This window comes from Rhizobium sp. CFBP 8762 (genome assembly GCF_014841565.1).
Lineage (GTDB): Bacteria > Pseudomonadota > Alphaproteobacteria > Rhizobiales > Rhizobiaceae > CFBP-8762.
This window is the reverse complement of record NZ_JACYUD010000001.1, coordinates 1-57,671: the sequence shown is the minus strand read 5'-3', so window position 1 is coordinate 57,671 and position 57,671 is coordinate 1. Positions and strand designations below refer to the sequence as shown.

At 56.6% G+C, this 57,671-nt stretch carries 47 protein-coding genes, 3 tRNA genes and 2 pseudogenes (1 of these 52 running past the window's edge); 29 read left to right on the top strand and 23 right to left on the bottom strand.

What is annotated here, in order from left to right; genetic code table 11:
* The 6 genes from IFT84_RS00260 to dnaE all read left to right on the top strand — a co-directional run.
* Positions 1–879, top strand: the 3' portion of a protein-coding gene (locus tag IFT84_RS00260; RefSeq protein WP_244651075.1) for a ribonuclease J. 735 nt of this gene lie to the left of the window's left edge; the window shows 879 of its 1,614 coding nt (coding positions 736–1,614); the start codon falls outside the window, past its left edge; it ends in the stop codon at positions 877–879.
* Positions 880–950: 71 nt separating this feature from the next.
* On the top strand, positions 951–1,226 hold the full coding sequence (locus IFT84_RS00255; protein WP_192116651.1) for a DUF1467 family protein: 276 nt from the start codon (positions 951–953) through the stop codon (positions 1,224–1,226).
* Between the two features lie 429 nt (positions 1,227–1,655).
* Entirely contained in the window at positions 1,656–2,984 is a 1,329-nt protein-coding gene (proS, locus tag IFT84_RS00250) for a proline--tRNA ligase (RefSeq protein WP_192116650.1), read from the top strand.
* A 39-nt stretch (positions 2,985–3,023) separates the two neighbouring features.
* Positions 3,024–4,325 carry a lipoprotein-releasing ABC transporter permease subunit gene (locus tag IFT84_RS00245; protein WP_192116649.1) on the top strand — a complete coding sequence of 434 codons (1,302 nt, stop codon included), beginning with the start codon at positions 3,024–3,026 and terminating at the stop codon, positions 4,323–4,325.
* Positions 4,326–4,339: 14 nt separating this feature from the next.
* Positions 4,340–5,026 carry an ABC transporter ATP-binding protein gene (locus IFT84_RS00240; protein WP_192117532.1) on the top strand — a complete coding sequence of 229 codons (687 nt, stop codon included), beginning with the start codon at positions 4,340–4,342 and terminating at the stop codon, positions 5,024–5,026.
* Between the two features lie 372 nt (positions 5,027–5,398).
* Positions 5,399–8,896, top strand: coding sequence for a DNA polymerase III subunit alpha (gene dnaE, locus IFT84_RS00235; RefSeq protein WP_446737567.1), 3,498 nt, complete (start codon positions 5,399–5,401; stop codon positions 8,894–8,896).
* Positions 8,897–8,911: 15 nt separating this feature from the next.
* On the opposite strand, the gene IFT84_RS00230 is transcribed toward dnaE, so the two are convergent.
* Positions 8,912–9,982 carry a GGDEF domain-containing protein gene (locus tag IFT84_RS00230; protein ID WP_192116648.1) on the bottom strand — a complete coding sequence of 357 codons (1,071 nt, stop codon included), beginning with the start codon at positions 9,980–9,982 and terminating at the stop codon, positions 8,912–8,914.
* A gap of 119 nt (positions 9,983–10,101) precedes the next feature.
* A pseudogene (fumC, locus tag IFT84_RS00225) lies at positions 10,102–11,512 on the bottom strand (class II fumarate hydratase).
* Positions 11,513–11,994: 482 nt separating this feature from the next.
* Between fumC and IFT84_RS00215 the strand changes: the two are divergent.
* Positions 11,995–13,878 (top strand): L,D-transpeptidase family protein, encoded by a 1,884-nt coding sequence (locus IFT84_RS00215; protein ID WP_192116645.1) that lies wholly within the window; start codon positions 11,995–11,997, stop codon positions 13,876–13,878.
* 24 nt (positions 13,879–13,902) lie between these two features.
* Here the strand turns inward: IFT84_RS00215 and gph are convergent, their stop codons facing one another.
* A complete protein-coding gene (gene gph / locus IFT84_RS00210; protein WP_192116644.1) occupies positions 13,903–14,577 on the bottom strand; it encodes a phosphoglycolate phosphatase in 675 nt (224 codons plus the stop codon).
* A 198-nt stretch (positions 14,578–14,775) separates the two neighbouring features.
* On the opposite strand from gph, the gene rpiA reads away from it, so the two are divergent.
* The 4 genes from rpiA (at position 14,776) to IFT84_RS00190 (ending at position 19,041) form a co-directional block, all read left to right on the top strand.
* Entirely contained in the window at positions 14,776–15,486 is a 711-nt protein-coding gene (gene rpiA / locus IFT84_RS00205; protein ID WP_192116643.1) for a ribose-5-phosphate isomerase RpiA, read from the top strand.
* A 5-nt stretch (positions 15,487–15,491) separates the two neighbouring features.
* Positions 15,492–16,070, top strand: coding sequence for a DUF2059 domain-containing protein (locus IFT84_RS00200; RefSeq protein WP_192116642.1), 579 nt, complete (start codon positions 15,492–15,494; stop codon positions 16,068–16,070).
* 88 nt (positions 16,071–16,158) lie between these two features.
* A complete protein-coding gene (gor, locus tag IFT84_RS00195) occupies positions 16,159–17,547 on the top strand; it encodes a glutathione-disulfide reductase (RefSeq protein WP_192116641.1) in 1,389 nt (462 codons plus the stop codon).
* Between the two features lie 120 nt (positions 17,548–17,667).
* Positions 17,668–19,041, top strand: coding sequence for a class II 3-deoxy-7-phosphoheptulonate synthase (locus IFT84_RS00190; RefSeq protein ID WP_192116640.1), 1,374 nt, complete (start codon positions 17,668–17,670; stop codon positions 19,039–19,041).
* A 140-nt stretch (positions 19,042–19,181) separates the two neighbouring features.
* Here the strand turns inward: IFT84_RS00190 and IFT84_RS00185 are convergent, their stop codons facing one another.
* Both IFT84_RS00185 and IFT84_RS00180 read right to left on the bottom strand, forming a co-directional pair.
* Entirely contained in the window at positions 19,182–19,838 is a 657-nt protein-coding gene (locus tag IFT84_RS00185) for a hypothetical protein (RefSeq protein ID WP_244651039.1), read from the bottom strand.
* Entirely contained in the window at positions 19,831–20,100 is a 270-nt protein-coding gene (locus IFT84_RS00180; protein ID WP_192116639.1) for a DUF3572 domain-containing protein, read from the bottom strand. The genes IFT84_RS00185 and IFT84_RS00180 overlap by 8 nt, the downstream gene beginning before the upstream one ends.
* Positions 20,101–20,279: 179 nt before the next feature.
* Here IFT84_RS00180 and IFT84_RS00175 point away from each other — a divergent pair, with 179 nt between their 5' ends.
* Positions 20,280–20,651 carry a response regulator gene (locus tag IFT84_RS00175; protein WP_192116638.1) on the top strand — a complete coding sequence of 124 codons (372 nt, stop codon included), beginning with the start codon at positions 20,280–20,282 and terminating at the stop codon, positions 20,649–20,651.
* A 36-nt stretch (positions 20,652–20,687) separates the two neighbouring features.
* Positions 20,688–22,010, top strand: a complete 1,323-nt coding sequence (locus tag IFT84_RS00170) for a response regulator (RefSeq protein ID WP_192116637.1) — start codon at positions 20,688–20,690, stop codon at positions 22,008–22,010.
* A gap of 313 nt (positions 22,011–22,323) precedes the next feature.
* Here the strand turns inward: IFT84_RS00170 and rpmG are convergent, their stop codons facing one another.
* From rpmG to topA, 5 genes are all read right to left on the bottom strand, one after another.
* Positions 22,324–22,491: a 50S ribosomal protein L33 gene (gene rpmG / locus IFT84_RS00165; protein ID WP_192116636.1), complete on the bottom strand. Its 168-nt coding sequence runs from the start codon at positions 22,489–22,491 to the stop codon at positions 22,324–22,326.
* 91 nt (positions 22,492–22,582) lie between these two features.
* Complete coding sequence (locus tag IFT84_RS00160) at positions 22,583–23,767, bottom strand: MFS transporter (RefSeq protein ID WP_192116635.1); 1,185 nt, start codon at positions 23,765–23,767, stop codon at positions 22,583–22,585.
* Positions 23,768–23,815: 48 nt separating this feature from the next.
* Complete coding sequence (locus IFT84_RS00155) at positions 23,816–24,262, bottom strand: DUF983 domain-containing protein (protein ID WP_446737553.1); 447 nt, start codon at positions 24,260–24,262, stop codon at positions 23,816–23,818.
* Positions 24,263–24,277: 15 nt separating this feature from the next.
* Positions 24,278–26,641, bottom strand: coding sequence for a ribonuclease R (gene rnr / locus IFT84_RS00150; RefSeq protein ID WP_192116634.1), 2,364 nt, complete (start codon positions 26,639–26,641; stop codon positions 24,278–24,280).
* Positions 26,642–26,643: 2 nt separating this feature from the next.
* On the bottom strand, positions 26,644–29,346 hold the full coding sequence (gene topA / locus IFT84_RS00145; protein WP_192116633.1) for a type I DNA topoisomerase: 2,703 nt from the start codon (positions 29,344–29,346) through the stop codon (positions 26,644–26,646).
* Positions 29,347–29,734: 388 nt separating this feature from the next.
* Between topA and IFT84_RS00140 the strand changes: the two genes are divergently transcribed.
* The gene (locus tag IFT84_RS00140) at positions 29,735–29,971 is read left to right on the top strand and encodes a hypothetical protein (RefSeq protein ID WP_192116632.1); all 237 of its coding nucleotides are present in this window, start codon (positions 29,735–29,737) and stop codon (positions 29,969–29,971) included.
* On the opposite strand, the gene dprA is transcribed toward IFT84_RS00140, so the two are convergent.
* From dprA to IFT84_RS00120, 4 genes are read right to left on the bottom strand one after another with little or no spacing between them, the layout of a single operon-like run.
* Positions 29,909–31,075 (bottom strand): DNA-processing protein DprA, encoded by a 1,167-nt coding sequence (gene dprA, locus IFT84_RS00135; RefSeq protein ID WP_192117528.1) that lies wholly within the window; start codon positions 31,073–31,075, stop codon positions 29,909–29,911. The two genes, IFT84_RS00140 and dprA, sit on opposite strands and share 63 nt — an antisense overlap.
* On the bottom strand, positions 31,075–31,689 hold the full coding sequence (gene plsY, locus IFT84_RS00130) for a glycerol-3-phosphate 1-O-acyltransferase PlsY (protein ID WP_192116631.1): 615 nt from the start codon (positions 31,687–31,689) through the stop codon (positions 31,075–31,077). Before plsY ends, dprA begins: the two co-directional genes overlap by 1 nt.
* 20 nt (positions 31,690–31,709) lie before the next feature.
* Complete coding sequence (locus tag IFT84_RS00125; protein WP_192116630.1) at positions 31,710–32,996, bottom strand: dihydroorotase; 1,287 nt, start codon at positions 32,994–32,996, stop codon at positions 31,710–31,712.
* The gene (locus IFT84_RS00120; RefSeq protein WP_192116629.1) at positions 32,993–33,955 is read right to left on the bottom strand and encodes an aspartate carbamoyltransferase catalytic subunit; all 963 of its coding nucleotides are present in this window, start codon (positions 33,953–33,955) and stop codon (positions 32,993–32,995) included. The genes IFT84_RS00125 and IFT84_RS00120 overlap by 4 nt, the downstream gene beginning before the upstream one ends.
* 149 nt (positions 33,956–34,104) lie before the next feature.
* On the opposite strand from IFT84_RS00120, the gene IFT84_RS00115 reads away from it, so the two are divergent.
* Positions 34,105–35,742 (top strand): acyl-CoA dehydrogenase family protein, encoded by a 1,638-nt coding sequence (locus IFT84_RS00115; RefSeq protein ID WP_192116628.1) that lies wholly within the window; start codon positions 34,105–34,107, stop codon positions 35,740–35,742.
* On the opposite strand, the gene ruvX is transcribed toward IFT84_RS00115, so the two are convergent.
* Positions 35,739–36,221, bottom strand: a complete 483-nt coding sequence (gene ruvX, locus IFT84_RS00110) for a Holliday junction resolvase RuvX (RefSeq protein WP_192116627.1) — start codon at positions 36,219–36,221, stop codon at positions 35,739–35,741. The genes IFT84_RS00115 and ruvX overlap by 4 nt on opposite strands.
* 78 nt (positions 36,222–36,299) lie before the next feature.
* Here ruvX and IFT84_RS00105 point away from each other — a divergent pair, with 78 nt between their 5' ends.
* The 7 genes from IFT84_RS00105 (at position 36,300) to IFT84_RS00075 (ending at position 42,107) form a co-directional block, all read left to right on the top strand.
* Complete coding sequence (locus IFT84_RS00105; RefSeq protein ID WP_192116626.1) at positions 36,300–37,004, top strand: metal-dependent hydrolase; 705 nt, start codon at positions 36,300–36,302, stop codon at positions 37,002–37,004.
* Between the two features lie 138 nt (positions 37,005–37,142).
* Positions 37,143–37,430: an Asp-tRNA(Asn)/Glu-tRNA(Gln) amidotransferase subunit GatC gene (gatC, locus tag IFT84_RS00100; RefSeq protein ID WP_192116625.1), complete on the top strand. Its 288-nt coding sequence runs from the start codon at positions 37,143–37,145 to the stop codon at positions 37,428–37,430.
* Positions 37,431–37,498: 68 nt separating this feature from the next.
* Positions 37,499–38,980 carry an Asp-tRNA(Asn)/Glu-tRNA(Gln) amidotransferase subunit GatA gene (gatA, locus tag IFT84_RS00095; protein WP_192116624.1) on the top strand — a complete coding sequence of 494 codons (1,482 nt, stop codon included), beginning with the start codon at positions 37,499–37,501 and terminating at the stop codon, positions 38,978–38,980.
* A 54-nt stretch (positions 38,981–39,034) separates the two neighbouring features.
* Positions 39,035–40,537: an Asp-tRNA(Asn)/Glu-tRNA(Gln) amidotransferase subunit GatB gene (gene gatB, locus IFT84_RS00090; RefSeq protein ID WP_192116623.1), complete on the top strand. Its 1,503-nt coding sequence runs from the start codon at positions 39,035–39,037 to the stop codon at positions 40,535–40,537.
* Positions 40,537–41,034, top strand: coding sequence for a GNAT family N-acetyltransferase (locus tag IFT84_RS00085; RefSeq protein ID WP_192116622.1), 498 nt, complete (start codon positions 40,537–40,539; stop codon positions 41,032–41,034). Before gatB ends, IFT84_RS00085 begins: the two co-directional genes overlap by 1 nt.
* A gap of 103 nt (positions 41,035–41,137) precedes the next feature.
* Positions 41,138–41,533: an NADH:ubiquinone oxidoreductase subunit NDUFA12 gene (locus IFT84_RS00080; protein WP_192116621.1), complete on the top strand. Its 396-nt coding sequence runs from the start codon at positions 41,138–41,140 to the stop codon at positions 41,531–41,533.
* A gap of 127 nt (positions 41,534–41,660) precedes the next feature.
* Complete coding sequence (locus tag IFT84_RS00075) at positions 41,661–42,107, top strand: DUF2155 domain-containing protein (protein WP_244651038.1); 447 nt, start codon at positions 41,661–41,663, stop codon at positions 42,105–42,107.
* On the opposite strand, the gene aat is transcribed toward IFT84_RS00075, so the two are convergent.
* The 5 genes from aat to IFT84_RS00050 all read right to left on the bottom strand — a co-directional run bounded on the left by aat (position 42,108) and on the right by IFT84_RS00050 (position 48,918).
* Positions 42,108–42,722 carry a leucyl/phenylalanyl-tRNA--protein transferase gene (aat, locus tag IFT84_RS00070; RefSeq protein ID WP_192116620.1) on the bottom strand — a complete coding sequence of 205 codons (615 nt, stop codon included), beginning with the start codon at positions 42,720–42,722 and terminating at the stop codon, positions 42,108–42,110. It abuts the gene before it with no gap.
* Positions 42,723–44,078, bottom strand: coding sequence for an acetyl-CoA carboxylase biotin carboxylase subunit (gene accC, locus IFT84_RS00065; RefSeq protein ID WP_192116619.1), 1,356 nt, complete (start codon positions 44,076–44,078; stop codon positions 42,723–42,725).
* Between the two features lie 11 nt (positions 44,079–44,089).
* Entirely contained in the window at positions 44,090–44,560 is a 471-nt protein-coding gene (gene accB, locus IFT84_RS00060; RefSeq protein WP_192116618.1) for an acetyl-CoA carboxylase biotin carboxyl carrier protein, read from the bottom strand.
* A 336-nt stretch (positions 44,561–44,896) separates the two neighbouring features.
* The gene (locus IFT84_RS00055; protein ID WP_342212815.1) at positions 44,897–45,652 is read right to left on the bottom strand and encodes a DsbA family protein; all 756 of its coding nucleotides are present in this window, start codon (positions 45,650–45,652) and stop codon (positions 44,897–44,899) included.
* A 269-nt stretch (positions 45,653–45,921) separates the two neighbouring features.
* Complete coding sequence (locus IFT84_RS00050) at positions 45,922–48,918, bottom strand: Rne/Rng family ribonuclease (RefSeq protein WP_192116616.1); 2,997 nt, start codon at positions 48,916–48,918, stop codon at positions 45,922–45,924.
* A gap of 665 nt (positions 48,919–49,583) precedes the next feature.
* Between IFT84_RS00050 and IFT84_RS00045 the strand changes: the two genes are divergently transcribed.
* The 3 genes from IFT84_RS00045 to prfB all read left to right on the top strand — a co-directional run bounded on the left by IFT84_RS00045 (position 49,584) and on the right by prfB (position 54,706).
* Complete coding sequence (locus tag IFT84_RS00045; RefSeq protein WP_192117526.1) at positions 49,584–50,798, top strand: N-acetylmuramoyl-L-alanine amidase; 1,215 nt, start codon at positions 49,584–49,586, stop codon at positions 50,796–50,798.
* A gap of 245 nt (positions 50,799–51,043) precedes the next feature.
* A complete protein-coding gene (locus IFT84_RS00040) occupies positions 51,044–53,503 on the top strand; it encodes a penicillin-binding protein 1A (protein ID WP_192116615.1) in 2,460 nt (819 codons plus the stop codon).
* Between the two features lie 71 nt (positions 53,504–53,574).
* A protein-coding gene (prfB, locus tag IFT84_RS00035; protein ID WP_192116614.1) for a peptide chain release factor 2 occupies positions 53,575–54,706 on the top strand; the annotation gives its coding sequence in 2 pieces (ribosomal slippage) (positions 53,575–53,643 and positions 53,645–54,706; 1,131 coding nt in all).
* 40 nt (positions 54,707–54,746) lie between these two features.
* Here the strand turns inward: prfB and IFT84_RS00030 are convergent.
* Positions 54,747–55,520 (bottom strand): NAD kinase, encoded by a 774-nt coding sequence (locus IFT84_RS00030; RefSeq protein WP_192116613.1) that lies wholly within the window; start codon positions 55,518–55,520, stop codon positions 54,747–54,749.
* A 166-nt stretch (positions 55,521–55,686) separates the two neighbouring features.
* Between IFT84_RS00030 and IFT84_RS00025 the strand changes: the two genes are divergently transcribed.
* Positions 55,687–55,762, top strand: a tRNA-Thr gene (locus IFT84_RS00025).
* A 10-nt stretch (positions 55,763–55,772) separates the two neighbouring features.
* On the opposite strand, the gene IFT84_RS00020 is transcribed toward IFT84_RS00025, so the two are convergent.
* Both IFT84_RS00020 and rlmB read right to left on the bottom strand, forming a co-directional pair.
* Entirely contained in the window at positions 55,773–56,102 is a 330-nt protein-coding gene (locus IFT84_RS00020) for a hypothetical protein (protein WP_192116612.1), read from the bottom strand.
* A gap of 68 nt (positions 56,103–56,170) precedes the next feature.
* Positions 56,171–57,043: a 23S rRNA (guanosine(2251)-2'-O)-methyltransferase RlmB gene (rlmB, locus tag IFT84_RS00015; RefSeq protein WP_192116611.1), complete on the bottom strand. Its 873-nt coding sequence runs from the start codon at positions 57,041–57,043 to the stop codon at positions 56,171–56,173.
* Positions 57,044–57,255: 212 nt separating this feature from the next.
* Here rlmB and IFT84_RS00010 point away from each other — a divergent pair.
* The 3 genes and pseudogenes from IFT84_RS00010 to IFT84_RS21300 all read left to right on the top strand — a co-directional run.
* Positions 57,256–57,340, top strand: a tRNA-Tyr gene (locus tag IFT84_RS00010).
* Between the two features lie 22 nt (positions 57,341–57,362).
* Positions 57,363–57,436, top strand: a tRNA-Gly gene (locus tag IFT84_RS00005).
* A gap of 173 nt (positions 57,437–57,609) precedes the next feature.
* A pseudogene (locus IFT84_RS21300) lies at positions 57,610–57,671 on the top strand (GTP-binding protein); the annotation flags it as partial.

Sequence of the window (57,671 nt, the reverse complement as noted above, 5' to 3'; positions counted from 1 at the left end):
GTTGTTCAGGTGGCCCGCGACGTGGGTCTGATGGAAGGCATCAAACCGTTTATTGCCGAAGATGAGTTCGGCTTTATTCCGCGCGACCAGGTGGTCGTCATCCTAACGGGCAGCCAGGGCGAACCGCGGGCAGCGCTGGCCAAAATTGCCCGGGATGAAATGCGCAATGTTGCATTCTCATCCGGCGATACGGTCGTCTTTTCATCCCGCACAATTCCCGGCAACGAGCGCGCTATCGTCGATATCAAGAACGGCTTGATTGAGCAGGGCATTCATATCGTTACCGATAGCGAAGCACTTGTCCACGTCTCCGGGCATCCACGGCGCACCGAACTCCAGCAGATGTATGCGTGGACCCGCCCGCAAATGGTGGTGCCTGTGCATGGCGAGGCGGCGCATCTGGTCGGCCAAACAGAGCTTGCCCTACAGTCGGGCGTTCCGCTTGTTCCACGCGTTCGCAACGGTGATATTCTTCGGCTCGCGCCCGGCACACCGGAGGTTATCGGCACCGCACCGCACGGACGCATCTTCAAAGATGGCAGCCTGATGGGCGACTTTGAGGAGATGGGTATCGGTGATCGCCGTAAGCTGTCCTTTGCGGGTCATGTGTCCGTCAACGTCGTGCTTAATGGCAAGTTTGATTTCGCCGCTGATCCCATCGTCGTTCCCATAGGTCTTCCCCAGTTCGATGATGAGGGTGAGGATATGAACGACACGCTGTATGACGCGGTACTGGGTGCCGTGGAAAGCATTCCACGCGCGCGCCGTAGAGATCTTGCTGTGATTCAGGAATCGGTGCGACGGGCCGTGCGGTCCATGGCCAGTGAGGTCTGGGGCAAAAAGCCCGTTGTGACGGTGTTCATCAACAAGATATCCTGACACTAGCGCAGGATACGAGATGGTCCCATTCGTAATGGGGCGATGCTCAGCAAACCGGGAGAATCAGTCCGATGCCTTATTTTTCCGGTTTCGCGATCTACTTCATATTCTGGTGGATCACCCTGTTTGCGGTTCTGCCATTTGGCTTGAGCACGCAGGCCGAAGAGCGCTCAGTCGTGCCCGGAACGGTACAAAGCGCGCCAGCGCAGTTTCGTGCAATGCGCGTGTTTTTGACGACGACGCTGGTTTCAGGTGGGCTGTTTGCGATCTGGTTGATCGTGTCAAACTGGTTTGGTCTCGATGTCAACAAACTCATGGAGTTGATGCCGAGCTATCAACCATCATAGGTGATCAGATCGTCATCGCAGGCCAAAAAAAAACAAGGCCAGAGGCCTTGTTTTTCAGTTTCGCGTGATCTGTTCCGTTTCCGGCGGCAGCGGAGAAGCGCGCCTAAGATCGTATCCTCCCAAGACATAGTCCGCGAAATCGGCAAGAATTTAATCTTCATGCCTCTTTTGTAACCGGAAGCTAGCCCAATCCTTGGGCGATGTCACCAAATATTTTCATGAAACCTTCACATTTTCGCCCATTTTTACCGCGCTTAACGTTGAAAAGGCGTCGATCAGGTCTTGCAAATGGAATAACCCACATCTTTTGACGGGGTAAGGGAGCGGGTTTCTTTTCATCGGCGAAGCAGTTAGAACGCTCAGACTTTCAACGTCTTTCCGCCTGATTCCACTTATATGTGAATCCTGTTTAATTCTGGACCCAGCCTCATGCGCCTTTCACGCTTTTTTATGCCCATTCTCAAGGAAAACCCAAAGGAAGCCGAGATCGTATCGCATCGTTTGATGCTGCGGTCAGGCATGGTGCGGCAGCAATCGGCTGGCATTTATACGTGGCTGCCACTGGGCAAGCGCGTGTTGGACAAGGTCAATGCGATCATTCGCGAAGAGCAGAACCGGTCGGGCGCAGTCGAACTGTTGATGCCGACGCTACAGTCTGCAGAGTTGTGGCAGGAAAGCGGGCGTTATGATGCCTATGGCAAGGAAATGCTGCGCATCAAGGATCGGCAGGATCGTCCGATGCTGTACGGGCCAACGAATGAGGAGATGATCACGGATGTGTTCCGTTCCTTTATCAAATCCTACCGGAACCTGCCGCTGAACCTCTATCACATCCAGCTCAAGTTTCGTGACGAGATCCGGCCCCGTTTTGGGACCATGCGGTCCCGCGAATTTCTGATGAAGGACGCCTATTCGTTCGATCTGGACCGGGAGGGCGCCGTTCACGCCTACAACCGTATGTTTACAGCCTATCTGCGCACCTTTTCGCGCATGGGTCTGCGCGCCATTCCAATGCGTGCTGATACGGGGCCAATCGGTGGCGATCTCAGCCATGAATTCATTATTCTGGCAGATACGGGCGAGTCCGAGGTGTTCTGCCACAAGGATTTCCTCGACTTTCCAATTCCAGCCGAAGACATTGATTTCAACGATGCGGGCGCGCTTCGCGAGGTGTTTGACAAATGGACATCGCGCTACGCGGCAACCTCGGAAATGCATGACGAGTCAGCATTCGAAGCTGTGGCGGATACCGATCGGGTTGCAGCTCGTGGCATCGAAGTGGGTCACATCTTCTATTTCGGCACCAAGTACTCCGAGGCCATGGGCGCGAAGGTGCAGGGGCCGGATGGCAAGGAACATGCGGTGCACATGGGGTCTTACGGGATCGGGCCGACACGTCTTGTTCCGGCAATCATCGAAGCCTCCCACGATGAAAACGGTATCATTTGGCCAGACGCCATCGCGCCATTCGGTGCGGTCATCGTCAATATGAAGTCGGGCGATGCTGCCTGTGATGAGGCGAGCGAAAGCATCTATCGCGCGCTGTCAAAAGCAGATCTCGATCCGTTGTACGACGATACGGACGACCGCGCAGGAACGAAGTTTGCAACGGCCGATCTGATCGGCGTTCCCAAACAGGTTGTCGTTGGTCCCCGGTCTGTCGCCAATGGCGAAGTTGAAATCAAGGATCGCAAAACCGGTGCCCGCGAGACACTGACGATTGAAGCTGCCATCAACAGGCTGACGCAAGCCGGTTGATTCGACCGTGCTTTTCCGGGCTAACTGACAGGGAACAGAATGAGCGTTGAAACGGGTGACACAGTGGACGGAGCAACTGCCCCCGGCAGTCGCCCGTTTTCGGCGTTTGAGCGGATGGTCGCCTGGCGGTATCTGCGCTCGCGGCGCAAGGAAGCCTTCATTTCCGTTATTGCAGGCTTCTCGTTCATTGGCATTATGCTCGGCGTTGCGACGCTGATCATTGTTATGGCTGTGATGAACGGCTTCCGCACGGAACTCATTTCTCGTATTCTCGGCATTAACGGTCATATGATCGTTCAGCCGATTGATACGCCACTGACCAACTATGTGGATTTGGCAACGCGCTTTGCCGCGGTTCCGGGCGTCACACAAGCCATCCCCCTTGTCGAAGGGCAAACGCTCGTCAACGGTGCCAACAATGCGCAGACCGGAGCGCTTGTTCGCGGTATCCGCGCGGAAGACCTCGAACGAATGAAGGCTGTCGCTGGCAACATCCGCTCCGGTGATCTGGCGGCGTTTGCGGCGGGCGAGGGTCTTGCGATTGGTGCCCGCATGGCCGATGCGCTCGGTGTCAGCGTCGGCGGTTCTATCACGCTGGTCTCGCCACAGGGGGATGTGACCCCGCTCGGGGTAAACCCCCGTATCAAAACCTATACCGTATCGGCCATTTTCGAGATCGGCATGTCCGAATACGATTCATCCATCATCTACATGCCGTTGGAGGAAGCACAGCTTTATTTCAACTCCGAAGGTATCGTGCAGTCAATAGAACTGTACGTCAGCGATCCCGATCATGTGGATGATTTGCGACAACCGGTGGAAGCTGCCGCCGAGCGCCAGATTTTCATCACCGATTGGCGGCAAAAGAACCAGACGTTCTTCTCGGCACTGGCGGTGGAACGCAATGTTATGTTCATGATCTTGACGCTGATCGTCCTTGTGGCAGCGCTCAACATCATTTCGGGCCTGATTATGCTTGTCAAAGACAAGGGCAGGGACATTGCGATCCTGCGCACTATGGGTGCATCGTCCGGGTCGATCATGCGGATATTTTTCATGACCGGGGCTGCCATCGGTACGGTCGGCACTTTTGCCGGAGTGCTTCTGGGTGTGATCGTGTGTCTGAATGTGGAATCGATCCGGCAATTTTTCTCGTGGATTTCCGGTACCACTTTGTTCAATCCGGAACTCTACTTCCTGAGCCAGTTGCCCGCTGACATGAACCCTGGTGAAACGTTCTCCGTGATTATCATGGCACTGGCTCTGTCGTTTCTGGCAACCATATTTCCGGCATGGCGAGCCTCCAAGCTCGATCCTGTGCAGGCCTTGCGTTACGAATAGGGATGTTGCTGACGATGAATGCGCGCGTGGCACTGCAACTGACTGGCGTGGAAAGACATTACGGGCAGGGTGAAACAACCCTTTCAATTCTGAAGGGTGCTGATTTTGTCCTCCGCAGCGGCGAGACCGTTGCGCTGGTGGCACCTTCGGGAACGGGCAAGTCCACGATGCTGCACATTGCGGGTCTTCTGGAACGTCCAGATGCCGGAGAAGTTCTCATCAATGGCGTGTCCTGCGGATCGTTGTCCGATGAGCGCAGAACGGCAATCCGGCGCAACGACATCGGCTTCGTCTACCAGTTTCACCATCTGTTGCCGGAATTTACCGCGCTCGAAAACATTATGATGCCACAGCTGATTTCCGGCCTGACCAAGGCGGAAGCAAGTGAGAGGGCCGCTGCGTTGCTGGACTATATGCGCATCGGCCATCGTGGCGACCACCGTCCATCGGAACTCTCGGGTGGCGAGCAGCAACGCGTGGCGATCGCACGCGCAGTTGCCAACGCGCCGCTTGTTTTGTTGGCCGATGAGCCGACAGGCAATCTCGACCCCGAAACGGCCGGTTACGTCTTTCAGGCCCTGGAAGCGCTGGTTCGTCAATCCGGCCTTGCTGCCATGATCGCGACTCATAACCACGACCTCGCATCCATCATGGATCGTCGCGTGACGATGGAAGACGGCAAGATCGTCGAACTGCGTTAAACCCGGTCGCAACAGCCCTTCAATATTTATGGCCGAACAGAGCTCCGTTCCGAAAAAGAACGCAGCACGAACGAATCTGTCTTGACGTGTGAACACAGATAGAACAAAATACGGACATATCAGGACAGGAGCAGGATATGACCGACTTTATTCGTGACCTCGCAGCGTTCACCTCCATTGCCATGTTTGTTGCAACCGTTTCTCTTATCGTCATCGGATTGTGAAAGTAGGAGCCATAACATTTGCGTATGGGCTCGCGCAAACCTTTACATCGCGTTTGGGAATCGGGATAGCATGCTAGTGAAAGCCTCGACGCCGCCTTGATGCAGTCGTTGAGCATGGACGAGTAAAAAGGCGACAGCGATGGCGGATATGGGCATGGCACAGGGTGCGGCAGGGTCTGCTGACGTGGCAAGCGGACCCGGATTTGTTCATCTCAGGGTTCATTCCTCTTTCTCGCTGCTGGAAGGCGCGTTGAAGATGGACAAGATCATCGACGCTGTCAAAGACGATGCCCAGCCAGCCATCGGCATTGCCGATACCAACAATCTCTTCGCCGCACTGGAGTTCTCGACCAAGGCTGCAAAAAGCGGGCTGCAAGCCATCATCGGGTGCCAGTTTTCCATTGATATGGAGGACGAGGTGGCCGGGGAGCGCAGGGGTGCCAATCAGCATCTGGTCAAACTGCCAGCCATTGTCATCATTGCGTCCACCGAAGGGGGCTATACGCGGATCGTTGATCTGATCAGCCGCGCCTATCTCAACGGCGATAATACACAATCGGTGCGGATCTCGATGACGTGGCTTCGGGAGGTTGGCGGTGAGGGGCTGATTGCTTTGACTGGCGCATCGACCGGCCCGGTCGATATGGCACTACGCTCCGGCCACGCGGAATTGGCGGAGAGCCGGTTGTCTGCCCTACACGACATTTTCGGCGACCGTCTCTACATCGAGTTGCAGCGACAAGGTCATTATGACCGGCGCCATGAAAGCCGGATGATCGATCTTGCCTATCGCCATGATGTGCCGCTGGTGGCAACCAATGAGGCCTTCTTCCCGACACCGTCGGATTACGACGCCCATGATGCGCTCATGGCTGTGGCGCACAATGCGATTGTATCGGATGACACGCGGTTTCGGCTAACACCGGATCATTATCTCAAAACCCGGGCCGAAATGGCGGCTTTGTTTGCCGATTTGCCGGAAGCACTCGACAACACGGTCGAGATTGCGCAGCGCTGCTCGTTCATGTTGAAGACACGGAGTCCCATTCTGCCCCGTTTTACCGGCGCATCGGACGACCCGGCGGAAGCCGAACGCGCGGAATCGCTGGAGTTACGCCGACAGGCGGTCGAAGGCCTCGATATACGCCTTGAGAAGCTTGGAATGGCACCGGGTTATAGCGAGCAGGATTACCGCGAGCGGCTGGATTTCGAACTCGGCGTTATTGAGCGCATGAAATTTCCCGGCTACTTCCTGATTGTTGCCGACTTTATCAAATGGGCAAAATTGCAGGATATCCCGGTTGGTCCGGGACGTGGTTCCGGCGCGGGATCTCTGGTTGCCTATGCGCTGACCATTACGGACGTCGATCCTCTGCGCTTCTCGCTGCTGTTCGAACGGTTTCTGAACCCCGAACGCGTGTCGATGCCCGACTTCGACATCGACTTCTGTCAGGACCGGCGCGAAGAGGTTATCCGCTACGTGCAGGCCAAGTATGGCCGCGAGCAGGTAGCGCAGATCATCACCTTCGGGTCGCTACAGGCACGCGCTGCCCTGCGCGACGTGGGGCGTGTGCTGGAAATGCCCTATGGGCAGGTCGACAAGATCTGCAAGCTTGTGCCGAACAATCCCGCCAATCCGACGCCACTGTACAAGGCGATTGAAGAGGAGCCGCGCCTGCTGGAGGAGGCGGAGAAGGAGCCTGTCGTTGCACGGCTGCTGGATATCGCACAGAAGCTGGAAGGGTTGTACCGCCACGCGTCTACCCACGCGGCAGGCATTGTGATTGGCGATCGGCCGTTGTCGCAACTGGTGCCGATGTATCGTGATCCGCGCTCCGATATGCCGGTAACGCAGTTCAATATGAAGTGGGTCGAGCAGGCCGGCCTCGTCAAGTTCGACTTTCTCGGCTTGAAAACCCTGACCGTGCTGAAAACGGCAGTGGATTTCATCGCGAAGCGCGGAATCTCCGTCAGTCTGGAAGGGCTGCCGCTGGATGATCAGAAGTCCTACGAGATGCTGGCCCGAGGTGACACGGTGGGCGTGTTTCAGGTGGAAAGTGCCGGTATGCGAAAGGCCCTCATCGGCATGCGTCCCGACTGCATTGAGGATATCATTGCGCTCGTGGCTCTGTATCGTCCTGGCCCGATGGAGAACATCCCTGTTTACAACGCACGCAAGCACGGCGAAGAAGAAGTCGAGTCGATCCATCCGAAAATCGATTACCTGCTGAAGGAGACGCAGGGCGTTATCGTTTATCAGGAACAGGTGATGCAGATTGCGCAGGTTCTGTCCGGCTACTCGCTGGGGGAAGCTGATTTGTTGCGCCGCGCCATGGGTAAGAAGATCAAGGAGGAGATGGATCAGCAGCGCGCCCGTTTCGTACAGGGGGCGGTGGCGAATGGGGTTTCAAAGCCACAGTCCGACCTGATCTTTGATTTGCTGGCAAAGTTTGCGAACTACGGTTTCAACAAGTCTCACGCTGCAGCCTATGCCATCGTGTCCTACCAGACCGCCTATGTGAAGGCGCATTATCCGGTTGAGTTCCTTGCCGCGTCGATGACGCTGGATATGTCGAACACCGACAAGATCAACGATTTCCGCCAAGATGCCAAGCGCTTGGGTATAGAGGTCATTCCACCGTCCGTGCAGACGTCCTTCCGCTACTTCGAGACCGGCGAGAACAGGATTTTCTACTCTCTGGCGGCACTGAAAGGCGTGGGCGAGGCGGCGGTGGAGCATATCGTGGCCGTGCGCGGCGATCAGCCTTTTGCGAGCCTAGAAGACTTCTGCCTGCGCGTTGATCCGAAACTCTTGAACCGGCGGGTGTTCGAAAGCTTGATTTGCGCCGGTGCGTTCGATTGCTTTGGGCGAGACCGCGCGGAGCTTGTGAGCGGGCTGGACAGAATTATCGGATATGCCCAGCGCGCGCAGGAAAACAAGGTCAGCGGCCAGAGCGATATGTTCGGCGCAGGCGCTGCAACAGGGCCGGAGACCATCAGCTTTTCCGGCTTTACGCCTTGGCTATCGTCAGAAAAGCTGCATCGGGAATTTCAGGTTCTAGGCTTTTACCTCTCAGCGCATCCTCTCGATGCTTATGACCCGCTTTTGAAGAAAATGCGCGTGCAAACTTTTGCGGACTTCTCCGGCGCGGTAAAGCAGGGGGCTATTGCCGGTCGCTTAGCAGGCACTGTCACGTCCAAACAGGAGCGCAAGACCCGCACCGGCAACAAGATGGGTATCATCGCATTCTCGGACTCGTCAGGTCAGTATGAGGCGGTGTTGTTTTCCGAAGCGCTGGCGCAATACCGGGACCTGCTGGAGCCGGGCAAATCATTGGTCATGACGGTTGCAGCCGAGGAGCGCCCGGAGGGCATCGGGTTGCGGATACAAACGCTGCAGTCGCTTGAAGAAAAGTCTCTGCAGATGCAGAAGAAGCTGCGTGTTCATGTGCGTGACAAGGGACCGTTGAAGGCTGTCGCTGCGCATCTGAACGCCAAGGGAGATGGCCTTGTTTCCTTTATCGTCGTGAAGGACGACGGCGAGCGTGAGATCGAAGTGGAGTTGACGGAAAAGTACCGTATTTCCCCGGAAATTGCAGAGGCTTTGCGCTCGGCACCCGGCGTTGTGGAGGTCGAGCTTGTCTGACCGGCAATGCGGTATCTACTTACGGTACAGCAACCAGTTGCGGCCCGATTCTTTTTTCATGCCGTTCTCGTAGATGACTGAGCGGTTGCGGCCTGCGGTCTTGGCGCTGTAGAGTGCAATGTCGACCATGGTGTAAAGGTCGTTCGGGTCCTCGGCCTCCGTCGCCATGCAGATGCCCAGCGATACGGTCAGTGGGCCGTAATCCGTACCGGTGCGTTTGTTTTTCAGGGGTGTTTCCTGAATGGCCAACCGAATGCGCTCCGCAACGGCGAAGCATTCGTCCTGCGTGCTGTCGTCCAGAATAATCGCAAATTCCTCGCCGCCGGTCCGTGCCACGAAAACATCCGGCCGGACATTGGCCCGGATGATCGATGCGACCGTCGCCAGTATCTTGTCGCCCACGGGATGGCCGAAGGTATCGTTGATTTTCTTGAAGTGATCAATGTCAGCGACCAGAAGGCCAGTATAGGAACGACGTTTTTCCGAGTTGAAAATGCTGGCCAGCCGGTCATCGAAGGCCCGACGATTGGAGAGACGCGTTAACGAATCGGTATTGGCGATGCGCTTGTACTCGTCGAGTTCCTGGCGAACCCTAGCCATTTCCTGTGAGGTCTGATCGGCTGATTCCGCGCGGTCCTGTCTTCTCGCAATGCTATCAGCGGTCGCTTCGCTCAGCACGGCGATGGCTTGCCGCAGAATGTCGGCACTCGTCATGTTCTTGGAGTTGATCTGCGAATAGGTATCGCCCAGAACACGGGTGTAGCTTTCGAGTGATTGCTGTTCGTCTTTCAAAAGGCTCAACAGCGCATCGAGCGTGGATGACAAGCGGAAGTGAGCCTGGTCGATTTTTCCAGCACTGTGATGGTGCGCGAAATACTGTGCACCCAAGGCATCCAGTTCGCCTTGCGCAGCGCGCGAGCCCAGCGCTGCCAGATCCTTGGTCAGTTGAGGATTGGAACCGAGATAGGCTTCGTAATAAAGCTCATAATTGCGAGGAATGGGAGAGACGCCCATGGCACGCATGGCATAGGCAATCTGTGCGCCAATATCGGCAACATGCGGACGCGAACCACTATCCGTACTCATCGAATCACTCACCTTTAAGAAGCCTGCGGCTATCAACTTAAGCGAGATAACTCTAATACAGTTAAATATATCTTGGCAAAAAGACTGCGCCGTTTTTTTGAACAGCGCAGTTGTCAGTTTCAGGAGGGGCTGATCATGGTTTCCGGACGAACGATGCGGTCGTAATCCTCACCGGAGACCAGACCGGTGGCAATGGCCTCTTCGCGCAGGGTGGTGCCGTTCTTGTGGGCGGTCTTGGCGATCTTGGCAGCGTTATCATAGCCGATCGTAGGCGCAAGTGCGGTGACCAGCATCAGGGACCGGTCCACGGCGGCCTTGATATTGTCTTCCCGAGCCTCGATACCGACGACGCAATTGTCGGTGAAGGATACAGCGGCATCTGCGAGAAGCTGCACCGACTGGAGGAAGTTGTAAGCCATCAGTGGATTGTAGACGTTGAGTTCAAAATGGCCCTGGCTGCCGGCAAAGGTCAGCGCCGCATTATTGCCGAACACCTGCACGCAGACCTGCGTCAACGCTTCGCACTGGGTGGGGTTGACCTTGCCTGGCATGATGGACGAGCCCGGCTCGTTTTCCGGCAGCGAAAGTTCGCCAAGGCCGGAACGGGGACCGGAGCCAAGGAAGCGAATGTCATTGGCAATCTTGAAGAGGGCGGCGGCGGCTGCGTTGATGGCGCCATGGCTGAACACCATGGAATCATGCGCTGCCAGTGCTTCGAACTTGTTAGGCGCGGTTACAAAGTCGATGCCGGTAATGGCAGCAATGTGCTCGGCCACCTTTTCGGCAAAACCGATGGGGGCGTTCAGACCGGTCCCCACCGCAGTGCCGCCCTGTGCCAGTTCGCACAGACCGGGAAGGGTCAGTTCGATCCGCTTGATAGACGATGCAACCTGTGCAGCATAACCGGAGAACTCCTGGCCGAGCGTCAGCGGCGTTGCGTCCTGTGTGTGAGTGCGCCCGATCTTGATGATATGGTCGAACGCCTTGACCTTGGCTTCCAGGCTAGCATGCAGGTGCTTGAGGGCGGGCAGCAGATCGTGAACGATGCGCTCCGCACACGCGATATGCATAGCCGTTGGATACGTATCGTTGGAGGACTGGCTCATATTCACGTGGTCATTGGGGTGAACGGGCTTTTTGGAGCCCATCACACCGCCCAGCATTTCGATGGCGCGGTTGGAAATCACTTCATTGGCATTCATGTTCGACTGGGTGCCGGAGCCCGTCTGCCACACGACAAGCGGGAAGTGCGCATCCAGCTTGCCATCGATGACTTCCTGAGCTGCTTTCACGATCGCGTCGCCCACGGCGGGATCAAGTCGGTTCAACTCGACATTGGCACGAGCCGCAGCCTGCTTGACGATACCGAGCGCACGAACCACCGACAGTGGCTGCTTCTCCCAACCGATCTTGAAGTTGCCAAGTGAGCGCTGCGCCTGCGCGCCCCAATATTTATCATTGGCGACCTCAATGGGGCCAAACGTATCAGTTTCCGTGCGCTTCGCTGTCATCGCTTCCTGCTTTCATCATGCGAACCCATTTGCCCAATCAGCCGATAAATGCCCGCATGATTGACATTACCAGCGTCCACCTCGCCAAGCCCCAGCCCTTGCGGCTATCAGCATCGCGCGGCCTCCCAAACAGCCCACTCTCTCTGGCCAACTTGCCGTTCCTTGTAAAGAGTGCTGTCGCAATTGCCGATTGTTTAAACGATTGAAAGCGAATTTCTGCTGGCATGACCCAATTTGCACCATGCCCGCCGTGACAGTTTCGTCACAGCGATCCGCAAAGGCAGCATGCCAAAATTTGCACGAAAAATGCCAGGAAATTTTTCTCTAACGATTTCATGTGTTTGAGTACCGATACGTTCCCATAGGTCTGGCAACCAGTCATATTTTTGGCTGGGCATTTCCTTTTCATTCACCATGGTTTTCTATAGTCCTGAGGGCCTGCACTGGAGCATCGGACGTCGGCCGCCGCATGCAAACGGGCAATACGGGGACGCATTACCAATGACTTTTTTCAAGACAGCTATGACGGCTCTCGCGCTGACCTGCTGCGTATCGGCTCTCGATGCGCGGACAGCGGAAGCAGGAACCTTGTTTGATCTTTTTCGCCGGAAGCCGAAGGTTGTTGAAGAGTTTCCCGCACCGCCGGTCGCAGTGGTTGCGCCCCCTGTGGAAAAGCGGGTTGCTAAGGCTGCGCCGCGTGTCGTCGGGCCGCGTTATTACACTTATAAGGCCGAAGCGCTGCGCCGCGTCGCCATTGCCAGAGCGCCCGAGGCTTCCGATCCGATTGTAACCAGTTCTGTTTCCAGCGACACGGCACAGCCGGTCGCTGCAACACCGTCGGCCGACATGCATCAGTATCTGTCGACGGTGGATGTCCGTGCGACGGCGGATGTGGCCAAGGCCGTCGAAACATTTTATGCACAGAACAGTGATTTCCTGTGGTTCAATGGCACGGCCATCAACGAGCGCGCCCGCGCCGCTCTGGCCGTCCTGAGCGATGCCGGCAAAGTAGGACTCGATGTCGCTGACTACGAGGTCTCTGTTCCCGCCGATACGTTCAACGAGCAGGATCTGGCTGGCCGCGGGCAGGCGCTCGTACAGTTTGAAGTCAAGCTGTCTGCTGCTGTTCTGTCGTTTGTGTCCGATACAGTACGGGGACGGATCGATCCCAACAAGATTTCCGGCTATCACGATTTCAAGCGCAAGAGCCTCGATCTGGTCTCTGTGCTGGATACGGTTCGCGATACCGACGACGTCTCGGCATTCCTGAAGGGGCAGACGCCGAATGGGCCGGAGTTCACTGCGCTTCAACGGGCGCTGGAAGAGTTGCAGGGATCACAGGTGTCTGAGCCAAACATCGTGATTGCCCCGAACACCCTGTTGAAGCCTGGCATCAGCAACCCGGAAATGAAGAACGTGGTTGCCGCCATTCGCCAGAAGGCGAGCAGCCAGATAAAGACCGATCACGCCGCAACACTTGCCGCCTATCAGGATACGTCGGAATACACACCGGAACTGGTAGCGCTGGTAGAAGCGTTCCAGAAGGAACATGGCTTGAAAGCCGATGGTGTTGTCGGGCAGGCGTCCATTCGTGTGATGACCGGTGGCGATACCGCGCAGGCGAAAATCAACAAGCTGATCATCGCGATGGAGCAGGCGCGTTGGCTGCCCAAGGACCTGGGTGCCCGTCACGTCTTCATCAACCAGCCAGCCTTTATGGCCTATTATACCGATGCTGGCGCCGAGCAGTTTTCCATGCGCGTGGTTGTTGGTTCCAAGTCCAACCAGACCTATTTCTTCAATGATGAAATCCAGACCGTGGAATTCAACCCGTCCTGGGGTGTGCCGCAGTCCATCATCATCAATGAAATGCTGCCGAAGTTGCGCAACGATCCCGGCTATCTGGACCGCATGGGCTATCACGTCGAAGTGGGCGGCAAGAAGGTGGCGTCCAGTGCCGTCGACTGGTACAGCCTGCCGAAGTCCGTTGCCGTGCGTCAGCCACCGAGCGATGACAATGCGCTGGGTGAGTTGAAGATATTGTTCCCCAATGCACACGCTATCTACATGCACGACACCCCATCAAAGAGCTTCTTCAACAAGGATCAGCGGGCATTGAGCCATGGCTGTATCCGCCTGTCCGACCCGCGCCGCATGGCGGCAGCGGTTCTCGGCACATCGCTGGATGACGTTGCCAAACAGATTGCCGGGGGCCGTAACAAGGCTGTGCCGTTGCCGACCAAGATTCCCGTTTACGTTGCCTACTTTACTGCTTGGCCAAACAAGGACGGTGTCGTTGAATATTTCAATGACGTGTATGATCGCGACAGCTACATGAACAAGGCGCTGGATGCGACGAAATCAGCCCGTCACAATACAGTTTAAAAAGGCGGCCTCCGGGCCGCCTTTTTATCGGCGGAGCAGCTTGTGAACCAGATCAGGCGTCAATTCATCGAAGTGGTGAATGACCTGTGTGGGGTTCAGGTCTTCGATCGGCACGTCCGAATAGCCGAAGGGAACGCCGATTGACGGGATGGAGGCATTTCGTGCCACCAGAATGTCATTCAGGCTATCGCCAATCATGATGGCCTGCGTCGGGTCTGCATCGGCCATGGCGATGGTGGAGAGCAAATGCTCGGCATTGGGCTTGCGCACGGCGAAGGTGTCGCCACCGGTAATGGCCGCAAAGCGAGCCGTCAGATCAAGTGTATCCAGAAGCTTCCGGGCAAGGGCTTCCATTTTGTTGGTGCACACGGCCAGCTTGAAGCCTGCCGCCGAGAGGGCATCCATGGCTGCCAGCACGCCGGGATAGGGCCTGGAAAGACCCGGCATCGTATCGCTGTAGTAAGCGATGAATTCCTTGAGCTGAGATTGCAGATCGTCGTCGGTGAGTTCTTTCTGGCGCAGCGAATAGGTCCGCTCGATCATGGCTTTTGCGCCATGACCGACCAGATGCGTCAGATCTTCATAGGTGACCGGCTCTACACCTTTTTGCGCAATAGCGTGATTGAGGCCGGCAACAAGATCGACAGCGGTGTCGACAAGTGTGCCGTCCAGATCGAAAACAACAATGGGGCTGGTCAAGATAGTCTCCTGAGGCAAAGAGCGGGTACAACGGTGGTAGAAGATGGATTCCCGGAACGCAATGACGCGCACGATATCGGCTGCTCTTTTGTGAGCGGTCGCCATTTGGGTCTTTTGTTTGGCGCGGGAGCCGTGTAAGTGTCTTTCCCACCGGGGAGCCGGGCAGGGGATGAGTAAGCTTTTAGGGAGTTGTGGCGCATGGACGCCCGCCAGATGAAAATCAAAGCTGCGCAAGTGGCTCTCGGTCATGTGGAAAACGGTATGCGTCTGGGCATTGGCACCGGGTCCACGGCTGAGGAATTCATCAGTCTTCTGGCTGAAAAGGTAGCCGATGGCTTTCAGGTTCAGGGGGTGCCAACCTCCGAGCGCACAGCGCGGCTGTGCCTCGACCTCGGCATTCCCCTGATGTCGCTGGATGAACTGCCGGAACTCGATCTGGCCGTCGACGGCACCGATGAAGTCGATCATAATTTACGGTTGATCAAGGGCGGCGGCGGTGCGCTGTTGCGCGAAAAGATCGTTGCCAAGGCCTCCGACCGTATGATCGTCATCGCCGACGAGACCAAGCTTGTCGACACGCTCGGTGCGTTCAAACTTCCGATTGAAGTCAATGCCTTTGGACTAGTTGCCACACGGCTGGCAATCGAATCCTGTGCGGACCGCCTTGGCTTGACGGGTGCTATCGAGCTGCGCATGGTCGGTAACGATCCTTTTTATACGGATGGTGGCCACTTGATCCTGGACGCATCTTTTGGCCGTATTCCTGATGCAGATGCGCTTTCGAGCCATTTGCATGCCATTCCCGGTGTCGTAGAGCACGGGCTGTTTATCAATATGGCGTCTGTCGCCATCATCGCCGGACCGGCGGGGGCACGGACGATCACCGCCAATTCACTACAGGAGCACTGAAACGCATGGTAAAATTTGCCGGTTCCGGCCGCACGATTGCCGCCTCCCTTTTCGCTTGCAGCGCAATGTTTGGCGCTTCCGCCCATGCGCAAGAGGTGAACGAAGACCAGATCAAGGCTGCGCGGGCAACCATATCGTCGTTGGGCGTAACCGACAGCTTTGATAACATTCTGCCGAATGTTGCCGAACAGCTGAAAGGCACCCTGATTCAGGCATCGCCCAACTATCAGGACGTCATTACCAAGACGGTTGATGAAAAGGCGATTGCGCTTGCGCCTCGCCGGGCCGATCTGGAACGAGAAGCTGCTTCCATCTACGCCAAGACATTCTCGGTTGAAGAGTTGAACGCAATCTCCGCCTTCTACGGTTCTGAAGCGGGCAAGAAACTGCTTCGTGATGGTCCGATTGCCACACGCGAAATGCTGAAGGCGGCGGATATCTGGGCCAGCGGAATCTCCCGTGATCTTGCCGCCGAAAGCGACAAGGCACTGGAAGCGTCAATTGGTGCTGCGGTCCGCGCAAGCCAGACCCAGCCGGGTGCCGAGCAGCCAGCACCTGCACCTGCACCAGCGCCAGCCCAGTAACGTGGCACGGATATAAAATTTGGCGAAGCCCGGCATCTGTCGGGCTTTTGCTATTCAGGCTTTTTTCAACAACCCGACCGGAGGTGCCATGTCTACCTTTGATTACGATCTTTTTGTCATCGGCGGCGGCTCCGGCGGGGTGCGCTCCGCCCGTTTGGCAGCGTCGCTCGGCAAGCGTGTGGGCATTGCGGAAGAGAGCCGCTACGGCGGCACTTGCGTTATCCGTGGCTGTGTGCCCAAAAAACTTTATGTCTACGCCTCGCAGTTTGCGGAGCATTTCGAAGATGCTGCCGGTTTCGGCTGGACAGTCGGTGAGCGTCAGTTTGACTGGTCCAAGCTGGTTGCCGCCAAGGATGCGGAAATCACCCGTCTGGAGGGGCTTTACCGCAAGGGACTTGCCAATGCGGGCGCCAACATTCTGAACACACGCGCCGAGCTTGTCGGTCCGAACAGTATAAAGCTTCTGGCAACCGGTGAAACGGTCACAGCCGAACGCATTTTGATCGCCGTTGGCGGACGCCCCAGCGCCCATGGGTCATTACCCGGACACGAATTGTGCATCTATTCGGACGACGCTTTTGATCTCAAAGAATTGCCACAATCCATTCTCATTGCGGGTGGTGGTTACATTGCCGTGGAGTTTGCCAATATTTTCCATGGGCTGGGTGTTGAGACGACGCTGATCTATCGCGGCAAGGAAATTCTCTCGCGGTTCGACAATGATATGCGTCAGGGTCTGCATGCAGCCATGGTGGCCAAGGGCATTCATATTCTGTGCGAAGATATCATCATGTCCGTCGAGAAAACCGATGACGGCCAGCGTCGGGCGATGACGAAAGCCGGGGAGACTCTGGTCGTTGATCAGGTCTTTCTGGCGCTGGGCCGGGAGCCGAACACCGCCAGTCTCGGGCTGGAAGCCGCAGGCGTTGTGACGAACGACCGAGGAGCCGTGTTGGTGGACGCCTATTCTCGCACCAATGTACCCGGCATATTTGCGCTCGGCGATGTAACGGACCGGGTGCAGCTCACCCCTGTCGCCATTCATGAAGCCGTGTGCTTTATTGAAACGGAGTTCAAGGGCAATCCGGTATCGCCAGATTTTGATTTGATTGCGACTGCCGTCTTTTCACAGCCGGAAATTGGAACGGTTGGCCTAACGCAGGATCAGGCTGCGGAAAAGTTTGAGGACTTGGAAGTCTATCGCGCCGAATTTCGCCCGATGAAAGCCACGCTGTCTGGCCGAAACGAGAAGACGATTATGAAACTGATCGTCAACGCTGCCGACCGTAAAGTGGTGGGGGCCCATGTTCTCGGCCATGACGCCGGGGAAATGGCGCAGATTCTCGGCGTGGTTTTGAAGGCTGGTTGCACCAAGGATGATTTCGACCGGACAATGGCGGTGCACCCGACAGCAGCTGAAGAGCTTGTAACTATGTACAGCCCTTCCTATCGTATCAAAAATGGCGAACGGGTCTGAAAACCGGAACGCTGACTTTGCAACGCAAACGTTTAGGGTTTATAAGCCCGCATCCGCATGTCCTGTACCAGATCTACTGGGCACGCTGACTGCGGCAAAAGCGAGAAACAGGTGAACACCATGGTACAGAATTGGACCCCGAACAGCTGGCGGAATAAACCCATTCAGCAGGTGCCGGATTATCCGGACCTTGATGCATTGGCCGCAACGGAAGGTCGTCTTGCCAAGTTTCCGCCGCTGGTGTTTGCAGGCGAGGCGCGCCGCCTGACCAAAGCGCTTGGTCAGGTTGCCGAAGGCAAGGGCTTCCTGCTGCAGGGTGGGGATTGCGCTGAAAGCTTTGCCGAGCACGGTGCCGATACCATCCGCGACTTCTTCCGCGCGTTCCTGCAAATGGCGGTTGTGCTGACGTTTGGTGCGCAGCAGCCTGTGGTCAAGGTTGGCCGTATTGCAGGTCAGTTTGCCAAACCGCGCTCGTCCAATATCGAAAAGCAGGGCGATATCGAGCTTGCGAGCTATCGCGGCGATATCATCAACGGCATCGAGTTCACACCGGAAGCGCGGGTGCCGAACCCGGAACGCCAGATCATGGCCTATCGCCAGTCGGCAGCAACGCTCAATCTGTTGCGCGCGTTTGCACAAGGCGGCTATGCCAATCTCGATAACGTGCACCAGTGGATGCTGGGTTTCGTCAAGGACAGCCCACAGGCCGAGCGTTACCGCAAACTGGCTGATCGTATTTCCGAGACGATGGACTTCATGAAGGCTATCGGCATCACCTCGGAAACCAATGCCAGCCTGCGGGAAACCGATTTCTTCACCAGCCATGAGGCGCTGCTGCTTGGCTATGAAGAAGCACTGACCCGTGTCGATTCAACCTCGGGCGACTGGTATGCGACATCGGGCCATATGATCTGGATCGGTGACCGCACGCGCCAGCCCGATCATGCGCATATCGAGTATTGCCGTGGCATCAAAAACCCGCTCGGTTTGAAATGCGGTCCTTCGCTCAGCGCCGATGGTTTGATTGAGCTGATCGACATTCTGAACCCTGCAAACGAGGCGGGCCGGTTGACGCTGATCTGCCGGTTCGGCCACGATAAGGTTGCTGAACACCTGCCGCGCCTTATCCGTGCGGTGGAGAAAGAGGGCCGCAAGGTTGTGTGGTCGTGCGACCCGATGCACGGCAACACGATTACGCTCAACAACTACAAGACCCGGCCATTTGAGCGTGTCTTGTCGGAAGTCGAAAGCTTCTTCCAGATCCATCGCGCAGAGGGAACGCATCCCGGCGGCATCCATATCGAGATGACCGGCAATGACGTGACTGAATGCACCGGCGGCGCACGCGCCGTATCGGCGGAAGATCTTTCGGACCGCTACCACACGCATTGCGACCCACGCCTGAATGCCGATCAGGCGCTGGAACTTGCGTTCCTTCTTGCGGAGCGCATGAAGGGCGGCCGCGATGAAAAGCGGATGGTCGTGAACGGCTAGAGCATTGCCAGTAAAAGCGGAACCGCTTTTCCGTTCGGACAATGCGACAAAACAAGGAGCAAGAGCATTTTTGGCGAACGCGAGTTCGCCGGAAATCTATTCTAAAAAGGGCGCCTGATCGTAAGGTCTGGCGCCCTGCATTATACCCGGAAATGGGCCTGAATCATCCGCGCCGCTTCCGGCCAGTCAGCTGCTGAGGTCATGCCGGCATCCAGCGGCGGCAGGAAAACGCGGAAATGCGCATTTGCCATGATGTGGATGATCAAACAGTCCGGCACATGCTCCCTGACGGACCGCAGGTTGCGCAAGATATCGTCCACAAACACAACTGGCTGTTTGCGCAGACGATGCAGCCGTTGCACCACGGGCCCCTTTGCTCCCTCGGTCGCAACAAGCGGATAGTGTAGACCAAACCGATCCAGCAAGGCCCGTCGCAAGGTTTCGTGCCGCGGCGCCATAGCAGTCAGAAACACGATATCGGCATGGTCTGACAAAGCGGTGAGGGCTTCCGACACGCCTGTCGCCGGAAATTGCCAGTCGCCCTGGGCAATGAAAAAAGCTTCCAGAAGATCATCCACGATGTCTTCGCGCAGGACCTCACTGGTGCCGGCATGGACGACATTGCCATGCAGCTTGAACGAACGCGCCAGTAACTCGTATCCCTGTGACTGAATGAAGCCACGAAAGGGGGTAAGAAACTCCAGCACGACTTCGTCGACATCGCAAACGATCAGCGGACGCTCATTGAGCTCGATATGATCGAGCGAAACTTCGGGCATGTCCTGTGCGTCACTCATAATCAGCTGGCCCGGATAGTGTGTGATGGGCGCGGACAACCGTTTCCGGGGGCGTGTCGGTTGCCTCACAGAAAGCCACCAGTGTGGGTTCATGGTTCATCAGAAAATCGACAAGGCCTGCGAGAAAGCCGGGGTCGTTGACGGCGTTTCGCATGCTGCTGGCATCGACACCCGATAGCGCCATGAAACGCCCAAGCAGCTCAGGCTCGGACGCCAGCCAGCCAAGGATCGAAATTGCGACGTCTTCCGCAGGCTTCTGCATTCAGCATTCCTTCGTGTTTACCGGATCTTATCGGGTGATCACGCATGGTCCGTGAATCATTTACCCAATTTTCAACCTAAAGAGCGTAACCTCATTTAGGTGGACAGATAGGATTCGGCAATCGGGCGACTATATCAAGTGATGGATGTCGCGAGAGTGAACCGGGATAAGGGAAGTCAATGCCCAAACAGGTTATGATTGTCGAAGACAATGAGCTGAACATGAAGCTGTTCCGCGACTTGATCGAAGCGTCTGGCTACACGACAATTCAGACGAGAAACGGCATGGAAGCCCTTGATCTCGCTCGCAAACATCGTCCCGATCTTATTCTTATGGACATCCAGTTACCGGAGGTTTCGGGCCTTGAGGTGACGAAGTGGCTGAAGGAAGACGACGAGTTGCACACAATTCCGGTGATCGCGGTCACAGCCTTTGCGATGAAGGGTGATGAGGAGCGAATCCGGCAGGGCGGATGTGAAGCGTATGTTTCTAAGCCGATCTCCGTACCAAAATTTATAGAAACGATAAAAACCTATTTGGGCGATGCCTGAGCGGGCCGGGCCGCTGAACCCGAAACGGATAGAGACATGACCGCGCGGATCCACGTTGTTGCTGCAGACCTGAAACTGACCCAGTCTCTGTCGGAGCGCCTGTCCACTCAATTGTATCAGGTTGAGGTCAGCCAGTCCGGCAGAGACGTTCTCGAACGCGGGGGAGATGGTGTCCCGGATCTGATTATCATTGCGCAGCATTTGTCAGACATGGACGCCTATGCGTGCACCCATCACCTGAAACGCAATGCACTCTTGTCATCCATTCCGGTTATTCTCCTGGCGGAGCGTGGCGACGCCTCAGCGCGGGTCCAAGGCTTGCAAGCTGGTATCGATGATTTTTTGACTTTCCCCATCGATGATGTTGAGTTGACAATTCGGGTAAAAAGTTTGTTGCGGCTCGGGACGGTGGCAAACGAGGTGAAGGAGCGGTGCGATACCGCTGCCAGCATGGGCATTCGCAACGCTACGCCCAACAGCGGTCAGTTTCTGGATGATCCGCTGCGGGTTGTGCTGATTACGCAGCAGGATGCGATTGCCGACCATGCCACACGGTTTCTCAAACCCGTGGCGGACGCGGTTCTCATTAACGGCGATGATGTGCTTGCATTGAACAGCCTTGCGCATGTCGATTTGATTCTCTCGACGATTTCCGGTGCCAAGGAGTTGGCCGCCTGCCAGACCCTCAGAGCGCACGCGCAGACGCGTCATGTACCCATCCTTGGGATTGTACCCGCCGACACTGATTCGGGCCTGCAGCAATGCTCGCAACTGGGCCTGACCGACTTTATACGGATGCCGCTCGATCAGAGCGAGCTGATCGCCCGTAGCCTGATGCAAATGCGGGGTAAGAGGCTGAACGACAGACTGCGAGCACGTATAGGAGAAGATGACAGCAGCATCGTCACCGATGCGATCACCGGCTTGCCGAATCAGAACTACCTCGACAGCCATCTGTCACGTTTGATCAAGCGCGCTCACGCTCGCTCACAGCCGCTGACCGCGAGCGTCATTGGGGTTCAAGATCTTGCCTTGCCTGATGCGGCATTGATCCAACTGGCACAGTCTATTTCGCGGCTACTGAAAACAGTTATCCGTGGTGCAGACCTTGTCTGCCGGACTGCGCAGGACCGTTTTGTACTGGTGATGCCGGATACGTCGATCATGGCTGCTGACAGCGTTCTGGAGCGCTTGAGGATGGTTTTGCAGGCGGAGCTACAGCTTTCTCCCCTGGTCTTGGGCCGAGCTGAACTCAGCGAAGCAGACGACAGCAGTGAGACGCTTTTGGCGCGCGCGCTTGCCGATGGTCTGCCAGGCGAGGCGACGCAGATCGACAACACACTGGAAAGCTGTGTGTAACTTTCGACAAAATTCAGAATACAACAGCGATTCCTTAAGTAACTGTTGATTTTATAAGCGAGTATGACACTCTCTGACTTAAGGGCATACCCCATCAGTTACCTGCAGCACCCGAGGCCGCCGCATCTCTCGGGCCTGTAGGCGCGGTCGATCGGCCTGTGACATCAGTGGTTCCTCGTGCCGCTGTTACAGGCTGATCGACCCACCCTTTGCTATTCTCCCGTGAATTACAGTGTTTGTTCAATTATAAACACGCAACAAAAAAGGCGCTGAGCATAGCTGCAGCGCCTTTTTAAAATTAACCAGATCAAAATTACTTGATCTTCGTTTCCTTGAACTCGACATGCTTGCGCGCAATCGGGTCGTACTTTGTCTTGCTCATCTTGTCCGTCATGGTACGGCTGTTCTTCGTGGTTACGTAGAAGAAGCCCGTGTCGGCTGTCGAGAGCAGCTTGATCTTGATGGTGGTAGCTTTCGCCATGGTTGTCCTGCCTTTATAAAACTACGCCATGGCCGTGTATGAGTTACCAAGGCTTAAATCTGGCGCCAACCTACAAATCGCCCCCGAAAAGTCAAGTCCGTTTTGCGCTGAAACCCAGTCGTGCAATGGAAAGTACGACATACATGGCGAAAAACAGCACAATAGCCCAGACGAAGCCGTTGTTTCCCATTTTATCCATTGCAACACCGATGGCCTGCGGACCGGCAACCGTGCCAACGGCGTAGGAAAAGATGAACGCTGCATTGGCGGCGGCCAGGTCCGGGCCGTGCAAACGCGAGCCGAGATGGCTTAGCCCCACCGTATAGAGGCCCGATACGCAGCCACCCCACAGCAGCAGCACAATGGCCATCAGCGTCCAGCTGCCGATCAACAACGGCAGGCACAGAGAGCCAATCAGGCCGATGATTGCCAGAATGAAAAGGAGGTTCCGACGGTCCTTCATTCGGTCGGACAGCATTCCCAAGGGTATCTGGAAGACCACATTTCCAATGCCCATCATCGTCAACAGCAAGGCAGCATGCGATTCGCTGAAGCCGGACCGGGTTGCGTAGATGGGAAACAGGGACAGGCCCCCTGATTCGACCGCGCCAAAAACAAACACAGCGGCCGTCGCCGTTGGCACCAGAAAGATATAGCGCAGGAAATGCATTTCCGGTTTTTCGTGAATGACCGGGTTTTCATGCCGCGCAATGTAGATGGGAATAGCCGCAACCAGAATCACGGCAGCGCCGACCGCAAATGGTAGGACGCCGTCGCTACCCAATACCGAAAAAAGCAGCGGCCCTAGTGCAAAGCCTAGCCCCAGAAGTGTTGCGTAGATACCGAGAACGAGGCCGCGTTTGTGGGTGGGAGAGGCCGCGTTGATCCAGAACTCGGAAAGGATGAACAACACGGTTATGGCACCGTGGAAAACCACGCGCAGCGGAAACCACAGCAGAAAGTTTTCGACATAATAGAAGCCGATTGCACTGGCCGCTGCACAGAGGATCGCGACCAGCATGGTATTGGAAACGCCGAAATGCTGGCTGAGCTTGGTGCTGAGCGGCGCGGCGGCCATGGAGGCAAGACCTGCCATGGCGGAATTCAAGCCGATCATGGAGGAGGAAATGCCACGCTTCTCCATGATGATACTCAGAAGCGGCAGTCCGAGACCGATAGCGATGCCAACGGCGGTGATGGCGGAAATGGCCGCGACGAGCGACGGCCAGTGAATCTCTTCAACTGGGCCAGTAGGTCTGGTCGTGGTTTTCGACATTTTCGAAGTCCTTGATGTCAGTCTGAGGATTCAGTCAGTCTATATCGGTCAGGGTGCAAGAGGTTCCGGATCGTCGTCTCCAAAGCCGTGCATGCGTAACGCCCATTGCAAACCAATCACGCTCCCTTTGACTGGCTGAAGCAGAGCCAGCGATCCGAATACCGTGATGGGTGCCCAAATGGCCAGATGCGTCCATGTGGAAAGGGGAAAGACCAGATCGGTCATCATATACCCTGCCAACACCACATGTCCGATGATGGTGACCACGATATATGGTGGGAAATCATCGGCTCGGTGATGATCTAGCCGCTCATGGCAGACGGCACAGTTTTCGACGGAGCGAAGATAGGATCGAAACAGGCGACCCTCTCCGCACCGGGGACAGCGGTTTAAGAAACCCCGGCGCATGGAACGTCCGACTGGGCGTACCATGCCGTTTTGTGCGCCGTTCAGAACCATGCCGTTGTCATCTGCGTGCAATTCATCTGTGCGCATGGGGCGGTTCCACCTTCAACGTTTGCCGCGCGGCGGACGCGTACCGGGCGTTTTTCGCGCGCCACTTCGGTCTCTACGACCTGACTTGTGAAACGAACGTGTTGCAGTCGGCATTTGCCGTCCATCGCTGACCATTTCGAAGCGCAATGCTCCGGCAAGCGGGACGGCTTCCACGAGTTTCACCCGAACCGTATCGCCCAACCGGTAGCCAAGGCCGGTCTTCTCGCCGGACAGTGCCTGATGGGCTTCGTCATAGATGAAGTAATCCCGCCCAAGCGTCGAAATAGGAACGAAGCCATCGGCGCCATAGTCCGGAAGTGAAATGAACAGGCCCGCTTTGGTGACACCAGAGACCCGGCCGTCAAATTCCTCACCGATTCGCCCGTGCAGGTGATGGGCAATCAGGCGGTCCACCGTTTCGCGTTCCGCCGCCATGGCACGCCGCTCGAAGGTAGAAATCTCTGCCGCAATATCGTCAAGCGCGGCCTCTTCTTCCGGGGTAATTCCGCCTTCACCCAACCCAAGGCTACCCACCAGCGCACGATGCACGATCAGGTCGGCATAGCGTCGGATAGGGGATGTGAAATGAGCGTATTTCAGCAAATTCAGCCCGAAGTGGCCGATGTTTTCAGGGCTGTAAACGGCCTGGCTCTGCGAGCGCAGAACCATCTCGTTCACCATGACCTCAAAGGCTTTGCCCTCTGCTTTCTGCAGGATGCCATTGAAGTGATTGGCACGGATGTTTCCGCCCTTGATCAGTGACAGTTCCAGTGTCGCCAGAAACTCGCGAAGCACCTCCTGCTTGGCGAGCGATGGTGCATCGTGGGCGCGGTAGATCAGCGGCTGTTTTTTGGTTTCCAATGTTTCGGCGGCCGCCACATTCGCTTGAATCATCATTTCTTCGATGAGCTTATGCGCATCCAGTCGATCCGGCACAAATACCCGGTCAACCGTGCCGTCGGGCTTGAGTAGAATTTTGCGCTCCGGCATGTTGAGTTCAAGCGGCTGGCGACGGTCGCGCCCGCGCTTTAAAATGTCATAGGCAGCCCAGAGCGGCTTCAGGATCGGCTCCAGCAATGGACCGGTCTTCTCATCCGGCTGGCCGTCGATGGCCGCCTGTGCCTGATTGTAGGACAGTTTGGCCGCGCTTTTCATCATGACACGGTGGAACGTATGGCCGGCCTTACGTCCCTCGTGCGAGAACCGCATACGCACGGCCAAAGCGGGACGGTCAACTCCTTCTTTCAGGGAGCAGAGGTCGTTGGAAATACGCTCCGGCAGCATGGGTACGACCCGATCCGGGAAGTAGACGGAGTTGCCGCGTTTCAATGCTTCTGTATTCAGGCTGGACCGGGGACGCACGTACCAGGAGACGTCCGCAATCGCCACTGTGACGATCACGCCGCCCAGGTTGTCCGGAGAGGTGTCCGGTTCGGCATACACCGCATCGTCATGATCCTTGGCGTCGGCAGGATCGATGGTGATCAGCGGCAGAGTGCGCCAGTCCTCACGCTTTGCCATGGTTGCCGGTCCGGCGGCGTCAGCTTCACGCAGAACCGCGTCCGGGAAGACGTGGGGAATGCCATGAGCGTAAATCGCAATCATGGAAATCGCTTTTTCGGACGCAACCGAGCCGATCACGGCCTTGACCTGCGCACGGGGAAGACCAAAACGCCCCAAACGCGCAACGTCCACCTCGACCAGATCGCCGTCCTTGGCGTCGCCGATGAAATCGGCATCAACCTCAAGTTCCTCGCCGCGCTTGTCGATGGGCATGATTCGCCCGCCCGCGCCCTGCGAACGGAAGACGCCGATGGCGTTGTTGCGACGCTTGTCCAGCACCTTGATGATACGCGCGGTGTAGGCAGGGCCGCCGCGATCCGTTGCGGGGAAAATCTTGGCAAGAACCCGGTCGCCCAAGCCGCCAACCGGGGCTTTGCCCTTGGCTTTACCGACGCTGGATTGCCGTATGGACACGGCAGGTGCAACGCCCGCATCCTCCGGCCATTCCGCCGGTCGGCCAATCAATTCGCCGTCGATATCGCGGGTTGTAATGTCAAGCACCGTGACGGGTGGCAGTGCGCCGGGGCGGGACAGGGATTTGCGCCGCTTTTCCAGCATGCCATCCTGTTCCAGATCACGCAGGAGAGCCTTCAGCTCGATCCGCGTCTCACCTTTCAGGCCGAACGCTTTGTACAGATCCCGCTTGGAAGCCTTGTCGGGATTGAGCTCAATATACCGCAACAGAACCGCCCGTGACGGAACGGCTCCGTGAATGATAGGATCTTCACCCTCTAGCGCCGATGGGCCAGCCTTGGCCTGTAATCTCGCGGCACCTTTGGCGGGGCGGGCTGAACGGTCGTTCGAATGTCTTGCCAATCCTAGTCTTTCTCAGGCTTCGCCGCTGCTTTGGCTTTCGGTTTGCCTGCTGCTTTTGGAGCGGCCTTGGCTCTGGCGGTTTTTGGCTTTGCATCGCCGCCTTCCGCTGCTTTGGGCTTCGCTTTTGTTGTCTTTGGCTTGCTTGTCGTTTTGGCTTTCGCCTTGGCCGGTTTGCCGCCGTCCTTGCCTGCCTTTTCCACTATATAGGTCAGCGCTTCCTCAACGGTAACGGTCTGCGGGTCTTTTCCTTTGGGAAGGGTGGCATTCACCTTGCCCCAGTTGACATAGGGTCCGTAGCGACCATCGCGCACGGTAATTGCACCGCCATCCGGGTGGTCTCCCAGTTCCTTCAAGGCGGCAACAGGCGTGCGGCCACGGGCGCCGGGCCCCTGCAATGCCTTGTCCGCCAAAACCGACACGGCGCGATTCAGGCCAATGGTGAAGACATCTTCGACCGATTCCAGATTGGCGTATTTTCCATCATGAAGGATGAAAGGACCGTAGCGGCCAAGGCTGCTGGAGATCATTTTGCCGGATTCCGGGTGCGCACCGATATCACGGGGAAGGGACAGCAAAGCCAGCGCTCTCTCATAGTCGATGCTTTCGGGCGTCCAGCCCTTGGGCAGGCTGGACCGTTTGGCTTCCTTGCCATCCCCGCGCTGAACATAGGGGCCGAACCGGCCACTGCGCAAGGTAATCTCTTCGCCGGTGGCCGGGTCTTTGCCAAGGCTCTGCGGCTCATTCGACACGGTTGCGTCGGCATCTGCGCCGCCTTCGGAGGAAAGCTGACGGGTGAAATTGCAGTCCGGATAATTGGAGCAGCCGACAAAGGCGCCGTATTTTCCGAGCTTCAGCGACAATTTGCCGGTGCCGCAGACCTGACATATGCGTGGATCGCTTCCGTCCTCCCGTTTTGGGAAGACCAGAGGCGCCAGAACTTCATTCAAGGCATCCAGAACATTGGTGACGCGCAATTCCTTGGTGTCTTCAATCTGGGCGAAGAAGTCCTTCCAGAAATCGCGCAGAACGTCCTTCCAGTTCAACTCGCCCGCAGAAATCCGGTCGAGCTTTTCTTCGAGCGACGCGGTGAAGTCGTATTCCACATAGCGGGTAAAGAAGCTTTCCAGAAACGCGGTTACCAACCGTCCCTTAGAATGGGGTATCAGCTTGCGCTTGTCGATGACGATATATTCGCGGTCGCTAAGTGTCTTCAACGTTGCCGCATAGGTGGAAGGGCGGCCAATGCCCAGCTCTTCCATTTTCTTGATCAGCGTGGCTTCTGAGTAGCGTGGCGGTGGCTCGGTAAAATGCTGCGTTGCGTTGATCTTCTCTTTGGCAACGGTTTCCTGCGCTTTGATTTCAGGCAGGCGTCCGTCCTCATCGTCATCGGCCTGTTCGCCGTCCTCTTTTTGATCGGTATAGGCAGCGATGAACCCATCAAAACGGATGACGGAGCCAACAGCGCGCAAGCTAGCCTTGCGACCTGCATTGTCGGCCAGAATTTCCACGGTGGTGCGCTCGATTTCCGCCGACGCCATCTGGCTGGCAATGCCGCGCTTCCAAATCAGATCGTAAAGCTTCAGCATATCGCCGTCGAGGTGACCACGAACCTGGTTCGGCGTGCGATTGAAGTCGGTCGGGCGAACGGCTTCGTGCGCTTCCTGCGCATTCTTGGCCTTGGTGGAGTAAAAGCGCGCCTTTTCCGGTCTGTAGCGAGCCCCGAACTGGCTGACGATCGCATCCCGGGCAGCGTCAATGGCTTCCGGCGCCATCTGCACACCATCGGTACGCATATATGTGATCAAACCAACGGTTTCGCCGCCCAGATCAATGCCTTCATACAGTTTCTGTGCAACCTGCATGGTTCGGGACGCAGAAAATCCAAGCTTCGAGGATGCTGCCTGCTGCAAGGTGGACGTGGTGAACGGCGGGGAGGGGTTGCGCTTGACCGGCTTTGCCTCAACCGTATCGACGACATAACTGGCACCTTCCAGCATGGCTTTCAGCGACGCGGCATCGTCGCCGTTGGCAACAGAGCGTGCCTGCAAACGCTTGCCATCTGCCGAAACGAGACGGGCCTCGAAGCTCTCGCCACGCGGCGTTTTCAGAAGCGCGGAAATATTCCAGTATTCTTCCGAAACGAAGCGCTCGATTTCCGCCTCCCGGTCGCAAACCAGACGAAGGGCGACCGACTGGACCCGGCCAGCGGACCGAGCCCCCGGCAACTTGCGCCAGAGGACCGGCGACAGGTTGAAGCCCACCAGATAATCCAGTGCGCGGCGCGCCAGATAGGCATCGACCAGCGGCACATCGATATCGCGCGGTGCCGCCATGGCTTCCAGCACGGCTTTCTTGGTAATGGCGTTGAACACCACACGGCTCACAGGCTTGTCGCCGATGACTTTCTTTTTACGCAGAAGATCCAGAACATGCCAGGAGATCGCTTCTCCTTCTCGGTCCGGGTCGGTTGCCAGAATCAGACCGTCGGAACTTTTGACCGCGTCGGCAATATCCTTCATGCGTTTGGCGGAGGCGGCGTCCACCTCCCAGAGCATGTCAAAATCCTGATCGGGCAGAACAGAGCCGTCCTTGGCAGGCAGATCCCGCACATGGCCGAAGGAGGCGAGCACCTTGTATCCCGGTCCGAGATACTTGTTGATCGTTTTGGCCTTCGACGGCGATTCCACCACGACTACATTCGTCATCTGTCCATGAACCTGTATCTAAGTCACCCGAGCGACAAAGGTGCCGGGCGTTCTAATGACCCCCGACATGGACAGGGATTTCACCGCGGTCAAGTGCCAACCCTTGTCTTTCAAAAATTTGTCTCTAATTGCGATTGAAGAATTCCCATCAATTTCTGGTGGGGTAACGGGCACTCAAGCGCTTGTTACTATGAGTTTTTAGGGATCTGGCTTATGATTTGGTTGGTTCGCAATCAAATCAATGATCTCCGCTCAAATAAAATCATCCTGCAATGTGAATACAACCTAAAATAGATATTATGAGTATTGCAATTAATTGGATATGAGCTACCCTTAATTGACGCGGGATGAATGTCTCGCGGGCAACCGAGATCAGGCAGGTAGTGAGATGGCGATCAATTTGTTTGAAAACGATAAACAGTTTAACGAAAACATCGGCTATGTTCGCCAGATGCTCGGCGAACTTCGGTCGATCTCCAGCGCCAACGGTGCTGAACTCCTCAGCTATATGCTTGAAATGGCCTATGTCGAAGCGGGAGATATTCAGGCGGGTGCGCGGCCCCTATCGATCCGCAAAAACGATGGAAACCGTGCCGTTGGCATGTCGGGCAAGACGACCCGCTAGGTCCAGTTCGAGCAAAAGCAGATGAACTTTTTGCGGTGCCAGGCCGGTGTGGCGAATGATATCGTCTATGTCCACGGGCGTGGGGCCAAGGGCATTGATAATCTGGCTTCTGTCCGTTTCGTCCGGTGGAGCGATGGGTGCATAGCCGGGTTCCGGGTCCAGTTCTCGAACTTCCGGTGTCGAGAACAGATCGATCTGGCTGACGGGCGCCAAGGCATCGAGGACATCGCGCGGTTCTGTCGTCAATATTGCGCCGTCCTTGATCAGGCCGTTGGTGCCCTGCGAGCGGGGATCCAGGGGTGAGCCGGGAACGGCAAAGACCAGACGTCCAAAATCGGCCGCCCGGCGGGCGCTGATGAGAGAGCCGGAGCGTGCGGCCGCTTCGATCACGACCAGGCCAAGACTGACGCCGGCAATCAGACGGTTGCGGCGCGGGAAATCCCTGGCACGCGGCTCCCATCCAAATGGCATTTCACTGATGGCCAGACCGCGCCCTGCCGTCATCTCTTCAAGCAGGCTGATATTTTCCGGCGGGTAGGGCTTATCCAGCCCGCCTGCCATCGCGGCAATCGTCCCGGTTGCGAGGCTGGCGCGATGGGCTGCCGTATCGATACCACGCGCAAGACCGGAGATAATGCTGTAGCCCGCCTTGCCGATATCGCGAGCGAGATAAGCTGCAAATTTAGCGCCGCTGGCAGATGCGCTGCGTGCGCCGACGATGCCGACGGATGGAACGGTCGCCAGACTGATATCGCCTTTGACAGCCAAAAGGGGCGGTGCTCCATCGATCTGGCGGAGCGCTGGCGGATAATCTGGTTCGCCAATACCGACGAAACGAGCACCGAATTTTTCGCAAAACTCCAGTTCCCGTTCTGCGTCTTCAACAGAAGCAACCCGAATGCTTCGGGTTGAGCCGCCGCGCCGCGACAGTTCCGGCACCATCTCCAAGGCGGTCTCGGCAGAGCCGAAATGGTTGATCAGGTCCTTGAACGTGGCAGGCCCGACATTATCGCTGCGGATAAGACGAAGCCATGCGATCTTCTGGCGCTCGGACAGGGCGATGCCACGTCGGCGGCCTGAATTGCGGTCTACAGGGTTGCCGATCAACCCTTGTCTCCGATTCTGCCTTCCGTCCCCTTCAACAGCCGCTGGATATTGGCCTTGTGTTTCCACCAGGTGATCAGGGTCATGACAATGAGCAGGAACGCAATTTTGATGTCGGTAACGAAGAAGGCTGCGATCGGGGTAGCGACGGTTGCAGTCAGCGCCGAAAGCGACGAATAGCGGCTGACTTTTGCCATCACCAGCCATACAACCGCGAAAACCAGAAGCAGGGTCGGGGATAGCCCCAGGAGCACGCCGAGGTAGGTCGCAACACCTTTTCCTCCCTTGAAGCCCAGCCATACCGGAAAGAGGTGGCCGAGAAAGGCCGCGAGACCGGCAACAATTCCGCCTTCAACACCCCAGTAGACGGACGCGATGACAACTGCAAAAGTCGCCTTCAGCGCATCCAGCAACAGCGTTGCTGCTGCCAGCTTCTTGTTTCCTGTTCGCAAGACGTTCGTCGCGCCAATGTTGCCGGAGCCGATAGAGCGCACATCCCCGAGACCTGCCATTTGGGTCAGCAAAAGGCCGAAGGGAATAGAGCCGAGCAGGTAGCCGAGCACCGCTGAGGCGACAGTGGGCAGCAAGCCGAGATTCCACGTTGCTAAATCCATGACAGGCCCCTTGGTGACGATTAAACAGAGTGAACGCGCAGTCCGCGAACATAGGTCTGAACGGCGCGTCCCGTAAAGCGGGCGTTGTCGAACGGCGTGTTTTTCGACCGGGAAACCAGATCATCCTTGGAGACGATCCACGGATAATCCAGATCGATGAGTGTGATATCGGCCTTTGCACCTGGCTTCAAAGTTCCGGCATCCAGTCCGAAGATCGCGGCGGGGCGTGTGCTCATCGCGTCGATCAAGCGCATCAGGTCAATACCCCCACTGTGGTACAGTCTCAAAGCGGCGGCCAGCATGGTTTCCAGACCGACAGCGCCGTCGGCAGCATCGGCAAACGGCACGCGTTTGGTATCGACGTCCTGTGGATCGTGCGAGGAAACGATAATGTCGATTGTACCATTCTTCAAAGCCTCCACCATGGAAACGCGGTCATCCTCACCGCGCAATGGCGGGTAAAGTTTGAAGAATGTGCGGTATTCGCCAATGTCGTTTTCATTCAGCGTCAGATTGTTGATTGAGATGCCGCATGTCACCTTCACACCGCGCTGGCGTGCTTGCGCAACAGCCGCAGCCGATCCCGGCACCGACAGACGCGAGGCGTGATAGGCGCCACCGGTCATTTCTGCCACGCGCAAATCGCGCTCCAGCGGAATAATCTCAGCCTCACGCGGGATGCCGGATAGCCCAAGCCAACTGGCCAGCACACCGGAGTTCATCACGCCGCCGCCGAGATACGGATCGCGGGTCTCGCAGGCAATGATCGCATTGAACTCGCGCGCATAGGTCATAGCGCGGCGCAGCACCATCGTATCATCCACCGGACTGCGACCATTGGTAAAGGATACGGCGCCTGCTGCGGATAACAGGCCAAACTCCGTCATCTCTTTGCCGAGCAGCCCCTTGGTCAGTGCGGCGCTCGGATAGACATTGACCAGAGCCTTATCACGGGCGGTTTTTTGCACGAATTCGACCAGTGCGATATCATCGATCACCGGGTTGGTATCGGGCATGGTGATAAAGGACGTGATGCCGCCAGCGGCGGCTGCGCGGGATGCCGATTCAATGGTTTCGCGATACTCGTTCCCGGGCTCGCCGACGAACACCTGCGCATCCACAAGGCCGGGAACTGCAACCAAACCGGAGCAGTCCCGAATTTCGGTGCCTTCCGGTGCGCCCTGATTGCGCGCGTTGGCCCCAGCCGCCACAATACGCCCATCGGCCATCAGAAGTCCGCCCATCTCATCGAGATTACGGGACGGGTCGAGGATCCGCAGATTGGTGAGAAGAACCGGTGCCGTCATCGGCTCGCTCCCCGTGTCTGGCCTTGGGCAGGGCCTTGTGTTTGGGTCAACAGTGTTTCCATCACCGCCATCCGCACGGCAACACCCATTTCCACCTGACTTTCAATGACGCTCTGCGGACCATCGGCCACATCGGAGGATATTTCGACACCCCGGTTCATGGGGCCGGGGTGCATGACCAGCGCATCGTCCTTGGCGGCTTTCAGCTTTTGCGCATCCAATCCATAATAGTGAAAATACTCCCGGATGGACGGCACGAAAGAGCCGGACATGCGCTCCCGCTGCAAGCGCAGCATCATGACCACATCGGCGTCCTTCAAACCTTCCTCCATGGAGTGGTAAACCTCGGCGCACATGTCGGAAATGCCCGATGGCAGCAAGGTAGCAGGTGCTACAACCCGCACGCGTGCACCCATGGCATTCAGCAGCAGAATGTTGGAGCGTGCCACGCGGGAATGCAGCACATCGCCGCAGATGGCAACGATGATTCGCGATAGCTTTCCCTTGGCGCGGCGAATGGTGAGCGCATCAAGAAGGGCCTGGGTTGGGTGCTCGTGCTGGCCGTCACCGGCGTTGATGACGGAGCAGGATACCTTTTGCGCCAACAAGGCGGCCGCACCGGCGCTGGCGTGGCGCACCACCAGCACATCGGGGTGCATGGCGTTCAGCGTCATTGCGGTATCGATAAGCGTCTCGCCTTTTTTCACCGATGAATTGGCCACCGACATGTTCATGACATCAGCGCCGAGACGCTTTCCGGCCAGTTCAAAGGAAGATTGTGTGCGTGTGGAGGCCTCGAAGAACAGATTGATCTGGGTCATGCCCCGCAGCACCGAGGAGCGCTTGTCCCGCTGGCGCGACAGCTGCACAGCCTCATCCGCCTTGTCGAGGAGAACAGTGATATCCTGTTCCTTGAGATCCTTGATGCCCAGCAGGTGACGATGCGGGAAGTAAACCATGGGCGGCCCTCAGACAGTGAAGTTCGTTGCTGTATAAAGGTGGCGCACCGTTGCCACAAGTTGTGCACAGCCTTAACACCCCGCTTTTTATATGCGGTCCGCAATGCTGATAGTTTCCCGTCAACCATTCTTGGGATAGAACGCCCCCCATGAGCCAAGATAAGACGATACAGCTGAACCAGCCCAGACCGTGGTCCGGTATCAACGCCTACCGGTCAGACCCACTGGTTGTGGACGTGACCGCACCGATGCCGCGTGCGATTCGCGAGGATTTTGAATCCCTTGGCCGGTATGTAACGTCGACAGAAGCGCAGGAACTGGCGCGCATGGCCAATCACGGCGTGCCGCAACTGCGCACGCATGGTCCGCGCGGCGAACGTCTGGACGTTGTTGATTTTCACCCCGCATGGCACGCCCTGATGCGGCGCTCCATGGGCGCTGGACTTCACGCATCCGCCTGGGAAAATATTGCTGACGAGCGGGGCCGTTCGCACAAGGCCCGTGCCATTCGCTACTACCTGACGGCGCAACTGGAAAACGGGCATCTGTCACCCATGACAATGACCAGTGCGTCCGTCGCCGCCTTGATGGCGGCACCGCAAATTCAGAAGGATTGGGCGACCAAAATTCTGTCGCGAAAATACGATGCGGGCAACAAACCGGCCATTCAGAAATCCGCAGTTACCATCGGAATGGGGGTTACGGAAAAGCAGGCGGGGACAGATGTCCACGCAATCGACACCACTGCGGAGCGGGTGGGCGAGGGCATCTATCGGCTGGCAGGGCATAAATGGTTTTTATCTGCGCCGATGAGTGATGCCTTCATCATGCTGGCGCAGACGCGCGACGGCATTGCATGCTTTCTCGTGCCGCGTCTGTTGGAAGATGGATCGGCCAACGGTCTGCGCTACCAGCGCTTGAAGGACAAGATCGGCAATCGCTCCAACGCCACAGCGGAAGTTGAGTTTACCGACACGTTCGGTTTCCTGCTCGGCACAACCGATGGCGGCGTGCGCACGGTGCTTGATATGGTTACGCTGACACGGCTGGATTGCGCACTTGGATCGGCCGGTATGATGCGGGCAAGTCTCGCGGAGGCCGTGCATCACGCCCGTGGTCGTTCTGTGTTTGGAAAACCGTTGTCGTCGCAGCCGATCATGGCGCGGGTACTGGCGGATATGGCACTGGACGTCGCTGCGGCCAGCGCGCTCTGCTTCCGACTGGCTGATGCGTTTGACCGGGCGGGCAGCAGCCCCGAGGATGCAGCCTATGCCCGGATTATGACACCGGTTGTCAAATACTGGTGCACGAAGATCGCGCCTGCACTCATTCAGGAAGCGATGGAATGCATCGGCGGCAGCGGTTATGTCGAGGACCGCCCGATTGCGCGGCACTATCGTGAGGCACCCGCCAACGCGATATGGGAAGGGCCGGGCAATGTTATGGCCATAGACCTTCTGCGGGTTTTGAACCGCGGGCGGGATCTGTTTGAGCAATTGTTCGTATCCATTGGCCGCGACCTTGGCCCGGCTGCCAAGAAAACACTGGATGTGCTGCGCGCTGCCATGTCGCTGTGTGAGCGGGACGAGGGGGCTGCCCGCCTGCTGATTGAGCAACTGGCGCTGGCCGCAGCGGCAGCCGAACTGTACCGGTTGGGTGCGGGGCGTGTTGCAGACGCATTTTTGGAATCACGGCTGGCAGGGGGCTGGCGCTCAACCTACGGCATGCTCGATTCGCGGTTTGATTCGAACTATATTCTGGACCTGTTGTACCCAGCTGCTGATTAGGGTTTCGCCTGTTCGGCAATCATGGTCATGCGGTCTAACGCGCCTTGCAGGATAAAGGATGCCGCTGCCGAATCGATCCGCGCGGCGCGTTTTTTGCGGGATACATCCATCTCGATCAATGTGCGCTCGGCTGCGACGGTGGACAGCCGCTCATCCCAGAACACGAATGGCAGATCGGTTTTCTGAACCATATTGCGCACGAATGCGCGGGTCGCCTGCGCGCGCGGGCCTTCGGACCCATCCATGTTGATGGGCAGGCCGATGATAAAGGCGACGATCCGCTCTTTCGCGGCGGTTGCCAGCAATACCTGCGCGTCTACGGAAAACTTCGTGCGCATCAACACATCGCGGGGGGTGGCAAATCGACGACTGAGATCGGAGACCGAAATTCCAATTGTCTTCGTGCCGAGATCAAGCCCGGCGACCGCCTGTGATGTCGCAAGAGTCTGTGCTAATTCGTCGATTGAAAGAACGGGCATTCAGATCCAAGCCTTTGAACTGCGCTATAAGCACTTATATCTCAGGCGGCGCATAGCACAAACAGACGGAGCACACCCATGAAAATACAATGGCTTGGCCATTCCGCATTTCACCTGGAAACGGCGAAGGCGAAAATCTTGATCGATCCGTTCTTCACCGGCAACCCTTCGTTTCGCGACGAGGACCGGCGTGGTGCAACCGATGGTCTAACCCATATTCTGCTGACCCATGGCCATGGAGACCATGTGGGCGACACCATCGCCATTGCCAAGGAAACCGGTGCCACCGTTCTCGCCAATGCCGACCTTGCCGCTTGGCTGTCGCGTAAGGGTGTGGATGCGTTGGAAATGGGCAACACCGGCGGCACGGTCAATCTCGGCAGTTTTTCTGCAACCTTCGTCAACGCGCTTCATTCGTCAGCCCAGATTACCGACGATGGCGTTTCCCACAGCCTTGGCAACGCGAATGGTCTCGTGCTGCATTTTGAGGACGAGCCGACGCTCTACCACATGGGCGATACGGATATTTTTTCCGATATGGCGCTCATTCAGGAACTGCATGAGCCGGAAATCGGCCTTGTGCCGATCGGCGACCGCTTTACCATGGGCGGTGCCGTGGCTGGTCTGGCTGTGCAGCGTTACTTCAAGTTCCAGACCGTTATCCCCTGCCATTATGGGTCTTTCCCCATAGTCGACCAAACGCCTGAGGTCTTCCTGCAAGCCATGGACGGAAGTGCGACGACGGTGGAAACACCGAATGTGGGCGGTTTTATCACGCGGTAGGTCGCTGGCGCGTACTGGAAACGCGCTAAACCCGGCGTTCACGCAACGGCGCTGTGCATTGGCCGTTGCGTGCCGCACCGTAGGCCATTATAGCGGTAACACACTTATATATGAGCCTGCATTCTCCCGGAGACCGTCATGTCCGTTGATCTAGCCACCGTAAAGCGCGTCGCGCGCCTCGCCCGCATTGCCGTCAGCGATGACGAGGCCGCGCGTATGGAAAGTGAACTCAATGGCATTCTGGGTTTCGTCGAGCAATTGTCTGAGGTGAATGTGGATGGCGTTGAGCCCATGACTTCCGTTACCCCCATGCTGATGAAGAAGCGCGTGGACGCTGTGACGGATGGCAACAAGGCAGACGATATCGTTGCCAACGCGCCGAATTCAGACCGCAATTTCTTCCTCGTTCCCAAGGTCGTTGAATAGGTTTGCTGTTCCGCCTCTATGTTTTGCCGGAATTTTTGCCCGTTTTGCTGAAATTGAAGTGATTGACAATGACCGACCTCACCCATTTGACCATTGCTGAAGCCAGCAAAAAACTGACCGCCAAGGAATTTACGGCCTTGGAACTGACGGATGCCTATCTGTCCGCCATTGACGCTGCCAATGGTACGCTGAACGCCTACACCACCGTCACGCCCGATCTGGCCCGCGCCCAAGCCTCTGCTTCCGATCAGCGGATTGCGTCCGGCTCGGCTGGTGTGCTGGAAGGCATACCGCTTGGCATCAAGGATTTGTTTGCCACACAGGATGTGCACACGCAGGCAGCCAGCCACATACTTGATGGTTTCAAGCCCAAATACGAATCCACGGTAACCCAAAACCTGTGGGATGCCGGTGCCGTGATGCTCGGCAAGCTCAACATGGATGAGTTTGCCATGGGCTCGTCCAACGAAAGTTCTTACTACGGTCCGGTCATCAACCCATGGCGGGCGGATGGCTCCACAGAAAACCGTGTACCCGGCGGATCATCCGGCGGTTCTGCCGCCGCCGTTGCCGCGTTTCTGTGCGCCGGTGCAACAGCCACGGATACGGGCGGCTCCATCCGCCAGCCCGCAGCCTTTACCGGCACTGTCGGCATCAAGCCAACCTACGGGCGCTGCTCGCGCTGGGGAATTGCAGCCTACGCGTCATCGCTGGATCAGGCTGGCCCGATTGCCCGCGACGTGCGCGACGCCGCCATCCTGCTGAAAGCCATGGCGAGCGTCGACCCCAAAGACACAACATCCGTGGACCTTCCGGTGCCTGATTACGAAGCCGCTATCGGCAAATCGTTGAGCGGCATGAAGATCGGCATTCCCCGCGAATATCGTGTCGAGGGCATGCCGGAGGAAATTGAACAGCTTTGGCAGCAGGGCATTGCCTGGTTGCGTGAGGCCGGTGCCGAGATCGTCGATATCTCGCTTCCTCACACCAAATATGCGCTTCCAGCCTATTACATCGTAGCTCCGGCAGAAGCATCATCCAACCTCGCGCGTTATGATGGCGTTCGTTACGGCTTGCGTGTGGATGGTAAAGACATTGCCGACATGTATGAGAAAACGCGCGCCGCTGGCTTCGGCGACGAGGTCAAGCGCCGTATCATGATCGGCACCTATGTGCTGTCCGCTGGCTATTACGACGCCTATTACCTGCGCGCGCAGAAGGTGCGCACCCTGATCAAGCAGGATTTCGAGACCGTTTTCCATGCCGGTGTCGACGCGATCCTCACACCCGCCACGCCATCGTCCGCCTTCGCCATTGGCGACAAGGAACTGGCAGCCGATCCTGTGAAAATGTACCTGAACGATGTTTTCACCATTACCGTGAACATGGCCGGTTTGCCTGGTCTTTCCGTTCCCGCCGGGCTGGATGCACACGGGTTGCCGCTGGGGCTGCAATTGATTGGAAAGCCGTTCGAGGAAGAAACGCTGTTTCAGGTGGCAAGCGTCATTGAGAAAGCAGCAGGAACATTCACGCCGAAAAAATGGTGGTAGCTGGTTCGCGTCATCTCCGTGAGCGAAGACCAACTAGAAGACAAAGAGTAAGACATGACCCTTGTTGACGTGCGCATTTCTGAACCGAAACGCTATATTCCCGGTGCCACCGGTGATTGGGAGGTTATTATCGGCATGGAAGTCCATGCCCAGGTAACCAGCCAGTCCAAACTGTTTTCCGGTTCCTCGACCGTCTTCGGTAACGCACCCAATTCCAACGTTTCGCTGGTGGATGCGGCCATGCCCGGCATGTTGCCCGTCATCAACGAAGAGTGCGTCAGGCAGGCCGTGCGCACGGGCCTGGGCTTGAAAGCGCAGATCAACAACCGCTCGATCTTTGACCGCAAGAACTATTTCTACCCGGATCTTCCGCAGGGCTACCAGATTTCCCAGTTCAAGGACCCGATCGTGGGTGAGGGCAAGATCGTCATCTCGGTCGGCCCGGATCGTCAGGGGCAGTTTGAAGATGTTGAAATTGGCATTGAGCGCCTGCATCTGGAGCAGGACGCTGGCAAGTCGATGCACGACCAGCATCCCTCCATGTCCTATGTCGACCTGAACCGGTCCGGCGTGGCTTTGATGGAAATTGTGTCCAAGCCGGATTTGCGCTCATCGGATGAGGCCAAGGCGTATCTCACAAAGTTGCGCACCATTCTGCGCTACCTCGGCACCTGTGATGGCAACATGGACGAAGGCTCCATGCGTGCCGATGTGAACGTTTCGGTTCGTCGCCCGGGCGAAGATTTCGGCACGCGCTGCGAGATCAAGAACGTCAACTCCATCCGTTTTGTCGGTCAGGCCATTGAGTATGAGGCACGACGCCAGATCGGCATTCTGGAAGATGGTGGCACGATTGATCAAGAGACCCGGCTGTTCGATCCCGGCAAGGGTGAGACCCGGTCGATGCGCTCCAAGGAAGATGCGCATGATTATCGATATTTCCCTGATCCCGATCTGCTGCCACTGGAGTTCGATCAGGCATTTGTCGATGCGCTGAAGGCTGATCTGCCTGAATTGCCAGATGACAAAAAAGAGCGTTTCGTCGCGGAACTCGGTCTGTCCGTCTACGACGCCTCGGTGCTGGTTTCCGAGAAGGCCATTGCGGACTATTTTGAAGCTGTTGCTGCCGGTCGGGATGGGAAGATCGCAGCAAACTGGGTTATCAACGACCTGTTAGGTGCCTTGAACAAAGCTGGAAAAGCCTTTGAAGAGACTCCGGTTTCGCCTGCTCAACTCGGCGGTATCATCGACCTGATCAAGGACGGCACCATTTCTGGCAAGATTGCCAAGGATCTCTTTGAAATCATTTGGAACGATGGCGGTAATCCTGCAGAACTCGTTGAAACGCGCGGCCTGAAGCAGGTGACGGATACGGGCGCAATCGAGAAAGCCGTGGATGACATCATTGCCGCAAATCCTGATCAGGTTGCCAAGGTACAGGCAAAGCCGTCATTGGCTGGATGGTTTGTCGGGCAGGTGATGAAATCCACGGGCGGCAAGGCCAACCCGCAGGCTGTGCAAGCGCTCGTGAAGGTAAAGCTGGGTCTGGAAGACTGATGTTCTTTGTGCGAACGCCAAGCGAGCGAGACCTGCCCGAAATCAATCGTTTGCTTGTCACTACATGGCACGCGACCTATGACGGTTTCTTCGGTGCGGATAAGGTTCGTGAAATCACTGAAAACTGGCATTCCGTTCCTGCATTGAAAGCCAGGCTTGCCCGTAAAGACGCGGAGTTTGTCGTCGCCGATGACGGCAAGCGTCTGGGCGGCATGGGCTTTGCGGCATTGGCGAAAGACGGTGCGGCGACTGTGGTGTTGAGCCATCTGTACGTTCTGCCGGAGTTTCAGCGTCAAGGTATCGGACGCGCGATGTTCGCGGAACTTGAGACGTGTTTTCCGGACGCCAAGAAGGTTCGTGTGGAAGTGGCGGCGCAAAACGCGGGTGCGATTGCCTTCTACTACGCCCATGGGTTTGAGCGCATACGCGTTGAAACCGATGAAGACCCGGCACTGGGCTCTATCTGGGTCATGGAAAAGCCTTTGATTGGCGTTTGACGCGGACGACAGGGCCTGCGGAAACGCTGGACAATGATCTGCTTCGCGACATATAGAGTACAATAAACAGGCGCGAGAATGCCGGAATGGCTGAGGACGCATCATGAAGTTTTTGCTGCAGATTTTTACCTGGTGGAACGGACAGACCGTCGGCACCCGTTTCCATACATGGCGTTTTGGAACACGCGTCGGCACCGATGAGTTTGGAAATGTCTACTACACCGGTGGCAAGGATTCCGAAGGGCGCTCCCGCCGCTGGGTTATTTACAATGGTTACGCGGACGCTTCCGCCATTCCTGCCGGCTGGCACGGTTGGATGCATCACCGCACCGATGTACCGCCTGCGGACGAAAACTATCAGGCGCGGGACTGGCAGCAGGCCCACCGTCCAAACCCGACCGGTACCGCCATGGCGTATCGCCCTCAGGGTTCCATTGCCAAGGGCGGTGAACGTCCTCGCGTAACAGGCGACTACGATGCCTGGACACCCGGCGGCTGATCGGCATTTCGCCGCAATGTCAAACTAGATCGTACCTGAATTTTGGGGCCCATGATGATCGATGGGTTTCAAAAAGCTTCTTGACGGCTTGACGCAACAAACGCTGTATTTACGGCGGGGATACGCAATGAGTGATGCTAGGATAATGAAAGGCGTGTTCGGGGTTGCCCGTACACTTGCTCCCTGCGTAGCAGCGCTCGCGTTCGTATTGATAACCGGCCAAGCGTACGCCAATCGCATATCCAACCCTGTCGCTGTCTTCTCCGGCATTGATAAGATTACCGGACGAATCACAACCTTTGACGTATATATTGGCGAGACCGTTCAATTCGGTGCTTTGCAGGTAACGCCGCGGGTCTGTTACAATCGTGATGCGACCGAAACACCCAAGACAACCACCTTTGTTGAGGTCGATGAAATTACGCTGGACCGTAAAATCCGTCGTATTTTTACGGGTTGGATGTTTGCAGACAGTCCGGGCCTGAACGCTGTTGAGCACCCCGTCTATGACGTCTGGCTGCAGGAGTGCAAAGCCAGCTCCGATCTGCCAAAGCCCGATGCGGCTGCGCAATAATCAGAATTCAAGATCGGGCGATGCCATCGCTCTAGCGAGCAACCGCTTGTAGTCCTTTTTCGGCACTTCGATCGTACCGAACTGGGACAGATGCTGCGTGGTAAACTGGGTATCGAGAAGCGTGAACTGTCGGTCTTTCAAATGATGGACCAGATGAACGAGCGAAATCTTGGACGCATTGCTGCGGCGCGAAAACATGCTTTCGCCAAAAAAGGCGGAGCCAAGGGAGACGCCGTAGAGACCTCCGACGAGCATGTCACCCTCCCAGGCTTCAACGCTGTGAGCGTGGCCCATACGGTGCAGTTCCGAGTACAGCGAGCGTATGGTTGCGTTGATCCATGTTGATGGACGATCCGGGGCAGGGGCGGCGCACTCTTCCATCACCCGTTTAAAAGCTGTGTTGGTGCGAAGCGAAAACGGCGCTTTGGCCATTGCTTTGGAGAGGCTGCGCGGAATGTGGAACGCGTCCAGCGGAATAATTCCACGAAGTTCGGGTTGAACCCAATATAATTCCGGGTCATCCGCCGAGTCGGCCATGGGGAACAGGCCGATAGAGTAGGCGCGCAGCAGCAAGTCCGGTGTAATATCCGGTTGCCGGCTGCGCGACCCTTTCATTTACTGCGCTTTCGGCGGCGTTGTCTCAGCCAGATAGTTTTCCAGCCAATGGATGTCATAGTCGCCGTTGGCGATGTCCTGATTGTTGATGAGGTCCTGAAACAGCGGCAGTGTGGTCTTGATGCCGTCGATGACAAACTCATCCAGAACACGTCGTAAGCGCATCATGCATTCCACACGCGTACGGCCATGAACAATCAGCTTGCCGATCAGGCTGTCGTAGTAGGGCGGAATTCGGTAGCCCTGATAGGCACCCGAATCGACGCGAACACCAAGCCCGCCCGGCGCATGAAAATGCGTGATCGTGCCCGGAGAGGGAACGAATGTTCGTGGGTCTTCAGCATTGATACGGCACTCGATAGCATGTCCGCTGAACACGATATCGTCCTGCGTAACAGACAGGCCACCACCGGAGGCCACGCGAATCTGCTCGTGGACCAGATCAATCCCGGTGATCGCTTCCGTAATCGGGTGCTCAACCTGCAAACGCGTGTTCATTTCGATGAAGTAGAACTCGCCATTTTCATAGAGAAACTCAACCGTACCAGCGCCACGATATTTCAGCTTCTTCATGGCATCGGCGCAAATCTTGCCGATGGCCATGCGCTGTTCGCGGTTTAGGGCCGGAGAGTTGGCTTCTTCCCACACCTTCTGGTGACGGCGCTGGAGAGAGCAATCGCGTTCGCCGAGATGGATCGCATTGCCTTCACCATCACCTACCACCTGAATTTCGATATGGCGCGGCTTGGCAAGATACTTTTCCATATAAACGGCGTCGTTACCGAAGGCAGCCAAAGCTTCCGAGCGGGCCGTGGACACGGCTTCGGACAGTTCTTCCTCGTTGTGGGCAACCTTCATTCCCCGCCCACCGCCGCCGGCGGTTGCCTTGATCAGAACAGGAAAACCGATCTGCCGTGCAACCTCAAGAGCGTCGTCTTCACGCACTTCGCCGTCTGAACCCGGAACAACCGGGATGCCAAGCTCAAGCGCTGTCTTTTTTGCGGTGATCTTGTCACCCATGATGCGGATATGGTCGGCGGTCGGTCCGATGAAGGTAATGCCGTGGGCATCGAGAATATCGGCAAACTTCGCGTTTTCCGACAAAAAGCCGTAGCCGGGATGCACGGCATCTGCGCCGGTAATCTCGCAGGCGGCAACGATCTGATGAATGTTCAGATAGCTGTCGCGCGACGGCGGCGGACCGATGCAGACACTTTCATCGGCCAGTCGCACATGCATGGCATCAGCATCGGCTGTCGAGTGCACGGCAACAGTGGCAATGCCGAGCTCCTTACAAGCGCGCAGAACGCGAAGGGCAATTTCGCCGCGATTGGCAATAAGGACTTTTGAAATCATCAATTTGCGCCTTATTCAATAACGATCAGGGCTTCACCATATTCGACAGGCGCGCCATCCTGCACGACAATCTCCTTGACCTTGCCAGACTTGGGGGCAGGGATCTGGTTCATCGTTTTCATGGCTTCGATGATCATCAATGTCTGCCCTTCCTTGACCGTCGCGCCGACTTCAACGAATGGGCGCGCACCCGGTGCCGGGGCCAGGTAGGCTGTGCCGACCATAGGTGAATTAACCGTGTTGGCCGGGTTGCGTGCGCTTTCTGCGGCAGGTGCAGTGGCAGCGGCTGGTGCACCGGAAGCAATTCCAGGCGCAGGTGCCAACGGAACAGGTGCTGAAACATATTGCGGTGTGCCGGCGCGCGAAACGCGGATGCGCAGATCATCCTGCTCAACTTCGATTTCGGTCAAATCCGTCTCATTGAGAATGTTCGCGAGATCGCGGATAAGTCCCTGATCGATACCGGGTTTCTGGTCAGCCATGTTTAAGCCTCTGTTTGAACTGTCTGGATTGTGTGCAGCGCACAAAGCGCCTTGATGGAACTGAACGTACCGAAACCGCACCTTGTATAATCATCCGTTGCACAAACCATGGATTTGTGGCGGAATTCTTTTCGTCGACACAGAATTAGGACGGTATCGACAAGCGCGACGACAAGGTTCCGCGCATTCAGGATAGACCTGTTGGATACGAAAAATGTCGGTGCCATAGAGGGTTCCGGTTCATTGCTTGAACTTATCTATAAACGCATGAGAACGCGAGGGAAAGCCCTTTGGAGGCCTTACCCTGTTGGTCCACAAGTGGACGGCAGCTCTGTTTTAGCAAGTTGCCTTGCCGCAGGCGCGCACATTGGCGATTTTTTGCTGCAAGGCCGCTGCTCCGACCGCACCGGAAATGGTCTCCGTTCCGATCACGTAAGCTGGCGTGCCGGTAATGCCGAGATCGGTTGCCAGCTTGTAGGCCTCACGCACGGAGGCATCGTCTTGCCTTTCCATGACAGCGCGAAGAGCGGCCTCTTTTACGCCCAACCTGCCTGCCAGTTCCACGGCGGTTGCTTCATCCGCACGACCTTCGCCGCCCAGAAGCGCACGGTGAAACTCTGGATATTTTGCCGGGGCAAGCGATTTGAAGGCAGCGGCAACCTTGTGCGCTTCCATGGACTCAGGACCGAGAATGGGAAGTTCTTTCAGAACAAAGCGAAGCTTCTTATCTTCGGACAGAAGAGCGTCCATATCGGATAGCGCCCGCTTGCAGTAGCCACAATTGTAGTCGTAGAACTCAACAATCGTTACATCGCCATCGGGGTTACCCAGCACCGCATCGAATTTCGAGTTGAAAATTGCCTGCGTATTTTCAGCGATCTTCACTTCGGCCTGTTTGCTTTGTGCGGCTTGTTGTTTCTTCGTCAGGGCGTCCTGCACCTCCAGCATGATTTCAGGATTCTCAACCAGATACTCACGGATGAAGCTGCCGATTTCCTGTTTCTGTTGATCGTCGAGCGCGTAGCTTGCGATTGGCGTGGACAGGATAGATGCGACGAGAATGCTGGCAGCAAGCAGTATTTTTTTCGGCACGGGTGAACCTCTTATTCGGCGGATCGGTTTGAGACGATCATACGTTTCTGCCTGGAGTTTCGAAACCCTGCGGTTAGTATAAATCACAAACATCAGACGACAGTCAAATCCCTAATGAAATCAATGAAATAGGTACTAATTCGGAATCAAAATGTTTGCTTCGTACCAACCTTGGGCCAATGAAATCAAATGCTTGAAGCCCGCGCTTAACTCAGTTTCGAAAACAAAAAACCCGGCGCAAGGCCGGGTGTTTCGCAGATATGATTGACTTACAGGAAGCCTTTACGCTGCCACCAGCCACCTTTTTTCGGCTTCGCAGCCTCATCATCGGTCGTTGGCGTGTTCGATGAGGTCACCGTCGCTTCGCCGGTCACCACATCGCTACCGCGATTGGCTCGCTTGGGCTTGGTGGCGGCAGCTTCGTCCAGGTCGGCGGCAGCATCCTCAACCTTCGCATCGACTGGTGTAGCGGCGGCCTCAGGCTCCGCCGGAGCATCCGTTGGCTGACCCTCGATCTCAGCCTGTGCAGCTGTGTCGACTACGGCTGCCTCAGACACTTCGGCAGCAGGAGCAGCTTTTGGCTTGCGGGCCCGTTTTGGCTTTGCGGGCTTAACGGCTTCTACCGGCTCCGGTGTTTCAGCTGAAACGGACTCCTCGGTTACCGGCTCCTCAGTTACGGTCGGCGCTTCCACCACCGCGTCAGGTTCAGTGCTGCTCGCTGCAACGTCTGTCGCTGCCTCTGAAACCACGTCGCCTTCGTGAAAGGAGGCGGATGTTTCAACCTCGGCGTCCGGTGTTGCCGTGTCAGCGGAAACCGCTTCGTCACCTTCAGGGCGATTGCGACGACCACCGCGTTTTCCACGACGCCGGCGCTTGCGACGCTCGTCTGCACTATCGTCGCCGTCACTGACCGTTTCGGTTTCGGCAGCGGCATCGTCTCCCGCGTCATCCTCGTCCGAATCATCATCCTCGGCAACGGTGATGCCGTTGGCTTCAGTTGTGGATCCTGCGCTTTCGTCAGCGTGACCGTTGCGGCCGCGACGACGACGACGACGCTTGCGCTTGCGCCCGTTCTGGTCGTCGTCGGAAGTTGTGGCCACCGTTACGACAGCTTCCGGCTGTGCTTCGATGTCTTCTTCATCGATCTCGTCTTCAATGACGGGATCTTCCTCTTCCTCGATGTCGGCAGCGAAGTGGATGATCTGCTCGATTGTCACCGGGTTCTCGACAGCCTCACCGCGATCAATCGCAAAGTGCAGGGCACCGACGTCCGCGTCTGCCTCGATGGTGATGGAAACGCCAAAGCGGTTTTCAAAATCGATCACCGTGCTGCGTTTCTGGTTCAATACATAGAGTGCGATATCCGGCGTCGTCCGTGCCGTAATGTTGTGAGTGGTGTTCTTCAGCAAATACTCTTCAATTCCACGCAGCACATGCAGCGCGACGGACGACTGGGAGCGGATATAGCCCGTTCCGGCGCAATGCGGGCAAACCTGCATCGTGCTTTCCAGCACCGATGCGCGGATGCGCTGGCGCGACATTTCCAGAAGACCGAAGTGCGAGATGCGACCGACCTGAATGCGGGCGCGGTCGTTTTTCAGGCAGTCTTTCAGCTTCTTCTCAACAGCGCGGTTGTTGCGCTTTTCTTCCATATCGATGAAATCGACGACCACCAGACCGGCAAGGTCGCGCAGGCGCAACTGGCGCGCAACTTCTTCGGCCGCTTCCAGATTGGTTTGAAGCGCCGTGTCTTCAATCGAATGCTCACGGGTCGAGCGACCGGAGTTCACATCAATGGCGACTAGGGCTTCGGTCTGGTTGATGATGATATAACCGCCGGATTTCAGCGTAACCTGCGGCGTCAGCATACGGTCGAGCTGCGCCTCAATCCCCGAGCGGGAAAAGATCGGGTGAACGTCCCTGTAAGGCTGAACGACCTTGGCGTGGCTCGGCATCAGCATCTTCATGAAGCCCTTGGCTTCGCGGTAGCCTTCTTCGCCGGAGACGATGATCTCACTGATATCTTTGTTGTAGAGATCGCGGATCGACCGCTTGATAAGGCTGCCTTCCTCATAAACGAGGCATGGAGCTGTCGAGCTCAGCGTCAGCGTGCGGACGTTTTCCCACAGGCGCATCAGATATTCAAAGTCGCGCTTGACTTCGACTTTGGTCCGGTTGGCACCCGCTGTGCGCAGGATCACACCCATGCCCTGCGGCACTTCCAGACCCTTTGCAATGTCCTTGAGGCGCTTGCGATCCTGAACATTGGTGATCTTGCGCGAAATGCCACCGCCACGCGCGGTGTTTGGCATCAATACGGAATAGCGACCGGCCAGTGACAGGTAGGTTGTGAGAGCCGCACCCTTGTTGCCGCGCTCTTCCTTCGCCACCTGAACCAGCAGGATCTGGCGACGCTTGATGACTTCCTGAATGCGGTACTGTTTGCGCGGACGGCGCGATGCGCGATCCGGTACTTCTTCCATCGCATCTTCCGCGCCGACGGACTCGATGACTTCTTTTTCTTCACCGTCATCATCATCGTCGTCACGGTTGCGACCACGGCCACGGCCCCGCGAGCGCGGCTCGCGCTCTTCGGAAATGGAGTCGGTATCGACAACGGCGGCCATCTCGCCACCCTTGCTGTCGTCTTCATCCACTGTTTCGTCGCTGACCACGGGTTCAGCGGCCACGTCATCTTCAGGCGTCTCGGCAACGGTCTCTTCCGCCGCAGCTTTGCTTTTTGTGCTGCGACGAGGGCGGCGGGTCTTTGGCTTCTCGACGACCTCTTCAACAACCTCTTCTGCTGCGACAGAAGCGGCGGCTACGTCCTCCGTCGGTGCGTCTTCTGTTGCGGCTTCGATGTCTTCAACGGTATTTGTCTCGATTACAACACCGTCTTCCGCCTCGGCGTCAGGCTTGGAGGTATCGACGACCTCGGTGCCCGTCTCGACGGATTCGATGTCGTCGTCGTTGCGCGCATCTTCCGCTTCGGCGCGCAGAAGAGCCTGACGGTCGGCAAGTGGAATCTGGTAATAGTCAGGGTGAATTTCTGCGAATGCAAGGAAGCCGTGGCGGTTGCCGCCGTAATCAACAAATGCTGCCTGCAGGGAGGGCTCTACGCGTGTGACTTTCGCGAGGTAGATATTGCCGCGAATCTGCTTTTTATGCTCAGATTCGAAATCGAATTCTTCTATCCGGTTACCGCGGACAACAACAACACGGGTCTCTTCAGCGTGAGACGCGTCGATAAGCATTTTTTCTGCCATTTGAGGTGTGCTCCTCGGCGCAGTCTCAAAAAGGCAGGCAAACGATTTTCGATAGAAAACTTGCAATGCAATTCAGCGAGTGCGCCGGATGGTGATATTCTTGCATGGCGCGCAGCAGTGCACAGCAGCCAGAGGGAAGCGGGAACATTTTCGCTCCGCAAACTCTTCACTTCTGAAACATATGGCTGAGACAATATCAGCGCCCAAACTAGAATGACAAAGTCGATAGGCCTAAGGCCCGATGAAATACCCGCTAGGGCTTTTGGTGAAAATCACCATGAACTTGCCCGGCCACCGCCGGTTATGCGATCCAATGTTTCAGGGGAAAAGCGAGGCGACGGCTGATGTATCATCGTTACAATCGGCAAATGGCCTGCGTTACACGCGAATCCGACCATGCTTGGCGCCAAACCTCAATCAGTTGTGCGGCCGCCGTTTGTGACACTATCCCGTCAACACTTTCTCCCTCGCTTTGCTTGTAAGTTTTCTCGTCCACATTGGCAAGGGAAAAGCCAAATCCGCCATAATATTGATGGATTCGTTCCTCTGAGGTGCCCCCTGGTTGCAGCTGGTATGCCTGACACAGGCTACACGTTTTAAGCTCCGGTTAACTATACAATGGCACAACTGCTGGCATGGCGCGTGTGAGAACAGTGATGAGTGTGATGCGGCGAACGGCCGGGCAGACAATAGTCAAGCCAGTGCAGACATTCCTTCTTGGTATGCTTGCCTTAATGGTTCTGGTCTGTGGTTTTGCCAGTGCAGCCCCACTGGTCGCGTATGAAGCGCGTATCGCGGGAGATGATGCCAGAACACGCATTATCCTTGACTTCGATCGCAAGCCTGAGTTCAGCCTTCATTACCTTACCGGTCCCGCTCGTATCATCGTTGAATTGCCCGAAACGTCATTCGGTTTTCCAGACGACCAATTGAAGGCACGGGGTCTGTTTAGCGACATTCGCTATGGCGCGATGGGGCAGGGCCATGCTCGTCTCGTACTAACATCGGCACGCCCTGTCGCCATGGTGCTAACGGACGTGCAGGAAGTAGAGGGCGGGAAAGGCTTTCGGCTGATACTGGACGCTGCCATCACCACGGACAAACGATTTGCCGAATTGGTCGCGGCCCAGAGCTGGAAAACAGATTCAACCAAGTCCGTCCGGCCCGTCGAGCCGGCAAAGCCCGGCGATTATCTCATCGCGGTTGATGCTGGCCATGGCGGTATTGATACCGGTGCACTCGGCTTTGCGACGAAAACCGAGGAGAAGCACGTCACGCTCGATTTTTCCCGCCAACTGGTCGATGCTTTGAATCGGCAAGAGGGTGTGAAGGCCTTTTTGACGCGGGAGAAGGATGAGTTCCTGTCGCTGCCGCAGCGGGTGCAACTCGCCCGTGAAGCGCGCGCCAGTCTCTTTATATCCATTCACGCCGATACGGTCCGGCAAAAGGATATTCGCGGCGCCACGGTCTACACCATTTCGGATCGCGCATCCGACAGCCTTGCTGCCAATCTTGCCGCCCGCGAAAATCTCTCGGACCAACTGGCAGGTGTCGCCATGGAAAGCGAACCGCCGGAGGTGGCTGACATTCTTCTCGACCTGACCCGACGCGAAACGCAGGTGTTTTCCATCAATCTCGCCCGCTCGATTGTCGAATCATTTGAGGGTCAGGTGAACCTGATCAACAATCCGCACCGCCATGCGGGTTTTCGCGTTCTGCAGGCGCCGGATATTCCGTCGGTTCTGCTTGAGCTTGGCTTTATGTCGAACAAGGATGATGAGAAGCTTTTGCTGGATGCGGAATGGCGCACCAAGGTTGCCGATCTCGTCAGTAACGCTGTGCGGAAGTACCGCGCGCCTGTCGTCGCAAACGGCGGATAATCCGTCAAAAGTATCCGGCAATCCGGTTTCGGACATATTTTCCCGCTAGGTTTTGTGTTGCAAATAGAGCAGCATCGCTGTTTAACGAGCGCGCTTCTGTTGCTTTGCGAAATGCAGCCCTATTTTGCTCACATTCCGCACGATACAGCGGAGAGGGCTCCTCGCGTATTGCCGCGCAGGATGCTTGGGCTTGAACGGACGTTCTGGCCCTGTAACGGCAGATGATAAGGTACCGGTAGCCGCTGATGATCAGATTGATTGGATATTTCTTCGGAATCGGTGTCTTTTTCGTGCTTGGCGCTGCCGCGGTAGCTGCTGTTTATCTAAGCGTCATTACCAAAGACTTGCCGAACTACGAAGTTTTGAGCACCTATTCCCCGCCGGTGACCAGCCGCATTCATGCAGGCAACGGCGAGCTTATGGCAGAATATGCCAATGAACGGCGTCTGTATCTTCCCATTCAGGCAGTGCCGGACCGGGTGAAGGCTGCCTTTATTTCTGCTGAAGACAAGAACTTCTACAACCATCCCGGTGTTGATCCTACTGGTCTGGCGCGTGCGGTCATTTCCAATATTCAGAACGCACTCGCCGGTGGTGGTCGCAGACCTGAGGGCGCGTCCACCATTACACAGCAGGTCGCCAAGAACTTCCTTTTGACGAGCGAGCAAAAATACGAGCGCAAGATCAAGGAAGCAATTCTGTCTTTCCGTATCGAGCAGGCCTATAGCAAGGACCGGATTCTGGAGCTGTATCTCAACGAGATCTATTTCGGCATGGGAGCCTACGGCATTGCGGGCGCAGCGCTGACCTATTTTGACAAGTCGGTATCGGAACTGTCGATTGCCGAGACCGCTTACCTCGCAGCTTTGCCAAAAGGTCCCAACAACTACAATCCCTTCAAGAACACGGACGCCGCTGTCGGACGTCGCGATTGGGTTATCGATCGCATGGTTGAAAATGGCTATGTGACCAAGCCGGATGGCGATGAAGCCAAGAAGCAGCCTCTGGGTGTAAGCCTGCGTCGCGGCGGCACCCATCTGTTTGCCTCGGACTACTTTGCAGAAGAGGTTCGACGCCAGATCATCCAGCGTTACGGCGAAAAGCAGTTGTATGAGGGCGGTTTGTCTATCCGCACGTCGCTCGACCCGCGCATCCAGATTGCTGCCCGCAAAGCCTTGCAGGACGGCTTGATTGGCTATGACGAACGCCGTGGTTTCCATGGCCCCCTGAAGTCCATCGAGATTGGCGGGGACTGGGGTGTACCCCTGGCGGACATTCCGGCCTTCACCGATGTTCCCGAGTGGCGTTTGGCGGTCGTTCTGTCCGCTGGCAAAAACGGTCTGGAGATCGGTTTGCAGCCCGGCAAGGACGGTTCCGGCAAGGTCGTGGCCGAACGTCAGACAGGCCGTGTGGCGGCCAATGATATGAAATGGGCCTACCGCTCCTCCAACAATGCGCGAAAAGCCGCGCGGTCTCCTGCCGATGTCGTCGGTCCGGGCGATGTCGTTTATGTGGAAGCACTGGCTGACGGCGGCGACAGCTATCGTCTGCGTCAACCACCGAAAGTGCAGGGCGGTCTGGTTGCCATGGACCCGCATACGGGACGTGTGCTGGCGATGGCTGGGGGCTTTTCCTACAGCCAGTCCGAGTTCAACCGTGCGACGCAAGCCATGCGCCAGCCCGGTTCTTCGTTCAAGCCTTTCGTATACGCGGCTGCGTTGGACAACGGTTACACACCAGCATCCGTGATTCTGGATGCGCCGATTGAAATCACCAACGGCAGTCAGGTCTGGCGGCCGGAGAACTACGGTGGCGGTTCGGCTGGTCCGTCCACGCTACGGCTTGGCATCGAGCGCTCCCGCAACTTGATGACGGTGCGTCTGGCGCAGGATCTGGGTATGGAGATCGTCGCGGAATATGCCGAGCGATTTGGTATCTACGACAAAATGATGCCGGTTCTGGCTATGTCGCTGGGCTCGGGCGAAACCACGGTTTTGCGCATGGTGTCGGCCTATGCAGTCCTTGCCAATGGCGGCAAGCAGATAAAGCCCTCCCTGATCGACCGAATACAGGACCGATACGGCAAGACGATCTTCAAGCATGAAGAGCGGATTTGCGAAACCTGCACCGCTGGCGCATGGCAGGAGCAAGAGGAGCCGACGGTCACGGATAATCGCGAGCAGGTTCTGGACCCCATGACCGCCTACCAGATTACATCCATGATGGAAGGCGTCATCAAGCACGGAACTGCGGCTGGCAAGGTTAAGCTGGACCGTCCGGTTGCGGGCAAGACCGGAACCACGAATGATGAAAAAGATGCGTGGTTCGTCGGCTACACCGCCGATCTCGTTGCCGGGCTTTACATCGGTTTCGATTCACCGACGCCCATGGGACGCGGCGCAACTGGCGGCGGCTTGGCATCTCCCATGTTCAACGAATTTATGCAGGCTGCGGTGGCCGGCACACGGCCGGTGGAATTCGTTGTACCTGAGGGTATGAAGCTTATTCCTGTGAACCGTAAGACCGGAATGGAATCGGCTGCAGGAGATCCCGATACCATTATGGAAGCCTTCAAGCCTGGCACAGGGCCAGCGTCCGTGTACTCGGTCATCGGCGGCAATGAGTATGTTCCGCCGGAGGAAATTCTCCGTTCGTCGCCGCAGGCAAATCAAGCGGTAACATCCGGAGCTGGTGGTCTTTATTAGCGCGTCACTTTACAGAGAAGTTTTGGATGGCTATGCAGGCCAACTCCGAACCATGGCAAGAAAAGACAATTATGCGGAATGAAATCGAGAACATTGTCGACGAAATCAAGCAGGCTATCAGCCTGTTGAGGAGGCATCTTTGACTGGGATCAGGCGGTAAGACGACTGGACTGGTTGAACAACAAGTCGGAAGATCCGAGCTTATGGAACGATGCTGCCGAGGCCCAGAAGCTGATGCGCGAACGCCAGCATCTGGATGACGGAATCACTGGTTTACGCGCTATTGAAACAAGGTTGCGTGACAGTATCGAACTCATCGAGCTTGGCGAAGAAGAGGGCGATCAGGACATTATAACGGACGCCGAGAATGCGCTCCGGGAGCTCAGAACCGAAACGGCGCGCGCCCAAGTCGAAGCCATGCTGTCTGGAGAGGCTGATGCTAACGACACGTATGTCGAGGTGCATTCGGGTGCCGGCGGTACGGAAAGCCAGGATTGGGCCAACATGCTGTTGCGCATGTACACCCGCTGGGCCGAACGTCAGGGTTACAAGGTCGAGCTTCTGGAAATCCACGACGGGGAAGAAGCCGGTATCAAATCTGCGACCCTTTTGGTCAAGGGGCATAACGCCTATGGCTGGATGAAGACTGAGTCGGGTGTTCACCGTCTGGTGCGTATTTCACCCTATGACAGCAATGCACGGCGGCATACATCGTTCTCCAGCATCTGGGTTTATCCCGTTGTTGATGATTCGATACAGATCGACATCAACGAAAGCGACTGCCGCATCGATACGTACCGGGCGTCTGGCGCAGGTGGGCAGCATATCAACACGACCGACTCGGCAGTGCGAATCACGCACGTTCCAAGCGGCATTGTGGTGCAGTGCCAGCAGGAACGCTCGCAGCACAAGAACCGGGCAAAAGCCTGGGATATGTTGCGTGCCCGTCTCTATGAAAGCGAATTGAAAAAGCGCGAGGATGCTGCCAACGCGGAAGCGGCATCAAAAACCGAGATTGGTTGGGGGCACCAGATTCGCTCCTATGTTCTCCAGCCCTATCAGCTGATCAAGGATTTGCGCACCGGCGTTGAAAGCACGAACCCGCAGGGCGTTCTTGATGGTGATCTCAGTGACTTCATGGAAGCTGCCCTTGCGCACCGCGTCAATGGCGGCTCCGACGCGGTCGTGGATGATCTGGCATAATCGGTGAGCGGCCATTCTAGCCGCTCAATTTGCCTTGGCATCAAAACGAGAACTGTTCGGCGAGAATGCGCTCCGACCATGAATGGTCGGGGTCAGTGAGCATACGAGCGGTCGAAGACGTCGCCTGCGCAATGGTCAGTTTCTGAACCGATTTGACTTCGACATGATCGGCAACCGCATTCACCGGACGTTTTTCCGATTCGAGAATTTCGATCTCGACCGTCGCCCTGTTCGACAACAAAGCGCCGCGCCAGCGCCGGGGCCGAAACGGCGAGACCGGGGTGAGGGCCAAAAGAGGTGCATCCAGGGGCAGAATTGGACCGTGAGCCGACAGGTTATACGCGGTCGACCCGGCAGGGGTTGCAAGTAGTATTCCATCGCAGGTTAATTCTTCAAGACGCACACGTCCATCCACCACGACGCGTAGCTTAGCCGCCTGAAAGGACTGGCGAAACAGATAGACCTCGTTGATGGCGAGCGCACAGATCTCGGATCCATCAGATCCGACCGCCCGCATTTCCAGCGGCTGGAATGCATTTTCCACCGCGTTTTCAACGCGCTGCTGCAAGCCCTCGACGCGATAGCGGTTCATCAGAAACCCGACCGAGCCTCGATTCATGCCGTAGACAGTTTTATCGCTGCCCATGGTCGTGTGAAGGGTTTGCAGCATAAAACCATCACCTCCAAGGGCAACCACCACATCCGCATCAGCAGGCGCTACATGCTCATACGCCTCTTTCAGTTCGGCTGCGGCCAGTTGCGCATCGGGTGCATCTGACGCGACAAATGCAAGGCGAAAATTCTGTGGGATCATCGTCTATTCCGATTCGCTAACTGTTCCGGCAGGCAGACTAGCACGCTCGTCGCACTCAATCAGGCGACCATTCGCCTCTGTCTGCTTTCGCCCCAAACTTAAATTGCACATGATGCATTTTCCGCTTTACACCACCACAGAATATGCTAATTCCCTCCGCAGCGCCGCCCTTATAGCTCAGTTGGTAGAGCACCTGATTTGTAATCAGGGGGTCTCGGGTTCGAATCCTGATGGGGGCACCACTTTTTTCCTTTATTCTGTAATGGGTTCGCCGCAAGGCAGATATAACGTATTGAGCCAGATGGTTTTTACGGTCCCATGAACAGCTGTGCGTCCTCCGGACTGTGAATCCACACCCATGCACCATGTCACCAGTTCGGCGGATAAACCGAATTGCTGGCCGAGATAGTTGGCGGCATAGGTAATGCCGTCGCTGCAATCGGGCGATTTACAGAGATTACCTTGCTGCGCGACCTGTAAAAGCGCTGCTTTTCCCAGCGATAGATTCCAGCGCGCAACGGCGACCGCCGTAACGAGAATCACAGCGACGACGGCGATAACGATCACTGATCTGCGCGACATGAGGATTCCTCGCAATAATGGATGGCCCCGCAGTGGCGGGACCGGAAGGTATCGATGCGCGGGTGGCGTCAGCGACGATTGAGATAGCCGGTGACGGCATACAGTGAAATGGCCGCAGCGTTCGATACGTTCAGCGACTTGATGGCCCCCGGCATATCCAGCCGAGCCAGCGTATGGACCGTGTCCCGCGTTTTCTGGCGTAAGCCTTTCCCTTCCGCGCCCAGTACCAAAGCGATCTTTTGACCGTTCAGGCTACCTTCCAGAGGGGCGGGGCCTTCCGAATCAAGCCCTATGGATGTGAACCCCATCGAATGGAGTTCATCCAGCGCGTTGGCCAGATTTGTGATCTGTATGTAGGGGAGCATTTCCAGCGCGCCCGACGCCGACTTTGCCATCACGCCCGATTCGGTCGGACTGTGGCGTATTGTGGTAATAATAGCGCCCGCGTTGAACGCAACAGCCGAGCGCATGATGGCGCCCACATTGTGGGGATCGGTCACTTGATCCAGCACCAGAATCAGGGGGCTGTCCTTCAAAGCATCCAGCCGCTTGACCGGCAAGGGTTTGGTCTCCAGCATAACGCCCTGATGGATCGCGTCAGGTCCAAGGATATTGTCCAGATCCTGTGGCTTTACGGTTTCCACGGGGAAGGGCAGATTGTCCGGCAGTTCCAGCCGGATCGCCGCGTTCGGCGTTACTGACAGTTTAATGATTTTGCGCTGCGGATTATCCAAAGCTGCACGCACGGTATGAATGCCGTACAGCAGCACCTGCTCTGGCGCCAATGCCGGCGGCTTCCAGTCTGCCGGGCCTTTTCGGCGTCGGTCATCGCGGGGCGTTGGTATATCTCCACGCTCGCGTTTTGCATCACGGTGCGCGCGCCGCAACGTGGCGTAATGGGTGTCTTTTGGGTTCTTGGTATCAGGTGTATCTTTGCTCATGTCGGCTTATACCTTGCGAACGTGAACTCGCAAAGTCGGGAAGGCCGTAAAGGCGGGACGGATTGAACGAATTCGCAAATTCCTTCATTTTTTCTGGCTGTTCGTGTTGACAGAGTCAAAGAGGCCCGTCATATACCCGGCGCAGATTGAGACGCCGACGAACGGACCGGATCAATCGAAAATGCTTGGTCGCATGATCCAGACAGATACCTGGAGGGATGCCCGAGTGGTTAAAGGGGACGGACTGTAAATCCGTTGGCTCAGCCTACGTTGGTTCAAATCCAACTCCCTCCACCATTCTGTCACCGGATCAAAGGCCGCGGGTATAGCTCAATGGTAGAGCAGCAGCCTTCCAAGCTGAATACGCGGGTTCGATTCCCGCTACCCGCTCCAAGCGGATAGCTTTCGAAACAAGCAGATTGGTCTGTACCGAGAGGGTAAGATGAAACCCGCTTTGTTCTCTTAAACAAACATTTAAGTCTTGCGCTAACTGACTGAAAGCCTTAAACGGCTGCACAAACCGGTATCGCCGGTTGCGCACACTTTCTATGACAGGAACGTTCACTATGGCAAAGAGCAAATTTGAGCGCAACAAGCCGCACGTCAACATTGGCACGATTGGCCACGT

Coding starts and splice junctions, on each gene's coding strand:
- IFT84_RS00255 (WP_192116651.1), top strand. CDS start 951: ATGCCTTATTTTTCCGGTTTCGCGATCTACTTCATATTCTGGTGGATC.
- proS (WP_192116650.1), top strand. CDS start 1,656: ATGCGCCTTTCACGCTTTTTTATGCCCATTCTCAAGGAAAACCCAAAG.
- IFT84_RS00245 (WP_192116649.1), top strand. CDS start 3,024: ATGAGCGTTGAAACGGGTGACACAGTGGACGGAGCAACTGCCCCCGGC.
- IFT84_RS00240 (WP_192117532.1), top strand. CDS start 4,340: ATGAATGCGCGCGTGGCACTGCAACTGACTGGCGTGGAAAGACATTAC.
- dnaE (WP_446737567.1), top strand. CDS start 5,399: ATGGGCATGGCACAGGGTGCGGCAGGGTCTGCTGACGTGGCAAGCGGA.
- IFT84_RS00230 (WP_192116648.1), bottom strand. CDS start 9,982: ATGAGTACGGATAGTGGTTCGCGTCCGCATGTTGCCGATATTGGCGCA.
- IFT84_RS00215 (WP_192116645.1), top strand. CDS start 11,995: ATGACTTTTTTCAAGACAGCTATGACGGCTCTCGCGCTGACCTGCTGC.
- rpiA (WP_192116643.1), top strand. CDS start 14,776: ATGGACGCCCGCCAGATGAAAATCAAAGCTGCGCAAGTGGCTCTCGGT.
- IFT84_RS00200 (WP_192116642.1), top strand. CDS start 15,492: ATGGTAAAATTTGCCGGTTCCGGCCGCACGATTGCCGCCTCCCTTTTC.
- gor (WP_192116641.1), top strand. CDS start 16,159: ATGTCTACCTTTGATTACGATCTTTTTGTCATCGGCGGCGGCTCCGGC.
- IFT84_RS00190 (WP_192116640.1), top strand. CDS start 17,668: ATGGTACAGAATTGGACCCCGAACAGCTGGCGGAATAAACCCATTCAG.
- IFT84_RS00185 (WP_244651039.1), bottom strand. CDS start 19,838: ATGAGTGACGCACAGGACATGCCCGAAGTTTCGCTCGATCATATCGAG.
- IFT84_RS00180 (WP_192116639.1), bottom strand. CDS start 20,100: ATGCAGAAGCCTGCGGAAGACGTCGCAATTTCGATCCTTGGCTGGCTG.
- IFT84_RS00175 (WP_192116638.1), top strand. CDS start 20,280: ATGCCCAAACAGGTTATGATTGTCGAAGACAATGAGCTGAACATGAAG.
- IFT84_RS00170 (WP_192116637.1), top strand. CDS start 20,688: ATGACCGCGCGGATCCACGTTGTTGCTGCAGACCTGAAACTGACCCAG.
- rpmG (WP_192116636.1), bottom strand. CDS start 22,491: ATGGCGAAAGCTACCACCATCAAGATCAAGCTGCTCTCGACAGCCGAC.
- IFT84_RS00160 (WP_192116635.1), bottom strand. CDS start 23,767: ATGTCGAAAACCACGACCAGACCTACTGGCCCAGTTGAAGAGATTCAC.
- IFT84_RS00155 (WP_446737553.1), bottom strand. CDS start 24,262: ATGCGCACAGATGAATTGCACGCAGATGACAACGGCATGGTTCTGAAC.
- topA (WP_192116633.1), bottom strand. CDS start 29,346: ATGACGAATGTAGTCGTGGTGGAATCGCCGTCGAAGGCCAAAACGATC.
- IFT84_RS00140 (WP_192116632.1), top strand. CDS start 29,735: ATGGCGATCAATTTGTTTGAAAACGATAAACAGTTTAACGAAAACATC.
- plsY (WP_192116631.1), bottom strand. CDS start 31,689: ATGGATTTAGCAACGTGGAATCTCGGCTTGCTGCCCACTGTCGCCTCA.
- IFT84_RS00125 (WP_192116630.1), bottom strand. CDS start 32,996: ATGACGGCACCGGTTCTTCTCACCAATCTGCGGATCCTCGACCCGTCC.
- IFT84_RS00120 (WP_192116629.1), bottom strand. CDS start 33,955: ATGGTTTACTTCCCGCATCGTCACCTGCTGGGCATCAAGGATCTCAAG.
- IFT84_RS00115 (WP_192116628.1), top strand. CDS start 34,105: ATGAGCCAAGATAAGACGATACAGCTGAACCAGCCCAGACCGTGGTCC.
- ruvX (WP_192116627.1), bottom strand. CDS start 36,221: ATGCCCGTTCTTTCAATCGACGAATTAGCACAGACTCTTGCGACATCA.
- IFT84_RS00105 (WP_192116626.1), top strand. CDS start 36,300: ATGAAAATACAATGGCTTGGCCATTCCGCATTTCACCTGGAAACGGCG.
- gatC (WP_192116625.1), top strand. CDS start 37,143: ATGTCCGTTGATCTAGCCACCGTAAAGCGCGTCGCGCGCCTCGCCCGC.
- gatA (WP_192116624.1), top strand. CDS start 37,499: ATGACCGACCTCACCCATTTGACCATTGCTGAAGCCAGCAAAAAACTG.
- gatB (WP_192116623.1), top strand. CDS start 39,035: ATGACCCTTGTTGACGTGCGCATTTCTGAACCGAAACGCTATATTCCC.
- IFT84_RS00085 (WP_192116622.1), top strand. CDS start 40,537: ATGTTCTTTGTGCGAACGCCAAGCGAGCGAGACCTGCCCGAAATCAAT.
- IFT84_RS00080 (WP_192116621.1), top strand. CDS start 41,138: ATGAAGTTTTTGCTGCAGATTTTTACCTGGTGGAACGGACAGACCGTC.
- IFT84_RS00075 (WP_244651038.1), top strand. CDS start 41,661: ATGAGTGATGCTAGGATAATGAAAGGCGTGTTCGGGGTTGCCCGTACA.
- aat (WP_192116620.1), bottom strand. CDS start 42,722: ATGAAAGGGTCGCGCAGCCGGCAACCGGATATTACACCGGACTTGCTG.
- accC (WP_192116619.1), bottom strand. CDS start 44,078: ATGATTTCAAAAGTCCTTATTGCCAATCGCGGCGAAATTGCCCTTCGC.
- accB (WP_192116618.1), bottom strand. CDS start 44,560: ATGGCTGACCAGAAACCCGGTATCGATCAGGGACTTATCCGCGATCTC.
- IFT84_RS00050 (WP_192116616.1), bottom strand. CDS start 48,918: ATGGCAGAAAAAATGCTTATCGACGCGTCTCACGCTGAAGAGACCCGT.
- IFT84_RS00045 (WP_192117526.1), top strand. CDS start 49,584: ATGCGGCGAACGGCCGGGCAGACAATAGTCAAGCCAGTGCAGACATTC.
- IFT84_RS00040 (WP_192116615.1), top strand. CDS start 51,044: ATGATCAGATTGATTGGATATTTCTTCGGAATCGGTGTCTTTTTCGTG.
- IFT84_RS00030 (WP_192116613.1), bottom strand. CDS start 55,520: ATGATCCCACAGAATTTTCGCCTTGCATTTGTCGCGTCAGATGCACCC.
- IFT84_RS00020 (WP_192116612.1), bottom strand. CDS start 56,102: ATGTCGCGCAGATCAGTGATCGTTATCGCCGTCGTCGCTGTGATTCTC.
- rlmB (WP_192116611.1), bottom strand. CDS start 57,043: ATGAGCAAAGATACACCTGATACCAAGAACCCAAAAGACACCCATTAC.